Below are 57,671 nucleotides of genomic sequence, written 5' to 3' on the forward strand. Positions count from 1 at the left end.
CTGATGTGATCGATGCCGGCGTCTTTCATAATGATGTCATTTCAGTGGCAAACGAAAACGTCCTCGTGTGTCACGCCAAGGCATTTGTAAGTCAGCCTGCGGTCTTGAATACGCTCAAAACGCAACAGCCATCAGTAGAAGTCTTTCAAGTTTCGTCCGACGAACTCTCGGTTGCAGATGCCGTTTCGTCATATATTTTTAACAGCCAATTGGTCACCTTGCCGAATGGGACGATGCTATTTCTCGCACCGGAAGAGTGCCGCACGAATCCGTCTGCTCGATCAGTTCTTGATCGGCTGAAGGATGAGGTCGACGTGGTCAGCGAAGTCGAATTTGTCGACGTTCGCCAAAGTATGCAAAACGGCGGTGGCCCGGCCTGTTTACGCTTGCGAGTCGTACTGACTGAAGATGAAGTTGCTGCCATTCATCAACCGATCTTGCTGACTGATGCGACCTATCAAAAGCTCACATTCTGGGTGCAGCAGCACTACCGTGAAGAACTCACGCTTGAAGATCTTGCAGACCCTGAACTATACAGGGAGGGCTGCGCAGCACTCGATGAACTCACGCAGATTCTGGAACTTGGGGCAATTTATCCATTCCAGAAGTAAGTCGAAATCGAAAGCCGGTTACGCCACCGCGAGCCGCTGGGGAGCAGTTTATGAAGCTATCAAAGTGAGCTTCCTGTGCTCGCCAAGCATTGAAACCGGTCTACTCTCGGCGATCTGTGCTTTGGAAAATCTTATCTGCACTTTTCGCGATAAAACCGGTGAAGAGTTTTCCGTCAGGCTGTTGATATCGACGGGCGAATTCGTAGTAGCAGCTCGGGATCGTAAACGTACCGTCGGAAAAGGAAACTTTCATCTGAGCTGCCAATGTGGATGATTGCTCAAGAAGTTCTTCCGGTGAACCTTTGATCTCTCCCCCCGCCGTGTTTAACGGAAACCCGTTTGACTTAACGAATTCGTTGAGTTCTTGAAGAGACACAAACGACTTCAGCGCGTTGACCGAAACCGTAAAATGGTTTGCACAAAATCCAAATGCAGCCAACCAGCCAGCGTACTCACTTTCTTCAACCAGACTTGAATAAGTGGAATGGTCGATGTCCCACAGACGACCTTGGGCACAAAGCTGACCACTCGAAAGTTCAAGCGATGAAATTTGGTCAACGAGAGTTTTAGCAGTGGCTTGTAACTCCTCGGACATTTCACTGAGTTTCAGTTCGCTAATAAAGATTTTTGGAAGCTGCTCATCAGGATGTTCATAATGTTTTGCAAAAAGATGCTTGCCGGGAAACTCATAGCTCCCGCACTCTTTGTATCCTGCACCTAAGAATGGCTTTGCCAGAATTTCAATCCCAACACGTGGATCGTCAAAGGTTCTGAACGCAATGTGATCATTGATGACGGTCTCGCCACGCTCAGAGAGGAGTTGATGAATCGCTTCGGCCTGCGGATTCATTTCCTGAAACGTATCCCAGAGAGTTTGAAAAAGCGAATTGAGTTGAGACATTTGACACCTGCTGTGAGTTAAAATCAGTTCTGATTCTTCTTGAGGCTCTTCGCAACCTCCTCTGCCTCTTTCAACGCTCGAAAAATATTTTCTCCCAGTATTTTATGGATTTCATCCGCTGAATAACCTCGTTTAAGAAGTTCTTCTGTGATCGCCGGATAGGTCGAGACATCTTCAAGGCCCACGGGTAATTTTGAAACACCATCGAAGTCCGACCCAATGCCGACATGATCGATTCCGGCGACTTTAATCACATGCTCGATATGGTCGACGACGATCCCAATATCGCCGAGAGCGTTTTTGTCTTTCTTGAGAACTTCAGTCGGGACAATAAATGTTGGGAAAAAGTTGATCATCACTACTCCACCATTTTCAGGAAGGAGTTTCAAAATTTCATCGGGAACGTTTCGTGGATGATCACAAATTGCACGTGCAGATGAATGTGAAAAGATCACCGGGGCTTTCGTCACTTGTAACGCGTCGCGCATCGTCTGGATAGAAACATGCGACAGATCGACCAGCATGCCCAGCCGGTTCATCTCCCGTACGACTTCCTCACCGAATGGAGACAACCCCTGGTCTGGATCGCCGTTGCACGATCCGGCCCACTCCAGGCTGCGGTTGTGCGTCAGGGTCATGTAACGGACCCCGTCATTATAAAATTTATTGAGCATCTGGAGCGACCCCTCAATCGAGTGTCCCCCTTCGACGCCCATCATCGACGCAATTTTCCCCGACTTGATAATCCGCTGAATGTCATCGGTCGTTGAAGCCGCTTCGAAATGATCCGGGTATTTTTTGTACATATTGTGGACGACGTCGATCTGCTCGAGAGTTCGTAACAGCGAGTCGTTGCTGTCGATCGTATCTCCGGAAACATAGACGGACCAGAATTGAGCTTTCAATCCGGACTTGGCAAGTCGCGGGATATCCGTGTGGAGTTCCGGCTGTGGTTTTGCAATGTCGAGTTTCTCAAACGAACCGCTTGCCAATTTTCGAATTTGCCATGGGAGGTCATTGTGCCCATCAATCAACATCCCTTCATTATGAATTTTGAGGGCTTCAGGGCTTAAGGTAGCTGGCTCGGCAGCGACTCCTGCTGAGTCATGAAGCATCAGGCCACTCCCGAACATTATCAGTGCGAGAATGGAGAAGCGGCGGGATGTCGCAAAGTTGGGGCGGAAGAATGGCACGGTGGCTCCTGAATTGATCAATGAGTGTTGATAGAATTGTACGAGGCGCTCTGCAGGAAAGAAAGTTCCCCCAAGTACGCTGGAGAAAATCTGATATTGGTTATTTCTCTCTCTCGGCAAGCTGCCTATGTAATCATGGGATTGACCGTCCCAGACGGGATCGTCTCCCTCAGCCAATGCCGTACTGTCTCCCCAGCAAGAACAAAACGAATGCCTTGGCTGCCTCTCATTCGCAAATCATCCCGAGGTGACTAAACTACAAATTGAAGACGATCGATTTTGAAGTTTGTCCGGTCTTCTGAGTTAGGTATTCAGAGAAAATTCGGTCAAGCTGATTCACTTCAAAAAAGTCCTGAAGCGATTTCCGCTTCGGTTCTCATCGAATTCCCGACCAGCTAGAGTTTTGCAGATCCGCAGAGGAGAGCACTTTTCGTGGATCCCGGGGATTCGAAATGAAGGTCGAACTTCAGCATGTCCCCTTCACTTTCAATCACTGGCCTCTTAACCGGCGGCCAGATTGAGCCTTTTCATCTTTATCGCGGTTGCACAAGCCGCGTCAGGTATTGAGCAAGAATGTCCGAAGCGACGATGACTGTCGACAAATCTGGTGAACGTGTCCAACGAATGTTCGGGCAGATCGCTGACCGCTATGACCTGATGAATCATCTCCTCTCCGGTGGAGTCGATATCTACTGGCGATCATTCACGGTAAAGCAGGTTGCTCCCCAAAACGATTCGCCGATCCTGGATGTTTGCACAGGCACGGGTGACCTCGCGCTGACGTATTGGAAAGCGGGGAAGAAACAAATTCCGGTCTTCGGAACCGATTTCACCCCTGAGATGCTCGAACGCGCACGGGCCAAATTCGACAAGTTGAGTTCTGCGGAAAAACAAACAACGGCAGAAGTTCAATTTCAGGAAGCCGATACGCAACAACTTCCGTTTGACGACAACATGTTTCAGATTGTTTCAGTCGCATTCGGACTTCGGAACGTTGCAGACACACGGGCTGGTTTGAAGGAAATGTTACGAGTTTGCGAACCGGGCGGTCGTGTGGCTGTTCTTGAATTCTCAAATCCGACGATGCCCGGTCTGGCCGGCGGATATCGATGGTACTTCAAAAATGTCCTACCGAGACTCGGTCAACTCTTTGCGAAAAACTCGGAACAGGCATACAACTATCTTCCACAATCGGTCACAGAATTCCCGTGCGGTCAGGAACTCGTTGACATCATGACAGAATGCGGAATGATCAATGCTTCGTTTATTCCGTTGACATTTGGGATTGCGACTCTTTATGTCGGAGAAAAACCTTCCTCTTGATTTACAACCAATAAATCGAACGGAACGTTCTCGTCATCACTTGAGTTTCCCCCGAGCTGCAATCGGCCAGATGCACTCGACACGATCGTCTCGCAGGCCGACAAACTCATTGTGCAGTACACTTGTATGGTCGCTGTACCCCGGTGAAACGATGACTTTGTCACCGACAATCAGGTTTTGGGACTCTGGACCCAGCTTGAGTGTCATGTGCTCTGCACTGAGTTGAGTCACTTCGGCATCGCTGAGCGCTTTGCCGTTGACCATTGATGGGACAGTCGGCGGATGAATATCCGGATGAACGGACTTTCTTCCAACATCGAGTACTGCACGTTCTAAACTCGGACGACTGACCACGCTCGCCACCAAAGTCAGGGATGGTGTCAATCCTTTCACGCCGCAACGTTCGAGGTAAAAGCGGTCGGCGAAAATCCCGCCACCAGCTTGAAGTTCTGTCACAGCGGGATGTTTGGCAGTGATCTGATACGAACCGGTTCCGCCAGCACTGACGATGTCGCAACAGATTCCTTCTGCGAGCATCACATCTCGGAGCTCTTCGAGAAATGAGAGAACCGTAAAAATTTGCTTCTGTTTTTTCTCTTCGTCTGTCTCAGTAAGCAGGTGACCTTCGTATCCCATGATCCCCACAAGTTCGACTCCGGGAAGCTTGTCGACTCCGCGGGCGAGTTGCTGTGCGTCCGGGCCGGGACGGATTCCGACTCGCTGCATCCCGAGATCGACTTCGAGAAGCACCCGGCACTTCACACCGTTCTGACGGCAAACATCAGACAACGCCTCCGCTTGAACAAAGTGGTCGCACGCGACAACAGGATCACCGATTGAACAAAGCTTGGCGATTCGCTGAAGTTTTTGTTCTCCGATTATCATGTTGGCAATCAGCACGTCCGGGATGCCATTTTCTATGAAGACTTCTGCCTCTGAACTCTTTGCAGATGTGACACCGATTGCTCCGGCATCAAGCTGCATTTGAGCGATCACCGGAAGCTTGTGGCACTTCACATGAGGTCGCCAGTTCTTCCCGTGTTCCTTGAGGTAGCTCATCATGCTGTTCAAATTCGCTTCCATGATCGCAAGATCGATGCAAAGCGATGGCGTGTCCAACTCAGTAATATGTTGCCCGATCATCTTAAGATTCCTTCCCGTCAGTTTGTCCGAAAAATGTGTAGTAAGGTTCGCCGTTTGCAATTCGTTGTACGAGTAAAGCCGCTTCGCGAAGATGGTAATCCCCCCACATGCAAGCTTCTCCAGAAGGGATGTTTTTTCCTTCGGGAATGTGGTCCCAACCTCTTGGACGATGGTAAACCGAGTGAAGCAGCAAGCCTTGATGTGAACTGTCGAAGCTTAAATATGGATCTTGCAGCAACGTCGAGAGAATCGTCAGTCCGATTTGGAAGTAATGTTCTCCCTGGGAATTTCCTCGCGATTTCAAAATGTTTCCTAAACGAATAAATCCTTGAGCAGCGATCGCTGCCGCTGAACTGTCTACCGGCTCGAAATCGTTGAACGGGTCGGCAGGACGGTTTTTGTAATCGCCTAGTTGAGCCAAGCCCGGCGCACCGGTGTCCCAATAAGGGACGCCGTCGGTCGGAGTTTCGGAATAGTAATAATCACAGGCCGCCATTGCAGCTTCGAGCATGAATGATTCGATTTGCTCTCGACCTCCAAAGAGTTCCAGCTCTTCGTCGGAGATCGTTTCGAGGAATTCGATTTGTTCCGGATAGCCAGAGATGATCCAGGCTGCACCGCGAGTCCAAGTCGTAAATGGGCTGTAACCTTGTTGAGTACTCGGACAGCGATAGCGGCCGTCGTTCAGGTTGAACAGACTTTCATGAGCGACCCGCCCGCGGACATCGTACGCGTCGCGGTCTTCTCCATAGAAAATGTTGGAAACGGCAGTGCAATGAGCATGCATCAACAGTCGTTCGAGAAGTGAAATCGCTTCGTCGTTTTCCCCCATCAGGCAATGCTTCAATTGATGTGCCATTGCCAGTGAACGGAGGGAGCGAATAGTGTCACAAAAGAGTGATTGCGGGCCATTGAATGAATAGATGTAACCGTCGCCGTCGAAGGTTTCACTCCAGCGAGATGCTTGAACTGCCCCGCTCACTTTAAGCGCTAACTCATAAACGTCGAGTTCTCGTTGATTGAACGGGATACGTCCTTCCAGCATCAAACGGCGTAATGCCCCATAAGTGCTGATGTTGTTAAATCCATGGTCATGGACTCCGATGTGGCTGACGTGTGAGGCCATCAACTGGATTGTTTTCTCTCGACCAAGTTCCAGAAATCGCTCGTCGTTTGTGGCGTCAAACTGGAGTATGGCAGAACCGATCTGAAATCCCTGAGTCCACTCCGTCCAGCCCTGCGCAGTATATGTTCCGTCGATTGTGAACACCGGAGTGCCTTGATTCGATGACCATGAACTTTCGATGTTGTTGATGCAGTCAGCAGAGGCTTCCCACATCTTTTGGATGCCGGGCAAAAGATCTTGTGGCGTGAGTAACGGGTTGATTGTAATCATGTTTAAAATCTCATCGAGCAACAAAGTGACAGCAGGTCTATAGTGAAAGGATTACAACAGGCTTTCCATCATCACGTGCAGACTGCAAGATTGTTTGTCATTGATCGTTTTGTGGATGTTGCGCAAGTTAGGTAGTGGGACAGACAGTGAGGCACAGAGGGTAGCACAGATTGGGACACGGGATCACAGTAGAGATAAGCAGCGGCGGGAACTACGGAGCGTCTGGCTGTCTCGTCGCTGTTTGACCGATCTCTGTAATCCATTCGCTATAAGCTTCCATCATTTTTTGCACACGCTTCGGAAACTTCTTTGCGAGGTTGATCTCTTCACCTGGATCATCTTGCAGATTAAAGAGTTGAAAGTATGCCGTCTGTCGCTTCCCTTTCTTTTCTACAAAGAGTTTCCACTCTCCTTCCCGAACAACCCAATTGTTTCGATAGCTCCAATAGAGTGTTCGCGGTGAGAGTGTTTTTTCCTCATACAACTCGGGAACCAGACTGACGCCGTCTAATGGTCTCTCTGTTGATGCTGAAATTTTTGCCAAATCGAGAAGAGTAGGCATGATGTCAATGGTCATGGAAGGAGTCTCGGAGACGGTTCCAGCGGGAATGTGATCGGGATGCCAGGCAATCATTGGAACTCGATGCCCACCTTCCCAGAGACTTCCCTTGAATCCTTTCCAGGGGGCATTTGATCCTAATTTCATGGCTCCATTATCTGAGAAAAATAGCACGAGCGTATTTTTGTCGATCCCGAGTTCGCGTAGCGTTGAGACGATTTCTCCGACGCCGTTGTCCATTTCAATCATCATCTCTTTGTAGGCCTGCGCGACGTCTTTGACTTTCGCAGACTGGATGTCCCCCACTTTTCCAGCTTCTCGGACAGGCGGATCGTTTGGTCCCTGGAATGGGGAATGAACACATTCATGAGCAACGTAAACGCAGAACGGCCTGTCCTTATTCTGTTTGATGAATTCGACAGTATTCTTAGTGATGAGGTGTGTGCAGTAGCCCTCTTCGGGGGTCAGTTTATCGTTGTGCCACCAGTCTTCGATTCCCATTCTGTCCAGGTGTGACTGATAACAGATATTGCCACTCACATACCCCCGGAACTCGTCGAACCCGGACTTCGTCGGGTTGTACTGAACTTCGTAGCCGAGATGCCATTTGCCGAACATCGCTGTGATGTAGCCAGCCTGGCCTAACTCCTCCGCAAAGGTGATTTCCGACATCTGCAAGCCGTGATGCCGATTCTCCTTTGGATCTGCATTGACAACACCATCAATTCCGGCCCGCTGCTGGTATCGTCCAGTCAGCAAGGCTGCTCGCGTCGGACTGCATACCGAGCCATTGGAATGAAAATCGGTGAACTTCATTCCCTCTGCAGCCAATTTATCTAAATGCGGCGTTTTGTATGGCGGACTGCCGAAACAGGAGATATCCCCGTACCCCATATCATCTGCCATAATCACCATAATATTGGGGCGATCTGGAGAGCCAGCTGAAGCGTTGTTCAGGGGGATGAATTGAGCCATGACAGCAGTCATCAGAACTGCCATGACCGCCCGCTTGTGAGGTGTCTTTTTGATAGTCATGTTGAGTATCATAGCAAGTCGGTCTGTTGGACAAAGCCTTCACCGAGAGCACTTGTTCAGACGTCGCTTTCGCTCGAAAAATGCCTGTGGCTAAAAAAACAAAAAAATCGAACGGCCCACTCCAGCTGACTGCCAGTGATATCCAGAACACTTTCGTGTTTCTTGAGTCCGCGAATTGAGCGTCTTGTCAGGTGTTGGCTGAGTGCAACGAGACAGGACTTCTACAACTTTATCAAAACCGCTCTAGAGAGATATCCTTAGAAAGAAACCTCGCAATGAAGCGTCTTCAAACGCAAGTTCTCGCACTCTCTCTGCTCATACTTCTGGGACTCTCAGCGAACAGTTTTTCGCAAGAAGGGTATTCGTCGGCCCGAGATGAATGGGAAGTTTTCAATGAAGTAGCGCAGCTCGAAATGCAAGGCGATCTGGAAGCTGCGATTGAGATGCTCAAGGCCGACATCGCCAACAAACAGAGATCACCATCTCTGGTCCTCGAAGAACGTCGGTATCTGGCGCAAATCTATCTCGACAATGATCGTCCGAGAGATGCGATCGAAGTTTTCACGGACCTACTGAGTCAGCCATTGCATCCACTCGACGAGTACGACTTTCTTAATGATCGAGCCGATTCATACGACCAGATTGGAAAGCATGAACTTGCCAAGGCGGATCGTCTCACAGCGAAGAAGCTGATCGAGTCTAATGCGGATCTGGACTATGAATATGCTCCCAGCTCACCTTCTCAGCCACTTCGCGAGACAATTGAGAACCGACTCCGTCAACACTTCCCAGAACTCTCATCAACAAGTTCTGGGGAAACAGTGATTCTGATTTTCTGGGGCGCGTTAGTCTGGTTGCTAATTGTGATCTGGGACATTTGGAAAGGGAATCGCCAACGGATTGAAGGTGAGGGAACCTGGAGACGACTCATTGGTGTCTCTGCAGTGATGGCGCTGTTCCAGTCTCTCCCATTTCAGATTTTTCTACTGTATTTCATGCTGCTTCCCGAGGAGACCGAACTCGACACACCTTTCCATGTCGCAGTCGTCACAACGATTCTGTCCACCTTTTGGGTTAGCTTATATTTTGTCCCAGCGATTCGTTGGATTGGCTCAAAGGAACCTCTTACAAAGGTTGATGACGAACAGTTTCTGCTCCGGCTCAACCGGATGTCCACTGAATTGGGAATTCGACCACCTGTGGCTCGGCTGCTTCCCAGCTCCGGAGGGCCAATGATGATACAAGCCTTCGCGGGTGGACTGCCACAACCTTCATTAACACTCAGTGACGGAGTCTTAATGAGGCTCGAAGAGCATGAAGTCGATGCCATCGTTGGACATGAACTGGGGCACATTGCAAACAAATCTTTGTGGTGCTTTCCTATCTCTGCCGCGCTTGCGTGGGCTTGCCCCATCCTGGTCTCAGCTCAATTTGGATTCTGGACATCTTTGATGTTCGGAATGGCAGTGTTTGCTGGGTTGAGCAGGATCGTCAGCCGATATTTCGAATACGATAGCGACCGAAAAGCAGCGCAAGTTGCGGGCGTTTCCGCGACGATCACAGCGCTCGACAAAACGCACATCGCTTCCGCCGTCAACAATCAGGGTTGGGCTTCGTTCCTGGCTTACTCAATGGCGACTCACCCCTCGCAGGAGGAGCGTCTTTCGGCACTGGCAATGAATGCTCCTGCAGATGACCAACCAAAGATCACCTGGTCTCCGAGGACGGCAATTAAACGGAGATGGGGAGCCAGAATTGCCTTTCTCTGCTGGGTCGGAATTTTAATTACCTGCTTCTTCGTTCCCGAAACGGACAATTGGCAGATGGTGCGCGGACTCGTTCTTGCGACGATCTTCTTTCTCCCCCAATTGATGATTCAGAAAGCGATACGAAAAGAAGTCCGCTCAGAAATGAAGCGCCGACAGGTACGACAGAAATCGATCCTGAGCCTAATTGCTGTGATCGCGGCGGTTCTTTTATTCATCTTGATAAGTTGGTCTCTCTCGCAAGACGTTGAGAATATCGTTCAGGATGATACGGGCTTCAGTTCGTACATGTTCTGGATTTCCGTCGTCGTGCTGACAGTCCTGTTTATCATCTGGAATCAGCGAAAAGCGGCACGTTCTCCCGTGGCACAAATTCGCTTGGCGTTTCACCAAAAGCGATGGGCAGATGCCGTTGAATTGGGCCGAGTGAATTGGGAAAACTTAAAGCCGAACGCTGCGGTTCGAAACGATTTGATACTCGCACTCTGGATGACCGGAGAAGAAGAGCGAGCAATTCAGGCGATGCGGCAACTTCAAAAAGATTTTCCGAAATTCAAACATCCATGGGTGATGGAAGCGCTGATGCATCTGGATCGTGGAGAATTTCAAACAGCTCTGGATGTTCTCGATGAGGTCAAACGCGACCTGAAAGATGACCTCGGTCGACTCGGGATTGTTGCTCGAGCATCTCGATTCTTAGGAAAAATCGACGATGTTCGGGAAACTGCAGACCAGATGGAATCCATCTCCCCCAACCTGGCAGCGATTCATTCGTTTCGGTCCCTTGTCGCCATGGATACCGGGGATTCTGAAACGGCACTTGAACAGATTCAAAAAGCGGAGTATCTCGCTCCTGGGGATGCCTACATTAACCTGCTGAAGGCAGAATATGAGTTTCGGTTTGGAGACCGAAACGCGGGACTGAAAACATTGGCAGCAGCGAAAGTCCTCGTCAATGCAACGCCGTTTGCTTTTCTGAGAGCAGAGTTAAAGCACGTTGAGAAACTGGCTCAACCAGAAATCGACTCGAAAGAACCGAATTCTGGGGCCGAAGTGGAGGCCGAAACGGTTAATGAAACCGATTCTGAAGCTGAAAAGAACGACGCTTAAAATCTTTTCAATGCTTGCCGTGCCTGCGAAGCTCACTTTCATGACTTGGTAGAGTTCACGAATTGATAGACAGTTCGCCACAATGCAGAATGCATAAGCTGTTCTGAAAAACCGTTCAGCTGCACACTTGAAGCGTGCAGCTGAACGGTCGAAAAACGAAAGCGACTCGACTTAAGCACCGAGTGTAGCAACCACTTTTTGGGCTGCGTCGGTGAGGTCGTTCGCGGTTGTGATTTGCTTGCCGGAGTTGGCGAGCATCTCGCGAGCCTTCTCGACGTTCGTTCCTTCGAGACGGACGACGAGCGGAACTGTAATGCCGATTTTGTCGTATGCTGTCAGCAACGCTTCGACGATGGTGTCACACTTCATGATCCCACCAAAGATGTTCACGAGGACCGCTTTGACGTTGTCATCAGCGAGGATGATGCGAAACGCCTCGGTGACCTGATCAACATTTGCTCCGCCGCCGACATCGAGGAAGTTGGCCGGTTCTCCGCCATGCAGCTTGATCAAGTCCATTGTGCTCATGGCCAGTCCGGCCCCATTCACAAGGCAACCGATGTTTCCATCGAGCTTCACGTAGCTGAGCCCTGCCTCTTGAGCCTGGACTTCGTTGGGTTCTTCTTCGCTCAAATCACGCAACTCGTCGAAATTCTTGTGACGGAACATCGCGTTTTCGTCGAATGCAACTTTGGCATCGAGTGCCAGCAGTTCACCATCGCCGGTAACGACGAGTGGATTGATTTCGAGCAAGCTGCAATCGTTGACTGCGAAAAACTTACAGATGCGTGGGAAGAATTTCCCTGCCGCTTTCATCGCAGCCCCTTCAAGGCCGAGTGCGTAAGCAATTTTACGAACCTGGAACGGTTGTAAACCTTCTGCAGGATCGTAATGGACGCGGATGATTTTCTCTGGGGTTTCTTCAGCGATCTCTTCAATCGCCATGCCCCCTTCCTGTGATGCAATCACACAGGGAAGCCCAACTTCACGATCAACGACGACTCCGAAATACAATTCGCGGGCAATGTCGAGACCTTGTTCAACGTAAAGCGTGTTGACCTGTTTGCCTTCTTCGCCAGTTTGAATTGTGACGAGTGTCGACCCGAGCATTCTTTCGGCGTTAGCGATGGCATCTTCGCGAGATTTCACAAGAACGACGCCACCTTGTTCCGGGTGTTCGATAAAGCGTCCTTTCCCACGTCCTCCAGCATGAATCTGGGATTTCACAACACAAACAGCTGTGCCCAGTTCATCATAGGCCTTCCCTGCTTCTTCTGCCGTTTTGACGACGATCCCACGCGGAACTGGAACATCCATTTCCGCAAACAATTTTTTCGCCTGATATTCGTGAATCTTCATGACAGGGCCGTCGATCCTTTATGATTTCTACTAGCAATTCAATTGAGTCCGAATGGTCTTGCACGAATCACGCAACCTGAACCGGGTAACGAGTTCTCGCTCAAGAACCAGCATCGAGAAGATGATAGTGTCTCAATCCCTGGCTCGCTAGAATACATTCGTGTTTCTTGTGCTCGTGAAGAACGGCTTTCATCAGGAAAGTACTGTCCACCACAAGCCGGAGCGTGTGCAGCATTCAAGAAAATGCTTGAGCAGACTTAAAAACCTGCCCGAATCGTATGAATTCGGGGGCACGAACATGCTGAAAGGCTTAGTGATAGCCAAGTTTTGCTCGCAGCGGACCGAGTTGTTCGTTGGCGATTTTCAGGACTTCAGAAGTGAAATTTTCAGATTCTTTCCAGACTCCAGAGCGTCCTTTCCGGCGAAATTCCAGAGTCCCGGTTTTCTGATGCTTCTTGAAATGGTGTTTCTCCGCAATACTGGCAGCCAGTTCCGGATCAACTTCCGCCGAGATTAAATTTCCACAAGAGATGAGATGCGGCGCCGGATCGCGGAGGAGGTCCTCATAAGAGAGTTGCAGCTTTTGCTCGACAGGAAAGGCCTCATAGGCTTGTAATGCGAGTTCCATCGTACTGCGAATATGTTTTGCGGTGCGGCGAACGTTGAGTTCCTTTAGAGGATCAGTCTGATCGCCGAAGCGATCATTCCAACTTCCAGGCTTTTGTAAATCGAGATAAGAATCGAGCGTATCGTAAGGATCTCGAACGAGATGAATCATTCTGCCTTGCGGGAACAGAATCGCCAACCAGTTGTAGAGCTCGGGTGTGTTCACCTCTTTCACTGCGAGGCTATGTTCACCAAACTTCGGATATCGATCTTCGATCATTTCGAAAAACATTCTACGAATGCCATCGAGCCAGACTTTCTGATGCTTCTTCGAAAAGAATGAGGCTGGCCGCTGATAGTCATCGGGACGATCCTGAAGATGCTTGAACAGTCGACCGAAATATGGTTCGTGCCACTTACGAATTTTTGGGAAATCACCCAACATCTCAGCCAGCCATGTTGAGCCGGTTCGCCCGCATCCGATGATCCACCCAATCTGGTGCTCCGCAACCTGGATTCCTGAAGATCTCCGCTCAGCTGTACGAAGATGCGAAATCAACCGCTGCGCGCGATGCTCATACAGATGAGAATTGAGTGTAATTTGTCGGGCCTGCTCGCTTTTCTTGATTCGAGTCTCCTCGTCCGACCAGACTTCTTCGAGAGCTGTAATGACCGATTCGGCATCTTCGAAATAGACAACGTTCTCTCCATAGAGTTCACTTACTTCCTTTCGCGGCGGCCCCGTGACAAGCGACGCATGGCCAAAAGCAGTCACTTCATAAACTCGCGGGCTTGCGGACTCAGCGACCTCGGATTCTCGAAAGATGTTGAGGGTCGCGATGGAGTTCGAGTAGATCTCCCATTTTTCCGGTCCGTCGATCGTCTTCTCGCGGAGGTCCGTCATTCTAAATTTTCCAAGCTCCTTCCTCCCATCAAGAATTTTGCCCGCAATGAGAAACCGCTTTTGCTCTTGCTCACAATGCTGTGCGACTTTCAGAAGCAGAGGAAGTCGATCTTCAAAAACGGTCCCTAGAAAGGAGACGGCGTAACGTGGTTGCGCGTGTCGCTGAATCGATGGGAACTCAAGAGAGGCTGTCGGGAGGTAGATGGTCTCTTCATTCGCGCAACTTAACTCATTGGTAAACCGGTGAGTGTATAGGGACTCAACGTTGGGCATTTCTTCATAAGGGTCATCGGTCGCGATTAAGACAGTCGGAATCCCTGCTCGACGAATTGAAAGAGGAATCCGAGAGCGTTTCCCACGAAAATAGAGACCGTCGACAAAGATCACGCAGTCAATACGGTTATCAACGTCCAGAGCCGTTCCAAGAATATCTGAGCAAACCGATTCTGGGCTGAGCACCTTCAGCATTGAGAAAGTCGGATAAGGAACAACATCAAGGCCGATCAGACTCAGGCCAATTCGATAGCCCTCCCACACATCACGCGTTGAGAAGTTCGCTGCTCCAGAGACAAGCAGAATTCTTGAAATGCCCACTTCGATGATCCCGCTGAAACACGCTCAGCGAGAAATTTCACCAAGCAGAAGAAAATTGATCGTCACAGGAAAATCAGATTTCGCATTCCCCGTCGAACAGGGGAAAATGCAGAAATCAGACAATTCCAAGACATTTTCTACAATACCGCTCTCTTTCCAGCGAACTCAAGGCGTTGTCAACAATTCTGAGAGACAGAGAAATTCCATCGTTCAATCATTCCGAAGATTCGGGCTTTGCGACATCGGTGTGTAGATGAAACCCAGGTATGGGGAGCAGGATCCGGACTTCAGAGTAAGGATCGAAGTAAGAATCGACGAACTGCCAAGCCCGCCAGGAGAGAAACTGCCAGTTCAGGCAACTGATCGATATGGCCGGAATTTGGGGATTCTTCTGGTAGTTTTTGACGGATCAATGTATATTTCCACATTGTGAATCGATCTGCAGCGACTGTCTTCAAACCGAGGATTGAGTAAGTCGAACAGCCATGCCGATCAGCGATGTGAATCTTGGTTGTTGTCAGTAATTTTCACAAAACAATCCGCAGAGACTCATTTTCACACGTATAGACTTCCGGCATCTTCGGGAACTTCAAGAACAGTTCTTTTTCGGTGATTTAGCAAACTGTTCAGTCAACGAAGACAAGACAGCGAAGGTGTGTTTCAAGAGCAAATCAATAATTTGTCTTTACGTTCTCCTTCGTGGCGAGCAGTCTGTGGAGTCATGAAAATGATTTTCACGGGCATGACAAGCATTGAAAATGCTCTAATCTCTCAATTTCTCTTGGAACAATGGAGATTCGGCAGATGGACGATCGACAAGTCGAATTACCCCAGTCGTCTGGACAACGTGGGCAATTGCCAGAAGGAACACGGCGGAGACTGGAAGAGTTCCAAAAGCGTGTCCGATTCATCAAGATCGCAGAAGGACTACTCGCTGGACTATTTGGTTTAGCAGTTTCTTACCTGCTGGTCTTCGCCTTGGACCGGTTCTTTGACACCCCCGCTCTTCTTCGTGCTGCAATCCTGATTGTTGGTGCACTGGGAATGGGCCTTTTCCTTCCGTTGAAACTCCATCGGTGGATTTGGGGCACACGAACAATGGAACAGGTCGCCGGTTTAGTGCGAATCAAGTTTCCCCGCCTGGGTGACCAACTCCTTGGGGTTGTTGAACTGGCGATGAGCGAACGGAACACCACTGACAGTTCGACTCTGACACAAGCTGCAATCAATCAGGTCGATTCAATTGTCAAAGACAAAGACCTTCTCGATGCCGTCCCGGATCCACAACATGGGTTCTGGTTGAAAGTCGCTGCCGTTCCGCTCGCACTGATGTTGGCCTGCCTCATCATTGTGCCCGCCGCCGGAACAAACGCATTGACCCGCTGGCTCACTCCCTGGAGGAACGTTGACCGATACACCTTCGCGCAAATCGATCAACTTCCTGCAGAAATCGTCGTTCCACATGGCGAAGAATTTTCCCTGAAAGCAAAGCTGGGCCAAGCCACACGATGGTCTCCGAAAACAGGGACCGCGAAATCGAGTGCGACTCGCGCTGCCATTACCACTGACCTCAAAGATGGCGAGTATGAATTCTTAATTCCTGCTCAAACGCGTGAATCTCAAGTCAACGTCCGGATTGGTGACGTTCGTGAATCTGTCCGGGTTCAAACAGCCACTCGCCCAGAACTCAAAGAGATGCAGGCATCGATTCAACTGCCGAAGTATCTCCAGTATTCACGCAACTTGAAGACGGACGTTCGAGGAGGAGTCATCTCTGTCGTCAAAGGAGCTGAGGTCGACTTTGCTGCCACAATCAATCGAAAGCTCAAAGAGGGAGACGCTCTCGGCGAAAGTTCGAAAATCGACGGTGACCGGCTCTTCATTTCCGAAGTCAGTGTTGCTGACTCTGGTTACTTGACTCTGCGCTGGAAAGACGAATTGGGGCTGACGCCGAAAGACGATTTCAAACTGAAAATCAACGCCGTCGAAGACGCAGAACCAAGTGTCTACTGTCAACAGGTTGATCCTCGGCAAGTCGTTCTTTCGACCGAAACGATCTCGTTTGAGCTTTCGGCAAGCGATGACTTCGGGTTGAAGAATGTAGGACTGCGCTGGGAAGGGATTCAAGACGCCCTTCACAATCCGGAGCCAGACAACGGTGAAAAAGTGGTCAGTGTCGGCCAACCGGAAGCGATGACACTCTCCGCAACAGCCTCTTTCTCTGCCGAAGCAGATCAGGTTCGCCCGCAAGCATTGAAGATACAGGCGTTCGCAGAAGATTATCATCCCGAAAGAGGCCGAGCCTTCTCGCCGACTTATGTCCTCTATGTCATGTCTCCACAAGACCACGCAATCTGGCTCTCAAATCAACTTAGAAGGTGGGCCAGCTTAGCGGACGATGTTTACGAGGAAGAAGTTCGCCTGCATGATGCGAATCGACAAATCCGCCGTATGTCCAGTGACGAAATTCAATCAAAACAGGTTCAGCAACAACTCAAAAGCCAGGCAACCGCAGAGAAGTCCAACGCCATGCGACTCGATGCCGTCACAACTCAGGGAGAAGTGCTGATTCAACAAGCTGTTCGCAACCCCGAAATGTTGGTGGGCCATTTAGAAACATGGGCTGAAGCACTTAAACAGCTTCGTGATATTTCAGAGAATCGCATGCCCTCTGTCGCCGACCTACTCAACGATGCTGCTCAAGCAAAATCGACAGCCAAACCCAAACCGGGAGCAGGTAAACCGAGCAAAACCGACTCCGCTCCTAAAGCTGGAAACAATCGAAACCAAGCGAGTGGGAAGCCTGGTGCCAAAGATGAAGAAGAAGGTCCGGCAGTCCCCAAAGCCCCCAGCATCACCGATGTCGAATCTGGATTTAATAAGCCGAATGAAGCAGAGGCTGGCAAACCGAAAAAGAAAAAACCAAGCACCGGAAAACTGGGATTGCCATCGACCGTGCTCAATGGCGGACCAAAGCCTGAGCCCAAAGAAGACGAGGAAGAGGAAGGTGCCGACGAACAAGTCGATGAAGCAGTCGAACTTCAAGCCAGCCTGATTGATGACTTCAACAAGATCCGAGAAGACTTGCAAGCCATCCTGGATGACCTGGAAAACAGCACGTTTGTCAAACGCTTCAAAGCTGCCTCTCGGCGACAAATGGAAATTGCCAAAAGCTTGAACCGCACAGTCTTTAAAGGCTTTGGTGTCACGTCGGATGACCTCGACCAACGTCAAATCGATCAGTTGGCCAACATTGCAGAATCCGAAGTTGCCCAAAGTCGAAATGTCTGGGAAATCCAATCCGATCTCCAAGCTTATTTCGGTCGGAAAAAAGAGGAGAAATTCAAACGCATCCTGGATGAAATGAAAGAACTCGAACCTGTCGCTCAACTCAATGAGCTAAGTGAACGAGTCCAGGAAAATCTTTCAGGCGAAGCGATCGTCCGTGCGGAATTCTGGGCAGACACATTCGACCGCTGGGGCGAAGAACTGGTCTCCCCATCGAAGTGCGGAGCATGTAAAGGTGGAAATTCCGTCAGTCTGCCACCTTCAATTGTCCTCGAAGTGATGCGAATTATCGAAGCCGAAACGGATCTGCGGGAAGAGACCCGCTCACTAGAACAGTCTCGGGCAGCGATGGAAGTCGACCAATATGATACCCGAGCAAAAATGCAGGCTACGACCCAGTCTGTGCTTCTAAAGCGAACGGAAGATGTCGTCAAAGATATACGTGCACTCCCAGATGGTGAGAAGAACTTCTCGAAGGAAATTCAAATCGTCACAGGAGCCGCACTCGCAATGAACGACGCAACTCAAATCCTGAAACGTCCAGACACCGGTCCTGAAGCAATCGCTGCGGAAACCGAAGCGATTGAACTTCTGCTCCAATCCAAGCGAGCCAACCCAAACGGTGGCGGTGGTGGCGGCGGATCCACTCCCGGCGGCGGTGGTGACGGAGACACACAACGTGTCGCGCTGGCAACAATCGGAGCCACTTCCGATCCAAATGCCAAAGTCAAGGATCGCACCGTTGACCAATCGAGCGGAACTGCCTCTGAGAAGCTTCCTGAAGAGTTCCGCAACGGACTTGATGCGTTCTTCAACGCTTTGGAGAATCAAAATTAATGACTGATGTATCCATCAACGACACTCAGACCAAACACCTCACGAGCAAGCTTTGCCTTGTCTGCCTGGTTTTGTTTGCTGGATTCCTGCTGCCAACATTCGCAGCTGCTCAAGACTCAGAGCTTCGCTACGGAGACGAAGTTCCAGCGGAAGTTGAAGAAGTTTATCAGCGGGGCTTGAATTGGCTTGTTGAAAATCAATCCGAAAATGGATCTTGGGGCGGATCTCAGATCGGTCATGGTGGCTCTGGAAATTCCGGGATCACGGGCATGTGTGTGATGGCGTTTCTCGCCAGCGGAGAAGACCCGAACTTCGGGAAGTATCAGAAAAATATCTGTGCAGCTGTTCGAAATCTCATTCGTAGCCAGGATGCGAAAACAGGATACCTTCCGGGAAGCATGTACCACCACGGGTTCGCAATGTTGGGGCTTTCGGAAGTGTATGGCGTGCTTGATGACGATCTCGTCTGGCAGGGAGAAACCGATCTCACCAACAAACGCACAATCGGAGAAGCACTCGAACTGGCAGTTCGCTGTGCTGTCACTTCGCAGAAAAACAATCAATGGGGTGCATGGAGATATTCTCCAGAATCGAACGATGCGGACACTTCCGTTTCTGGAGCAGTCCTCATGGGATTGCTGGCAGCGAGAAATGCCGGGATCAAAGTTCCCGACGAATCGATCGACAAAGCACTGGAATACTTTGCAAAAATGACGACGAAACAAGGGAGTGTGGGCTACTCCGGCATTGGTGGCGGCGGGTCGAGAAATTTGCAAGCGATTTCAACATTGGTCCTTTCGATCGGACATCGCAAAGAGATCGACCAGTTCGCCGGACTGACAAGACAAATCACGAATAATCTTGAATACCCCGGGAACAGCTACCCCTTTTACTTCCGCTACTATATGGCTCAAGCACTGTTTCAAGCCGACTTCGAGTCCTGGAAAAAGTGGAACCAGCTCAACATTCGTCAGATTCAAGACATGCAAAGTGATTCCGGGAGTTTCCGTAGCCAACATGGCGAGGCATACGGAACAGCAATGTCGATGCTTGCACTCGCCTTGAATTACCGATTTCTACCGATCTACGAACGGTAGTCCTCACTTTGCTGAGAAATAGATGAGGCCCCATCCAATGATGAATGCTTCTTTACAGAAGCTTACTCTGCCGTGTGCCAGTGCAGATCAAGCTTCGCTGTTGTTCTCGACTCAACAACAGCTCAGGCCCAGTCGCCTCCTTGCACTTCTCCGATCGCTGTGCGCAATTGGACTCGTCTTGGCCTTTCCCGCCTTTGGACTGGGGCAAGCTGAAGAGAAACCAGCCGCAGAGAAACCTCCTACGGCTGCCAAAGCTGAGGCTGCCCCTGAAGCCGCTGCGGAGGCTGCCAAGGTCGAGGCTGCTGCGGCTGAAGCGGCTGAGGCCGTCGCAAATCAGGTGGAAGCACTCCTGAAAAAGCCTGATAAGATAACTGACGGAATACCTTTTCCCGTCCCGGAAGCGCTGGGGACGCCCGTCATTCAGAAGACAACGCTCTTCTGGGGAAGTGGCGATTCTCTCACCGGAAAAATTCTCGCTGCCGATCCGGAAGCCATCACGTGGGATTCCGAGCTTTTTGTGGATCCATTGAAGATCGAAATCTCCGCACTCTCTGCAGTCCGCTTTCCAGATCGTCAAGAGGCCTCTCCACTGAAGGAGCCATTTCGAATCTCGATGTCGAATGGCGACGTCCTCTTTGGAAAGATGATTTCTGCGACAGAAGAATCGATTCAGTTCCATAGCAACCGGCACGGTGAATTCAGTTTGCAAAGAAACAAAATCGAAAGCATCAAACGAGTCGACACCCCCGACTTAATTTACCTGGGTCCGCGTGGTCTGGAAGGTTGGGAAAAGCCACAAAATTCCGATGAGCAAAATGCGTGGCGTGCACTCAGTAATGGCCACCTGACAACAAGCTCACCAGATCGTGGAATCTATCATCAGATTGACTTCCCGGAGAAGGCAGAGATCGAACTCATCATCGAATCGTCAAAATTGCCACACTTCATTTTTGCACTCGGCCAAAACCGGACATCGTGTGTTCGTGTTGAAAGCTGGGCGGAAGTCCTGGTCGTCCTGTCGCGATTTCAGTTTCAGGAAGTCGACACGCTCGAATCGAAAACAACACGAGTTCACTTAAATCTCTTTTTAGACCAGGCAAACAACCGGCTTTCGATCTACTCCAATTCCGGTGAGAAGCTCACAGAAATCGTAGACAAACTAGGATTCTTCCAACCGACCGGCATTCAGCTTTGGAATCGAGAGGGAGACTTAACGCTTAATTATTTGAGAGTCGATCGCTGGAATGGTGAACTCCCCAAACCGTTAAAAGTTGGTCAATCTCGTGTCCAAACGACAGACGGAAAAGTGATCTACGGAACACTTCCCAACTTCGCGACCGGGACAGATGTCATCACGATCCAAAGCGAGAGCGAAAAACGTGAAATCAAAATTTCTAACCTCTCGAACATCATTGTCAATGACGGATCACCTGCGGAACTCAAGCTGAGCCCGACGAACGTTGCCTGGAAAGAAGGAGGGTTTCTTTCTGGGGAAATTAAGTCGATTCATGAGGATCGAATCGAAATTCAAACTCCGTATGCCGACGGAACAATTGCTTCAACGTTGTCGGGAATTCAGCGGATCTCCTTCCCAAACAATGCCGAACCTCCTCAAAACTCCGACCAGCTCTTCTTTGAGGGAGGGTCGCTGCACGGGGAACTTGTTGTTGATGGAAAAACAAAAGATCCAATCCGCTGGACTCCAGTCGGTGGTTTAAACGCAAGTGCGCTCTCCGCAAAAGGAGAAGCTCGATTTGTGCGTTCGAAAAAGGGGCAGGAACTCAGCATCAATACGGATCAATTTCCTGATGTCCTCTATCTGCTCAACGGAGATGTGATTCCTTGCTCACTCAAAAGTGTAATGGAAGAGAAGATATTACTTTCGGTTCCGTTCTCCGAGGTCAAAGAAATTCCAACCAGCCGTGTTAAAGCCGTGGAACTCACATCAGCTGGAAGTGTGAAACATGCAAACTTCACAAATCAAGGCTGGAAACGTGTCACGGGTCGTCCCAACCTGAGTGACTCTTCCATAACGTTCCGCACGTCGGGAGCCTTTGGAAACCCCTCGATTATGACCGGCGACCTGGTGAAGTTTAAGGTCAACTGGGGGTCACAGCAGTATTCACAGTTGATAGTTCAGCTCTTTGGAAAAAAACTCGAAATTGATCCAGAGGCGACCAGTGTTGCGATTCACGTAAACGGAGACAAAATCTGGGTCGAAGAACATGAAGCGAACGCCCAAAATGCTCGTATGTTAGGCAGAGGGTTCAATCCGGGAGATTCCCAAAAATCTGAAACGGTCACTTCTCCAGAAGGAACAGCCGAAGTGACACTGGCTGTTCGGGATGGTCAAATCCACGTAGTGATTAATGGAACGCAACTGAAATCGATCGAGTTGAAAAATCGCCGATTGAAAAGCCGCAGTCTGGTTTTCCAAGCCAACATTACCTCCGTCACTCGGAACCTGTCTTACGGAAAAAACCCACTCACACGCGGAATCGTTGTCGAAAACTTTGAAGTCCGTAACCATGATGGCGCCTCAGCCAAGCAGTTCATCCTTGAAGAGACCCGAGACCGAACGTTACTCATTCCAAGATTCCGCAGAGACAATCCTTCGACTCATGTGCTATTGGCTCCCAATGGAGACGTGCTGCGTGGGAAACTTCTGAACATCACCGATCAGCAGGTTCGGTTTGAGTCTCAACTCGAGGATTTCGGTTTCGAACGCGAGCGAGTGGCTGCTGTCATTTGGCTTCATCCTCCAAAGCAGGGCGAAGAAGAAAAACCTGACACCCAGGTCGCAGAAGCTCATCCCGAAATTCAACTCCGTTTCGGTCGAGGATATTCGCTCAGTATGGACCCACAGAAAGTGGTCGACGATCAACTCATAGGCACCGCTCAAAGCCTGGGGGAATGCTCGATTCCGGCAGCTTCGATTCAGGAAGTCACTCTCGGCGATGCGGCTTCAGTTTCTGAAATTGTTTCTTATTCACGATGGATTCCAAAGTTCGCTGCCGAACCAGATTGGGAGATTCCAGAGAGTGATGGATCGGGACCAGCCCATCAGCTTGTTGGCACGACTGCGGAGGATTTTGAACTCGCCGGTCTGGATGGCACAACATTCAAGCTCAGCGATCACGATGGAAAGGTGATTGTCCTGGACTTTTGGGCTTCCTGGTGCGGCCCCTGCGTTGCAGCCTTGCCCGATTACATCGAGTCGACATCGGGATTTGATCCCGAAAAAGTCATTTTTGTGGCTGTCAATCTGCAAGAATCTCCGCAGGTTGTCCGAAAATTCCTGGATGAAAAAGGACTTTCACCGCAAGTGGCGATGGACGAATCAGGTGCCATCGGGAGCCGGTTCCGTGTCTCCGGAATTCCGCACACCGTTGTAATCAGTCCGGGAAAGACGATCGAACAAGTCCACATCGGCTACCGCCAAAATGCCGGGCAGAATCTTCGCCAAACGATCGAAAAAATTCTCGACGGAACATGGGAACGTGAGGCCCCGAAGAGCGAGAAAAATGACGACAAGAAAGCTGAAGAGACCACGGACGAAACATAGTCCTAACTGAGGTTCAAAACCTTCGTTCGACTCAGAGCAGTTTGCTCTCCCTTGTGCCCGTGTAGAACGTCTAGAGCATCTTTCGAATTGGTTTGCAGGTTCTGCCTCGTGGCGAACAGCATTTTTACTGGAGAAATGCGTTCTTCACGGGCACACGGTAGAGCAAACTGCTCTAACGCGTAGAATCACCATGCGTTATGAAGCAAAACGCGATTACAACTTCGAGAGACGTTCTTGCAGAATCAATTCGCCAACTCTTCACAAGACTGCAAAGACTACTTGGTCGATTGATTCGGCAAACGTAATTTCATGATCACCCAACCTGCTGAGACAGCTTCTTTCCAGTTGATTTTGGTGACCCCAAATCGTCGTTCCTCGAATTTAATCGGAACTTCGGTAAAGGTCGCATTCACTTTGCGGAGCCGGTACAAGATTTCTTCCTGAAACGCATACCCCTTGGCTTGAGACTTCGACCAGTCAAACTCTGCCAGTTTGCTCACTCTGTAACAACGAAAGCTGCCGCTATTGTCTTTCGTTTTTAACCCCAAAAGAGTCCGGGCATAAAAGTTGATCCCTCGGCTCATAAAGTGCCGCTTCGGTCCCCAGCCAACAATTTCTCCGCCAGCAACATACCTGGACCCAATCACACAATCAAAATTCGCTGCCTGCTCAACCATTGCAGGAATAAACCGGGGAGGATGTGAGAAATCCGCATCAAGATTGAGAAGCAAGTCGTAATTGCTTTCAATTCCGAACTGAAAAGCGCGAACAGTCGCGGTCCCTAAACCGAGTTTCCCTTCTCGATGGATCACATGAATTTTCGGATTCTGAGCCGCGAGTGAGTCAACATATTCGCCGGTCCCATCCGGGGAATTATCATCGACAACCAGGATCGATGCTTCGGGAGCATACTTGAAAATTTCAGGAATGAGTTCTTCAAGGTTCTCACGCTCGTTATATGTACAAAGCGTGATCAGCAATGACTGAGACATTTTCAAGCAAGCCGTTTCGTTCTAAAGCAAATCCAGGGCTGGTTTTTATGTTCTGCCGCGTGGCAAGCAATCTATAAAGTCGTAAAAGTGATCTTCACGTGCATGACAAACATTAAAATGCTCCATGAAGTTGTGATCTCTATTCGCGTCCCGGAGTTGCGAACCGATGCGTCGGAACTGGTCGCCCTGGGCGGAAACGTTGTGTTTGACGGAACTCCGCAGTGAGATTGAATTCTTTTGCGACCGCGCTCACGGCCTCGTTCACGAAGTCTTCTAGCAATTCAGGATCGCAGGCAACTCGTGCATTGACGATCACTTCCGCTTGCTTAACGTTGCATTTGGACGGGAGAGAAAGTTCGGCTTGTGTCTGGCTGCTGATCAGGTTGGCGACTCCGAAGAATCCTTCCCAAAGACCAATCACTTTGAGATGAGCCGGTTCGAGTTCGGCGCTCAAAAGATGTGACTGCAAGTGTTGAACAACTCCTAGAAGTGCTTGATCCAGATCAAAAGATTCGTCGGACCGGAGCGTCAGACTGCTGTTAAGCCAGCCGAGTTCGGCCTCCCCGTCGGCGTAAATATCGTAATCGATATCTAAAATCTTATGGCCGAATTCACCTTGTTGCGTCAGGAATTCCACCAGCTCATCGAATCCTTCCCCCGTTTTTGCGGACATGCGAATCAACGGAGTCTCTTCGAATTGCTCTTTGCAAAGTGATGTGATTTCGTCGACTTCTTCCGGGGTGAGTTCATCAATCCGATTGATCAGAATGACATCGGCTTCTTCGAGCTGTTTTTTGAGAATGTACTCTGCCTTGGGGGAGAACCCACGCCCTTGTTCATTCTTCAGAATACGAACTCCGTGGCTGGGCTTGAGGATCACAGGATACGGAGCGATTTCGAATTCGGCATCAAAGAGCTGTTTGATCGGTTGAATGACTGTTGCGACCAAATCGGTGCAAGAACCGACCGGTTCTGCAAGGATGATGTCGGGACGCTCCTCCGCGGAGAGGTTGCCCATCGTGTCGATCAATTCATTGAAGTTACAACAGAAGCAGGCCCCTGCAACCTCACCCACTTCGAACCCCTGGCTGCGAAGCGTGTTCGTGTCGACCAGATCAGTTGCCTGATCATTCGTCACGATGCCGACATTCAATCCTTCTTCACGGTAATGAGCAGCCAACCGACCGAGAGTGGTTGTCTTCCCAGCACCTAAAAAACCGCCGACCATAATGTAGCGAATTCGATGAGTCATGTTTGCTCGTAGTCTATGGCTAAGAGGGAGAATCGATGATGGGGCTGATTATAGCACGCATCTGACCAGCTTTCATTTCCGGTCACTTCACGCGATGAGGTCGTGTGCAACGTGTCCTTCGACATCCGTCAGGCGGAAATCTCGACCGGCGTGCCGATAAGTCAGCCGTTCGTGGTCGAGCCCCAGCAGATGCAGGATTGTGGCGTGAAGGTCGTGCATGTGGATTTTGTTTTCGACGGCTTCATGCCCGAACTCATCGGTCGCTCCGTACTTGAATGCCTGTTTGACTCCACCACCAGCCAGGAAGTGCGTAAACCCTTTCGGATTGTGATCGCGGCCATCGGCCCCTTGCGAGAATGGATTTCGTCCGAATTCTCCGCCCCACCAAACGAGCGTATCTTCGAGAAGGCCACGTTTTTTCAAGTCGATCAATAATCCTGCAACGGGTTGATCGGTTGCTTTCGCATGGATTGCGTGACGTTCAATTTTGCTGTGCTGATCCCAACGTGGATTCGATCCATTGTCGCTGTAATTCACCTGAACGAAACGGACCCCCTTCTCTGCCATGCGTCGCGCCATTAAACATTGCCGCCCGAAGTCTTCTGTCTCTTTTTGGTCGATCCCATACAGCTTCATCGTTGACTCGGACTCTTCCGATAAATCGAGAAGTTGCGGAGCGTGCATCTGCATTCTCCAAGCGAGTTCATAAGAAGAGATGACTGCTTCAAGCTCGGAATCTTGCCGCCCCCCCAGTTGCGATGCATTCAATTCTCGCAAAAGTTGAAACTGCTTCTCCTGGACTGGCTGCTCAAAATATGGGTTTTGAATGTGTCGGAACTTCACCTGGTGGCTTGGCTGTTCCGCTCGTCCAATGGCAGTTCCTTGATAGCAGGCTGGCAAAAAGGAATTCGCGTAATTTCTTGGTCCTCCATTGGCTGCCGATGGTGATATCGTCACAAACCCAGGAAGGTTGTTGTTCTCGGTGCCGAGGCCATAGTTGATCCACGCCCCCATTGAAGGACGGATCAGATTGAGTGCTCCTGTGTGCAGAAACAGCGTACTCGGTCCGTGTGCGACTCCATTGGTATGCATGCTATGCACAAAACAGAGATCATCAACGCGCTGTCCAATGTGTGGAAACAGGTCTGAAACCGCGTGTCCCGTCTCGCCGTATCGACGAAATTTCCACTGCGACTTCATCAAGGTTTCTTGAGCGCCCGAATTCCCTCGCGCCATTTTTCTGGCATCCCGAAATTCAAACTTCTCTCCGTGATGCTTTTCCAGAATCGGCTTATAATCAAAGCTGTCGACCTGACTGGGGCCACCTTGCATGAAGATAAAGATGACCCGCTTCGCCTTCGCAGGAAACATCGGTTGCCTGGCCGCCAGCGGGTTCTCACTAGCAACAGCTTGAGAATCAGACTCTGCGGAAGCAAGCCCGTGAAATGCGAGCGAACCAAACCCACATGCTGTGGATGCAAGCCAGTTTCTTCGGTTCAGCAAATTCATCATGTGTTCAGACCGCTGCTTGACAAAGTTGAGACACATTCAAGTTAGCACATATATCCTCGTCTTGCGAGATGCTTTGCTTTCTCCACTCGAACCTTCAAGTTAGTCAGAGAGATTCGTCTCAGCCAATAATCCGGCGAGCCCGATTTCGACGACATTCTTTTGATCGACTCCGCCCGGAACTCCGGCATCTTCAGGACTCAGGTGAGCAAAGACGATTTCGGCCTCTGCCACGAGTTCTTCCTGGCAATGTGCCGTCACCGAAGTCATGCCCCCTTCGTCGCGGGCATCAGTGAGGGTGGCGGTATAAATTAATTGGTCCCCCGGACGTACTGGCCGATGTGATTTGAACTTTGGAACTTTGGCAAGAAAGACGAGGTATTTGAACTTGTGGCTTTCACCTAACAAAATTCCTCCGGTCTGGGCCATTCCTTCAATAATGAGCGAACAAGGCATGACCGGGAACCCGGGGAAATGGTCGTGCAAGTGCTCTTCAGCAAGTGAAACATTTTTCACCGACTTCGCCTGTTTTCCACTTTCGAATTCGATGAATTTGTCGATCCAGAACCAGCGCATTAAATTTTCCTTCAGCGATTGAAGCCAACTTTCACAGGCCCCGAATATACGAAAATCCGACTGCACAAAACATCGTGCAACCGGATTCGATTGTCAATTTGCAACCAACAAGCTTAACCGTCGAGTTTGCTGCCGATGAACTTGCAAAGCATGTCAACGGTATACAGGTTTTGAACGTTTTCGACTTTTGGATCTTTCGCGAATTTGTCGATGTCTGCGTGAGGAAGTTTTGTTCGCATCGCGGCGATTCCCTCAGCGTTGATCTTGCCGTCTTCGACATATCCGGCATCTGCGGACATCAGATCTTCTGGGAAAAGTTCCGCACGAGGGATCTTGAGTTCGAATGCTTTTTCCAAACGGAAAACAATGTCCAGAAAGTCGATGGACTCTGCTCCAAGGTCACCGACGAGAGTTGCCTCTGGAGTCACTTCGTCGTCATCGACGCCAAGTGCGTCTTCCAGAACCTCTTGAATTTTTTCGAAGATTTCTTCTTGATCAGCCATTTCCACGAGCTCCGATAGTAAGTTGTTGAGAGACAGTCATGACGTGATGACCGATGTTACCCACAAGGTGATCGACGTCGATGTTCTCTCGTAAATCAAGTCTGTTGATTCGAAACAATTCCGAATCTCTCCTCACCGACAAATCCAACCATGTCTATTCGATGACGACGGCGAGGAACGTCACGAACTTCATCACTGTATGAAGAATGAAAACTGTATGAAAACTGAAAGGATTCTGACACTTGTATCGACTACGCAACTGTCGAGTCCAAGAGAGAGAACTCAACCGAAAGCGGAATTTCTTCCCAATCGGCTATTTTACCGGTTCCTCTCAACACAACTTTTGAGAGCGACGCATTTGATTGGGTCAATTTTCGCCAAGTCCGGTATTGCTTGCAACATCAGTCTTAATGAAGCATTTTTCTGACTAATTCTAGAAACCACCTAAAGTCAGGCCACCATCGACAGTTAAGACGTGCCCGGTAATGTAACTGGCTTCTTCGCTGGCCAGGAAGAGGACTGCATTGGCAATATCTTCCGGCAAACCAAGACGGCGAACCGAGATTCGCTTCTTAATTTCACCTTCAGCGGCATTTCTGACCGCTTCTGTCATGTCAGTCTCGATAAATCCGGGAGCAACTGCGTTCACGGTCACGTTTCGACGTCCGACTTCTGTTGCGAGGCAGCGAGTCAGTCCCTGAATTCCGCCTTTACTGGCTGCATAGTTGACTTGTCCCTGATTTCCAAACTCGGCAGCTACGCTCGAAATACTGACGATTCGACCGTATCGCTGGGACATCATTTGTCGCATGACTGATTGTGCGAAGTTGTAAACCCCGGTCAGGTTTGTGTCGATCACGCTTTGCCAGGCATCTTTTTCCATGATGGCGAGCAGACCATCCTTGATGATTCCGGCGTTGTTCACGAGGATGTCGAGCCGTTCCCACTTATTGACGACCTCTTCGACGATGCGTTCTGCATCTTCTTTACTCGCGACATCACCTTGAATTGCGAACACTTCCAGACCAGCGTCTGAGAGTTCGGAGACCATCGCGTCTGCTGATTCTTTACTGGAACGATAGACAAAGGCAACTTTAGCGCCCGCTTTAGCGAGTGTTTCGACGATGCTTTTGCCAATTCCTCGGCTTCCACCTGTGACCAGAGCAACGCGCCCCTCTAAATTTAACATATCAGTCTTTCAAATATTTTGAGGTTCTGCGATGGCTCCCATCGCCGTAAGTTATCTTCCCAATTCCACAAACATCGAATGATAATTCGAGTCTCGTGCCATCTTAACTGAAATTAAAAACTAAGATTTCACAGATTCAGCTTGTGGATAAAGCACGTTGAAGAGAGTTTTCATAGATTCCGTTTGCACTGCATCACCCGAGGCAATACTCGGATATTCGTCGGCTAAATTGAACTGCTTCAGAATCAACTTCGCTGTGATAACGTTCGTTTCACCAACATTTCCGCTCGCTTTGAACGTCCACGTCGAATCGTCGTTTTTCTTTTGCAGCTTGCTATGAATAGTGATCGTATCACCCGGCTTTACGAAGCTGTTGAATTTCACAGCTTTTGCCTCGTCCAACAAAACCGTACTGTAGCGAAAGTCTTCGGAATACCGCATCAACCAAGCACTGGTTTGCACAAGAGCTTCCACCATAAGAACCCCTGGCATCACAGGAAATCCGGGAAAGTGATCCTGCAGGTATTCCTCAGCCAGAGTCAGGTTTTTGGCAGCTGTGATCGACTCACCTGCCTTGAGTTCAGTAATTTGGTCAATCAGTGAAAACCGCATTTGCTGCTTTACAATTATGGGAATCCAGAAGAACAATACATCCTGACCAAGAGGTGGAAAGACTTCCATTCATTAAGAAATTCCTCCATGCTTGATGTGTCGAGTCTGCGCGCAACTACACCGAACACGTCTCCCAGCGATTGCGTCACTATAGAAAACCGGTTCAACAGTGACAACCACTTTCAAGTGTTCAAATGACTCTCATTGACAATTTCCCGCGGGTGAGACAGCAAGATTTGACAATTCGTTAGTAAATGCTCATTGTAAAGAGCTCGCCCACATTCACAAACTCTTTTGCACCTCTCCGAAGTGGAATCATCTCTACGTTTGAGAGCTCAAATCATTGAGAGGTTCAACGTTTGCGAAACCAGTTTCAGGTTTTTGGATCAGTTCAATTCGTTTGGGATTCTCATGACTTCAACGACACTCCATCGACGTCAGTTCTTACAAACAACCGCCGCCATCGGGGCATCAGCATTGTTGCCAACTCTCGGGTTGGCAGCTGAAAAAAGCCCACTTTTCAAGATCTCCGTCGCGCAGTGGTCACTTCATAAGGCGCTCTTTGCCAAGAAGATTGACAACCTCGACTTTGCCCAGATTGCCAAAGACGAATTTGGCATCGATGCAATCGAATACGTTAATCAGTTCTTCAAGGACAAAGCCAAAGACACGAAGTATCTCGCTGAAATGAACAAGCGAGCTGCTGACCATGGGGTGAAAAACCTGTTAATCATGGTTGATGGAGAAGGCCAACTGGGAGCCCGAGAGAAAGAGAAACGTGCTCAAACAGTTGAAAACCACAAGAAGTGGGTCGAAGCAGCAGCGAAACTGGGATGTCATGCAATTCGAGTGAACGCAGCCAGTAGTGGAACTTACGAAGAACAAATTGAATTGGCTGCCGACGGTCTCAATCAATTGACTCAATACGCAGAGACGCATGAGTTAAGAGTGATCGTTGAAAACCATGGCGGATACTCCTCGGACGGAGCATGGCTTGCCGAAGTGATGAGGCGAGTCGATCATCCACACTGCGGAACTCTCCCAGACTTCGGTAACTTCAGAGTTAAAGGGAATTCATGGTATGACCGTTACGAAGGGGTCAAAGAGTTGATGCCGTACGCCTTTGCGGTGAGTGCCAAGTCCCATGATTTCGATGAGAATGGAAACGAAACTCGAACCGACTACAACCGCATGATGGACATTGTTCTCGATGCGGGATACCGCGGTTATGTTGGAATCGAGTACGAAGGTTCTGCCCTGGATGAGTATGCAGGAATCAAAGCAACCAAAAAACTTCTTGAACGGACACGCAACGAACTGACACAAGTCTATGGTTAAGCTCTACGCAGGAGTCGATGTTGGCGGCACATCGATCAAGTGCGCGCTGGGAACAAGTGACGGGACGCTCCTCAAAGAAGGAGCGATTCCTACAGACTCGCATGAAGGTCCGGATGATGTTCTACGCCGCATCGGAGAACACATTAACGCCCTGGTGAGCGAAGTGGGTGGAGATTCCGTAACAGCGCTCGGGATGGGATTGCCCGGTCTGGTGGATGTCCATCAAGGCATTACGCGATACCTGCCGAACATGACGACGCATTGGCGAGATGTTCCCGCTGCTGCGAAACTGTCAGCGATTGTCGATTGTCCCGTTCGTCTGCTAAACGATGTGCGAACTGCTACTCTCGGCGAGCTCACATTCGGGCGAGGAAAGTCCGTGGACACGATGGCGTTCATCGCAATCGGAACCGGCATCGGCGGTGGAATTGTGATTGACGGGAAGCTGCGACTGGGACCTATGGGAGCAGCAGGAGAAATCGGACACCAAACAATTGACCGGACCGGTCCGTTGTGTGGATGTGGAAACCATGGGTGCCTCGAAACACTGGCGAGTGGAACTGCTTTGACCGCTGAAGGTGTCCGCTTAATGTTGATGGGTCTCGCTCCCAATTTGCATGAGCTCGTCAATGGCGATCCTGGTGAAATTTCTGTAGAGCTCATGGGACAGGTTGCAAGTCAAGATGATCCCGTACGCGATGCAATCCTCAACGCCGCAGCCGACATTGCCATCGGTGTCGCCAACATCATCACGACAATTCACCCGGAACTGATCGTCATAGGTGGAGGTGTCGCGAATCTGGGGGCACTCCTTCTTGATCGGATTCGTCAAGATGTTGAAGACCGAGTGGGACGCCTGTTCCCCGTTGATGACATCCGCATCGAGCGTTCACTACTGAAAGAAAAAGCTGGCGTGCTTGGTGCTGTTGCCTTGGGAATTCATGGGCTTCCAGCTTGATCCCCGGGAAATATTCGTCGAACTTTAGAGACGTCTGACAATTCGGACTGTCGAGTAGGCGCAGAGCGAGTGGGTCTCCTAGAATGCCCACCTGAAATCAACACTTGAACATATTTCCTCGGCAATCAATTTTCTTAGGTTGCTGAGACGCAACTTGAAATGAAGAGGTTGTCGATGATTCGGACACTTTTTTTGTCGCTGGTGATGACCGGTCTCCTATGGGGGACCACTCATGCTCAGGAAGAGGGATTCCGTCCAATCTTTGATGGAGAATCTCTCGCTGGCTGGAAAGGTGAAGAAGGTCGATGGGTCGTCAAGGATGGAGCGATCGTCGGTGAAACGACACCAGAAACCCCGCTAGCCCACAACACATTTCTTGTTTGGGATCAGGGCGAAGTCGATGACTTCGAACTCCGGTTGCAGTTTCGAATTTCCGGGTCAGACAAAGCCAACAGTGGCATTCAGTTCCGTGGATCTCAACGTGAAGATGGTCACGTCATCGGCTATCAGGCCGACATCGACATCGCTGGAGCCTGGATCGGCTCACTGTACGATGAAGCAACAGGCCGAGGACCTCTCGCAAAACGAGGGAACAAATCGGTCATTGGCGAGGATGGAAAACCGCAACCAGAGCAAGTTGCGGATCCGGCTGAACTCTTCAAAAAAATTGACCTCGATGGCTGGAACGAATACTCGATCACCGCACGTGGCAATCACATCACATTGAAAATCAATGGCGATGTCACAGCTGAAGTTCTTGACAATGATCCAAATGGACTGGATCGCTCCGGGATTCTGGCATTGCAACTGCATACCGGCCCGCCGATGAAAATCGAATTCAAGAACATACGCTTAAAGCGATTCCCCTTGAAAGATGGTTGGAAGAAAGTTGTCTTCGTCGCGGGAACTCCCAGCCACGGATACTTCTCACACGAACACAACGCCGGTTGTAAATTACTCGCGAAAAAGCTGACTGAATCTGGTCAAAAAATCATTTCAGCAGTTTACACCAATGGCTGGCCGAAAGATCCGACAGCCTTCGATAACGCCGATACTGTTGTCTCGTACTGTGATGGCGGCGGGCGGCATTATCTCAACAACAACCTGGAGCAGTTTCAACGCCTGGTTGATGATCGCGGTGTTGGACTGGTTTGCCTTCACTATGCAGTCGAGACCGTCACTGGCGATCCCGGAAACAGTTTCCTGAAATGGATCGGTGGGTTCTTCGAAGTCGACTGGTCTGTCAATCCACACTGGGATGCGAAGTTTGACAATCTTCCGGACCACCCGATCACCAATGGTGTCGAACCATTTGAAATCAGAGATGAGTGGTATTACCACATGCGGTTCGTTCCGGAGATGAAAGGGGTCACTCCCATCCTCAGCGACTTACCACCGCGTGAAAGTTTGAATCGCCCAGATGGACATCACTCCGGAAATCCACATGTCCGGGCAGCTGTGATGGAACGTAAAGAGCCTCAACATGTTGCCTGGGCGTATGACCGCCCTGATGGGAAAGGGCGCGGCTTCGGCTTTACTGGAGGGCACTTCCATAAAAACTGGGCGAACGACAGCTTCCGAAAGGTTGTCTTAAACGCCATCCTCTGGACGGCCAATGCAGACGTTCCAAAAGAGGGAGTCAACTCGCCAACACCAACACAAGAAGAACTGGAAGCCAACCAGGATTTTCCGCAACCCGGAGCAAAAAAAAAGTCCGCAAACAGCAATAATGCCAAACCGGCTCCCGCAGAAAAATTGAAAGGCACAGGGACCAAGCCTGTCGCCTCTTCGAAGATTGTGACTTCGAAAACTCCGGGGCATGCTGAGTCAATCGAAGCGGACATCACCGGAGCCAAAAAACTTTTCCTGGTCGTCACTGATGGCGGTAACGGCTTCAGCTGCGACTGGGCGGACTGGGCTGAACCTCGGTTGACTCATCCGAACAAGTCCAAACAGGCTCGTGCTGAGAGCGACAAAAACGTTGAAGTTGCTATCGATGATGAAGTTGTGATGGACCTCACAACACTCAAATGGGAGTCAGCAGTCAGCGATTGGGGAAAGGTCCAAGTTGGCAAAAATGCCGAGGGTGGCGCTCTCAAGATCAACGGAAAAGCGGTCTCAACCGGCATCGGTGTCCATGCGAATTCGATTATCGAATACAACCTGCCTGAAGGCCATCAGTTCACAAAATTCAAATCTCGCGTCGGTCTTGATAACGGCGGAACTGACCAGGCAGGCGGAGCAAGTTCGAGCGTCCAGTTCCACGTCTTCACCGAACGACCGAGCAAGAGTTTTCTGGCACAGGCCTCCGGGGGCGAAAGTTCTCTCGCTACCGCAAATCACGAATCTGGCGATGCTGTCGAACAATTAAAAGTTCACGATCAGCTGGAAGCAACCCTCTTTGCCTCAGAGCCAATGATGTCGAACCCGGCATCGATCGACATCGATCACCTCGGACGCGTCTGGGTTTGCGAGGCGATTAACTATCGTGCTTTTCGCAATAAAGACATCATTGGAGATCGCCCTGAAGGGGACCGTATCCTGGTTCTCGAAGATACAAACGGCGACGCGAAAGCAGATAAATCGACAGTCTTCTATCAAGGCCACGATGTCGACTCTGCTCACGGAATTCTGATCCTCCCAACGCCCAACGGAAAAGGACTGCGTGCACTTGTCTCTGCGCTGGACTCCGTCTTCTTCCTGATTGATGACGATGGAGATTTAAAATCGGACCGCAAGGAAATTCTCTTTACTGGAATTTCAGGCGCGCAACATGACCACGGAATCCATGCATTTCATTTCGGCCCGGACGGAAAGCTCTATTTCAACTTCGGAAACGCTGGAAAGCAGATCAAAGACAAAGATGGCAAACCAATCATCGACCTGGCTGGGAATGAAGTCAACGACACTCGCAAACCATATCAAGAAGGTATGGTCTTCCGCTGTAATCTTGATGGCAGCGAGTTCGAAACGCTCGGTTGGAACTTCCGAAACAACTGGGAAGTTTGTGTCGATTCATTCGGAACAATGTGGCAATCTGATAACGACGACGACGGCAACCGTGGAGTCCGCATCAACTATGTCATGGAATATGGCAATTACGGATACAAAGACGAATTTACCGGAGCGGGCTGGAAGGAACCACGTACTGGCTGGGAAGAGGAAATTCCTCTTCGCCACTGGCACTTGAACGACCCGGGTGTTGTGCCGAATCTGCTGCAAACCGGACAAGGTGCACCGACAGGAATCTGTCTGTACGAAGGAGAATTGCTGCCGGAAATTTTCCACGGTCAACCGATTCACTGTGACGCTGGACCAAACATTTGCCGAGCATACATCACCAAGCGAGATGGAGCCGGATACACTGCAGAAGCAGTCGACATCCTCGATGGAGCTTCCAATAAATGGTTCCGACCTTCGGATGTCTGTGTCGCTCCGGATGGTTCCATTCTCGTCGCAGACTGGTACGACCCCGGAGTTGGTGGACACCGGATGCAGGATGCAAAACGTGGCCGAATTTTCCGGGTGGTCCCCAAAGGAAAAGGGCTCGCGAACAAATATTCCTCTTCGAAGCTCGACCTTTCAACCCCTGAAGGTGCCGTAGAAGCACTCAGTTCCCCCAACATGTCTCGACGTTACCTCGGCTGGACTGCACTGATGGGAATGGGACAAGAGGCCATTCCAGCATTGAAGGTGATGCTGGAGTCAGACAAACCCTATCTGAGAGCGCGTGCTTTATGGGCAATCGGAAAGCTGAACATCAACGCTGATGAGCGTTTAGCTTTCATTCTGGCTGCGATGAATGACAATGAAAATCTGGATCAACAAATCACAGCGGCCCGGTTGGCACGTCAACTTCTGAACGAAATTCCGGTCGATCGATATACCGGGAAAGTCACTATTGATGATCTAAATCCTGCCTTGGCTCGTGAAGTCTTGATTTCAATGCGGGCCACTGAGTTGCCTGACGAAGCGGAACTGTGGGCAAAACTCGCGTTGAAATATGACGGCAAGGACCGATGGTATCTTGAAGCCTTGGGTATTGCAGCAAATGGACAATGGGACGAATGTCTTTCCAAGTGGCTCGACAAGGGAGGCGATCCGACCTCGCCAGCGGGCCGCGAGATTGTCTGGAGATCCCGTGCAAGCCGGACCCCTGAACTTCTTGCTGATCTTATTACCAATCCCAACACACCAACTGGCGATTTGCCACGGCTCTTCAGATCACTCGACTTCCAAAACAGTGATGCGAAACAAGATGTCGTTTTAGACCTTGCATTCAAAGAAATTTCCGGAGTCGACGCGAAAGATGTTGCTTTCATCCATGCTGAAGCACTCAACCGCCTGAAAGGATTTGATCTGGCATCAAAACCAAAATACATGGCAGCCTTGAAGACTACGCTGGACGCCAACGAAGGAACGACGCAATTCATTCAACTCGTCGATAAATTCAACGTTGCAGACCGTTACCCGGCTCTGCTGAAAATGGCACTGGCGAATCCGAATTCGCAAATCGCCGTCGAAGCAGTCACAACGCTGTACAACAAGAAACAGCACAAACTGGTCAGAGAATCTCTCGCGAGCGATAATCGTGAAGTGGTCGAGAACACACTTGCAGCTCTTTCGACAGCTGCCAGTGGACACAGCAATGGCCCATTGTTAGAAGTTGTCAAAGATGGCTCACGACCGATTTGGGCACGCCGCGGAGCGGTGAAAGCACTCGGAGCTTCACTCCCAGGAGCCAAGGCTCTTCTGGAAATGGCTCAGAAAAATGAGTACTCACCTCAAATCAAGGATGCCATCGCCGTCACTCTCAATGGTGCACAGTGGAAAATCATTAACGAGCCTGCCTCGAAACTCTTCCCCCCTCCTCCAGGGAAAGAAAACAAACCGATTCCTGCAATTTCGCAGCTCATTGAAATGAAGGGAAACTTGCCAAACGGACGAGTGATTTTCAACACCACCGGAACATGTAACAAGTGTCACAAGGTGAATGGAATCGGTCAGGAAGTTGGCCCGGACCTTTCAGAGATCGGAAAGAAGCTGAGCCGGCCAGCCATGTTTGAATCGATCCTGTACCCCTCAGCCGGGATCAGCCACAACTACGAAAACTGGTTAGTCATCACCGACGATGGACTGAGCTTCAGTGGACTGCTGTTGAGTGAGACTGACGAGGAAATCAAAATCAAAGATGAAAAAGGAATCGTCCGGACAATCAAGGCATCAGCAGTAGAAGCGAAGAAGAAGCAAGACATCTCGCTCATGCCCGCCGACCTTCAAAAACTGCTCACAGTTCAGGAACTCGTCGATACCGTTGAATACCTGCAGTCATTGAAGCAGAAACAGTAGAGCTTCAATTTCCTCGGTCGTTCTTGACGTTTCAAAAATCTCTTTCACCTCGTACTTACTGTGCGGGGTGAATCGCTTTTCTATTTATTCAAGGAAGATAACGCCTCCATGATTCGGAAAATCTCAGGGAAATTATGTGACCTACGCGATCAGGGAGCCACGATCGAAGTCGGAGCTTTCGAATACGAAGTTCTGATACCAGAATTTGTCCGCAGACAATTACAAAGCAAGATGGATGAAGTTGTCTCGCTGATGACAATTCATTACATCGACGGCAACCCGCAAAAAGGTCGACTCACTCCCAGACTGGTCGGTTTTCTCCATCAGGCAGAACGGGAATTCTTCGAACTGATCTGTCAGGTTGATGGCGTCGGTGTAAAGAAGGCACTTCAGGCAATGGTCCGACCGGTTCAGGAAGTCGCCATCGCAATCGAAGAACAGGATTCCAAACAGCTGAGCACACTTCCCGGCATAGGACCTGCAGTCGCTGAGAGAATCATCGCGAAACTGCGCCGCAAGATGGCCAAATTCGCACTCCTTGTCGATCAGGAAGGTCCAGGAGAAACCAGGGGCGACCGAGATTTGCTCAACGAAACTTTCGAAGCTCTTCTGGCACTTGGACATTCACAAAGTGATGCCCGAGAAAAAATCGAAAAGGCTTCATCTTCCAAGAAAAGCAAATTCAAATCAGTCGAAGATGTCCTGCAGTTCATCTACACACAGCAGCGACCTGAAGACGCCTGAGCATGCAACCTGTCGAAGTTCCTCACAAATCGTGGGGAACCTCGACAACTTCAAAATCGCCAGCAGGTTGAATGACATCCCCTCCCATCACAGCGTCTCTCTCTGAAGCAGCTTTGTGTTTCAGGTCCTGATGGAAGCTGCTTTTCATACGGGAAATCGCAAACATCCACGAGACAGCAACGCGCACATTTTTCAAAGAGAGAACTACTCCTGCTCTTTGCAGGTCATCCCGAGCCTTTACTCGCGTTGCTGGATGAACACGAATGTTCCTTTTTTGTTGGAAGTTGCGATGTCGAGCAGGCCATCGCCGTTGATGTCGGCAACGTCGAACTGAGTTCCGATTCCGGAATTATCGTCGATCTGGTGTCTCGTCCAAACCGGTTTGCCATTCTCTCGCTTGAGTTCATACCAGAAGACAACAGCGGGTTCGTTTCCGCCCGGGTCTTTCCCACCATGAGTCCAGTGCCGTTTCCCCGTCACGAAATCAGGCAAACCATCCCCATTGATATCCGCCAGCATCAATGCATGTGTCTGCGAAAAATCTTTCGAGATGAGATGAGTTTCCCACTCAACACCTTTCTGCTGCCCCTCATTCGTACTCCCTTGTCCCTTTTGCTCATGCCACCAAATTCCGTAACGGTGAGCGGACGAAGTCAAAACATCATTGTCTCCGTCCCCATCGAAGTCGTAGACATACATTTGAGCACACGCTTCCCCGAATGGAGCGGGATGCCATTCCCAAGGCTGATCCTCTGAGTCATCTTCAGGAGCTTCCCACCAGCCGGTCGTGGTTAAGATGTCATTGAGTCCGTCACCGTTGATATCACCAGCTCCGACTCCGTGTGAGAAGCGATCGGTTCCGGGAGCACCGGGACCAGAGATGGCGTTGATCTTCCACTCGGCTGTCGGCAAGTCCTTCGGAGTCGCAAAGCCCATAATCTTTTGATCGAAACCACACAGCAACTCACGCACTCCGTCTCCATTGATATCTAAGAGCTGCGGACTCTCATTGTTGGTCACTGGCGTCAACTGATGTCGCTTCCAGGCTGTCTCCTCTTTGGTTTGCCCCGGATTTTCAAACCACCACGTCGGCTTTCCCGGAAAATCGACAACAACAAGGTCCAGCCAGCCGTCGCCGTTCACATCCATCGCAAAGTTGCAGAACGTGTTACTGTAGCCCTTGGGGTCAAATTCCTGCTTAGGGACAGTAATCGAATACGGTTGCGGATGCACAAACTGGCCACTTCCAGTTTTCAAAGAGAGTTTTTGCTCTTCAGAATCGGCGCTGCCACCGACTTGGCTGCTACGATTTTTGAATGGAGATTGTAGCGGGAACCAAACCGACCCGGCTGCGACATCCATGTGTCCATCTTTATTGAAATCTGCAATCGCGCAGCCTTCGCTGCGGAAAACGTCATCGAGTTGAATTTTCTTCCAACTGATTTTTTGACCTTCCTCCACTGGTACCGAACTCGGCCAACCACTCGCAGGTGAACCAGCGGCGGGAAATGGTGGGAGTGGATCAAGGAGTTTGATCTCTAAATTACGGAAGCGAACTTCCATCGGGTCGCCGGAATGCAGTTGGACCGCAATTTGTCCGGAGAGTTGCCCCGCATCGTCAACAAGGTCCACAACCTGTTTGCCGTTGAAGAAAATTTGCACTCGGTGTCCAACCGCCCGAATCCGGTAGGAGTTCCAGTCACCTTCCTTCACGAGCTTCGAGTTGTCGTTCTTAACAAGTAACCCTCTGGCAGATTCTTCGTAGAGCTTGCCCCACCAACCCTGACCGATATCTGCCTGGTACCCGCGCATCTCTCCATCGGGAAGCGGGACAGAGCGGAATTGAATCCCACTGTTTCCGTTGTTGGGTTCAAGTTTCACTTCGCAGGAAAACTCAAAGTTCTCCAGGAGCATTTCGCTGACGAGAAAGGCGTTGTGCTTGAGTCCTTTGGAGCGACCAACGATCTCGCCGTTCTCGACAGTCCAAAGTTTTTGGTCTTCTTCCCGAGTTGCTCGCCAGCCATCCAGATTTTTGGCATTGTAAAATCGATTCAAATTTTCATCGCGAGCTGCCATCGGCACCTGGCGTGTCCCGGAGAGATAGGCGATCAGCGACCGAGCCTCATGATCGCTGAACGGTTTCAGCAGGTCGTCCGGCATCATTGATTGCTCACTCTGTTTGCGAGCTTCAATTTCGTTGACCGGAACCTGCACGAGTTCGTTGGTCGTTTGAATGGTGACCAGCGAACTGGTTTCTTCCTTGATGATCCCTGTGATGACGCGGCCCGAGTCCGTAACGATGACCGCAGGCTGATACTCTTTTGCCATGACTGCAGATGGATCGAGAATGTTCGTCAGCAGATAGTTGTGATCCTTGCGGTTCGCTCCGGTGATATCCGGCCCCACTTTGCTGCCGACTCCGTAGAGAGTGTGGCACTGCTGACAGGTCTTCGCAAAGATGGCCCGCCCCAAGTGAATATCGGGTTTGGCGTGTGAGTCAGAATTGATCAAGCCAAGATATTTCTCAATCAGCTTCTTGCGGTCGACATCGCTCTCACGGACAACTCCCCAAACTTTGTTGAGCAACTCAGTAACTTTAGGGTCATCGAGATTTCTAAGTTGGCGGATCAAATCGGCTGAAAGGTCTTTCCGAGGGACCGCTCCCGATTCGGCTGCGGTGAGCAGCTCGATTGCATAGTTCGCCCGGCTGGCGAGCGCGTTGCGGGCATCGGTCTGTTCGCCTGCGTTAAGTGTCTTGTAATTCGCAACGATTGATTTTGCGATGGCAGAATCGTTGATCGTAGCTGCGGCGCGGAGTGCCTCGGCTCTCAGAGTTGTTCCGGTGAGAAGCTGAGAAATAATTTCTGCCAGATTTTCAGACTCGTTCTCAACGAGGAAACTAAAGATGACTTTGCGTTCTTCATACGCTCCCGCTTCATCAACGACGATCTCTTCCAGCTTTTGCTGAGCCTCTTGATTCCCGAATTTCGCACCGAGTCCGAGCGTGTAAAGATAGACATCAAAATTCGCAGCTGTCGTCTTCGGTTCCGAAAGTTTCTCGAAGATTTCCGCCCACTTCGCGGGAGCTTTGACCGTCTTTTGCCCTGCGAGGGAGCTGCGAATCCCTTTCAGGAACGTCAGGCGAACGTCGTCGGTTTTGGCTTCTGCAAGTCCATCTACAAGCAGTTTGATCGCCTCTTCCGGTTTCCCGCTGCCGAGTCGACGGACCATGTACTCACGCAGAATCGGAATATTTTCGCCGGCAGTCATCGCAAGTGCCAATGCTCGCTGTGGGTCGACATCTGCCAACGGCTCCATCGCGTACCAGTACATGAGCGGCAGGTTGTGGTCGGTTGCGTCTTGGGGGTATGACGTCAAAGCCTCGAGAATTTGCCATCGACGATCGACATCGGTTCTCTGCAACAAAGACGCAATTTGCAATCGAATCGGTTGTGATGACTGCTGATCAACAGCCAATGCATAGAGCGACTGGATTCCGCGCGGACTCGTGAAGTGTTCAGAGAAGAGCAGTCGCAGTATCGAGCCAACTCCTTTTTCGCCTATCGACTCGTAGGTTTGGCGAGCCTCAGACCGAGGGTTTTCAGAGAAATCCTCATCGAATTCATCTCCAAGAAGTGAATTTGAAATCCGGAAGGTACGAAACGCGCTCTCGGAATCGGGGACCAAGCTGTCTATTGAGATGTTCTTAAAGTCCAGAGTCTCATTCGATGCACGTTCCTGGAGAATTCGATTTGCATGTCGAACGTACCATTCGTTTTCGCTGTCGAGTGCCAGACTGACAAGATCTTCTGTACTCACCTCTTGCAAATTCACCTTCACCGGTTGCGAGTTCCCATAGCTCACGCGGAAGACTCTGCCGTTGCTGCGGTCGTGGGCTCCTTCTTCGCGGCGGTGGCACTGGTTCTGGTCGTACCAGTCGATGCAGTACATTTGCCCATCGGGTCCGTAGGTCATGTAGATCATTTGCGACCATTTGTCGCGGGTCAGCAGGAAGTCGGGATTGCGAACGCCCACGTATCCAGAGCCTTCAGGAATCAGCTCATCGACGTTGATCCGGTTGCCGTGGATGTTGTTCATGAAGAGTTTGCCGTGGTACTCCTCCGGCCACCCCTGCTGCTTTGTATTTTTCGGAATGCTCCAGCCCGGTTTGTCGGCGTACTTCCGCAAGATTTCCCATTCAGGAGCTTCTTTGCCTTCGCGACCACCGAGGTAAATCATCGCCCCAGCGTGAGCATGTCCGCCGCCGAGGTCATCGGATCGGGCGCGATCGTTGTTGTTCCATTGGTTGCCAACAAAGTGCCGATGCTTAGCGATGGTTTTGATATCGTCATAGGTATGAGGGTTGAAATGTTGTCCCCCTTGCCGCTGATATCTTGCACCGGGGATAATGTGAAACAGGTGCGGAATCACACAGGCCGTGATAAATGCGTCTCCAGACTCATTGAAGTCGAGCCCCCAGGGATTACTGGTTCCTTCAGCGTAAACTTCGAAGATGTGCCTCGTCGGGTGATATCGCCAGACACCGGCATTGAGACCGATTCGCTGGTCGTCCGGTGTCCCCGGTTTGCCGACTTTGGAATGTGTAAAGACCCCATGACACCCATACAACCACCCATCCGGCCCCCAAATGAAAGCGTTGAGCGTTTCGTGAGTATCTTGATAACCGAATCCGTCAAGAAGTACTGTTGCACCCGGTGGAATATCGCCGGGGAAGTCGATTCCTAAAGTTCGCTTAAGAGACTTTTGAGATTCTCCAATGGTCACATCAATTTGCAATTGATGAACATTTGGCACTGAAAACAGTTCTGGAATCAACTCTAAAATGACATCCCGTTTATAGAACTCACCTGTGATCTTGATGACACCGTTTTCTACATGAATAATCACATCCTTGGTCTTGAGTTTATACTGTGAAATTCGCTTTGCGATGGCATCTGCTGTCTTTTGGTTGTCTGCGCGATATTGTTCCCGTTCATTTCCATCGGGAACATCATCCCCATCACGATCCGGGATGAACATCAAATACGGTGCGGCCCCCACAAAAACACCGCCGAAGCCGAGTTCGATCCCGCTGACGAGGTTCAAGCCTTCGATGAAGACTTTTCGCGAATCGAAGACTCCGTCGAGCGTTGTGTCTTCAAGAATGATGATCCGGTCGCGACCTTTGCCTTCTTTAGCCCGGATCGGATATTCATACGCTTCCGCAACCCAGAGTCGTCCGCGATCATCAATCGCCATTGCAATGGGCTGCATGACGTCCGGCTCCTCCGCAGCAAGTTGGACCTTGAAGCCATCGGGAACAATCATCTTCTCAGCGGCTTCTTGCCCGGAAAGATTTTCAAATGGGTAGAGTTCTCCCAGCTGAATTTGTGGAACCGGCGTGATGACCGGCAGTTTGAAGCGGGGTCGCTTCTCGTGCAGCCTGAAGTCATCAAAGTTGACGTGCCCCCAGCCACCGGAGTGCTGATCGACGATGCGGATGAAAATTTCCTTGCCAGCATAAGCAGCCAGATTCACCACAACTGGCGACATTTCTTCTGCATTTTTCCCGGAGACCTTAAAGAAGACCTGTTTGTTGTCGTTGAGAACAAGTTCAACACGTGTTGATTCGTGGTTCCCACCGCCGAGTAGAAAGCTGCACCAGTTTGCAGTCACTTTGAAGGGAGAAGATGTGAGAACACCTTTGGGCGTGTCGCGATGGAACTCGTAGCCGCCGAGCCAATACTCACCAGTGTGTTGGCTTTTTCGATTGGCACCATAGGGGCGTTTGGGATCGATGTTCCCTTTGTGCGGCTGATCTTTCCAGGCATCGCCGGTCGCGGTCCAATCTGTCAGGTCACCAGTTTCAAAGTTCAGATTCAGCTCGCGACCGTCAGCTGATTTTGGAAGCATACCCACTGAGTTGATCGGTTCGTTGATCGATTGGGCGAAGAGAGCTGAATTGTTGGCAAGGTATGCCAGCAGGCAAAACATCAGACCAGAGCGAAACATCAACATTTTCCCGATACAGGATATGAATTAACCACGGTTGATATTGAATCATGGAATGTCTGTATGGAATCATCAAGCCTCTCAGCCCATTAGCGGATCGAGCGCGGCAACAGATTAAGCGACGATGATGCGTTCAGCCTCCCAGGCATTCCGAAATCTGGGAATGCTCTGAAAGAAGAGATGTTTTTCGTAATAGCTGAGAGAATCGCTGGATTTACTCAGAGTTGCGAACGAAGTAATAAGCTCACTGATCGCCATAATTGTGTTGTAAGTGTTTTCGAAAGAGAGCTCTTACAAAGCGAAAAAACGATCACCCAATTGGACTCGTTGTTCATCGAAGAAGACTCACTTCGTTGTTAGAGATCGAGATTTTGAAGAAATCATAAAATCTGTCTGCAAACAAAAAAAAATTGTTGACATTCCGACCTAATACGAGAGAATCGATCTCGATGTACAAGTTCACTTTGATCCCCCTGCTAAGTTCCGACGCCGTCAATTTGCTAATCGAATGATTCGAAGTTCCAGACGTGCATCCCGCTCAAGAGTGGGTCGCTGAAGGTCGGGGCAGTTCAGACGCGGTAGTGTCAAACATGGGTAGTGGTTTATGGATATTGGGTAAAAGGTGTGCTTAAAGCGTGGTGTCTGTTTGTAATGTCATGAAAACAGACTAACTGTATAGAAATTCTGCGGAAAAGTTGCGGACTGAGACGCTGGCGTTCTCTCCCAACTTAGGCAGGCTCAAAATTCAGAAAAGAGAGGGGAGAACAGTATATGGAGTTTTCCTTTGAAGTGGATCCGGATAGCGATATTGCCATCGGAACAGAACTGGTCGCGGAAGAAGTATTAACCTTTGAAGATGGTGTCGAATTCGACCTCACAGGCTACGACCCACTGACACCAACCGGAGCCAAACCTGGCTCAGATGATAAAGTCAAAATGCTGGCAGCTCGATACTCAGCTGGCGTTCCACTCTGGCACGATAGTGATTGCTACGATCACGGTCCTGTGAACACCGGAATTCTTGGTCTCGGTGAGAGTGACGATATTGATGATCTAGACGAACTGGAAATCGAAGTAGAGTAATTTCCTCTCGGAATAATTTTTCCAGAAAAGCCGGTCCCCCTCTATCTTTTGGGTGTCCGGCTTTTATCTATTTAACCTGATTGCATTACTGACACGGAATTATTGAAGGCGCAACAGAATCACGACTCGCAACGTCTTTAACATCAACGCCCGCTGTTGCATCAGGCTGCTCTTCAACTTTGGTTTGGGAATCACATGATCGGCATCATTGACTACGGAATGGGAAATCTTCGAAGTGTTCAAAAAGCTCTCGAGCGGCTGGATGTACAATCCGAAATTCTCAGTTCTCCAAACGAACTCAAAGATGTTGATGGTGTCATCCTTCCAGGTGTCGGTGCGTTTCGCGATGCCATTGGAGAACTTCAGCGACACGACTTCGTCAAAGCGATCCGAGAAACAGTTGCATCTGAAAAACCTTTATTAGGGATCTGCCTCGGACAGCAACTTCTCTTCGAAACCAGCTACGAAGATGGGACCTACGAGGGCCTGGGGATTCTTGAGGGAGACGTGGTCCGATTTCAGCCCGAACCAACAATTAAAATTCCACACATGGGTTGGAACTCGCTCGAAATCCAGCAGCAAACGCCACTCTTTTCGGGGCTTGCCAGCGGAGACTACGTTTATTTCGTGCATGGATATTTCGTTCAACCGAAAGACTCAAGCGTGATTGCCGCAACGACAACGCATGGAAGCCAAGAGTTCGTCTCTGCAATTGCTTCCGGCAATGTGTATGCAACTCAGTTTCATCCTGAGAAAAGTCAGCGAATCGGATTGCAACTCTTAAAAAACTTTGCCAACCTTGTCGCCAGTCGTAATTTTGCAGGGACTACAGAATCGTAAAATTCGATTCGTTACGGAGCACCACGATGTTTTTTCAGCGAGTCATGATCGCAATTTCAGCGGTCGCATTCTTTTTTGAATCCTCAGCGTTTGCACATCCTGGACATGGAGCAGATGAAAGTGGTGAATCATTGACTCACTACCTCGTCGAACCTTTCCACAACTGGGCAATCATTCTCATGATCGCTTTGATTGCCGGGACTGCGATTTCGTTGCGTCTGCGAAATTCGAAGAGCCAAAGAGCTTCGGTACTGCGAACAAAAAAAGATTCTAACCGAACTTAAAACACATTCGCGATCTTATTGAATTTTTCGAACGAGTGCTCGCAGCCTGCCTCGTGACGAACAGTAATTTCGCTGGTGAAGCGAGTTCTTCACCAGCACAGACGAGAGCGAACAGCAGCGGCGTTTGCCCTGATGGAGCGAGCTTCAATGACCGACTCGCTTCAAGATCACTGATTTGAGCTCGATGCCCGCTGTTCCAGTGAGTGACTTCAGACGGACCACAAGGTCTGCCTCTCCTTTCTGTAGCTTGAACACTCCGACATTGAGGTTCGCCCAGCTCTCTTTATCCTGATAGTTATTCGAATAAAGATAGTCCGGCTTCGAGCGCAACGGTGGGTCGTGAGCGACCGGAACATTGACAAGCTGACTCGCCTTGCCAATCGAGACTTCGAGCTGACACCCAACGTTTTCCCGGGCACAGGCATAGCGAATCGAAACCTGGTAGTCTCCCGCCTCGAGAACATCGACAGGCCATGTTGGGTAGGCCTCTTCGCTCGACCACTCCGTGATCCAGGAATTGGCGAAGCCACTGGCAGTGTCTCCGGTGTACTTAATGAGATCGCCGTATCCAGGAATCAAATCTGCTTCGTTGGCTGGGATTTCAAATAACTCTCGTGACATGTGACCGATTGGAATTTGACGCTCCTTCAGAGATTCCGTATCCATCGATGCGAACCAGTCTTCGAATGCCTGAGACATTTCCTGCAATCGATCTGGAAACTTTGCAGCGACGTTCTTTGTCTGTCCCGAATCTGTCTGCATCTCGTACAAACTCCACTTTCCATTCATCAGCACAGCACGCCATTGATCATTTCGGACCGCACCGCGCAGATGTTTCACGTCGCGATCAGCGCGATAGCCATCGGTAAAGAGAGTTCGCTGTGGCCAGGTTTCTGCTTCAGGGAGTTTTTTCAGAAGCGGGACTAGAGAGACCCCATCAAGTTTGCTTTTGTGATCCGGTTTCAGTTTAACGTGACACAACTCCGCGAGAGTTGGCAGGACATCAAGGTGAAACGCAATTGGCTTGACCACTGTTCCCGGCTCGATGACTCCGGGATAACGAATGAAAAACGGAACCCGCGTTCCACCTTCATCGACCGACCCTTTGTACCCTTTCATCCCGGCATTGAATCGTGGAGAGTTGGCACCGTTGTCGGTCAGAAAGATGACGATGGTTTTGTTTTCAGCTCCACTTTGCTTGAGGTGTTTAAGAATTCTCCCCAGATTGTCATCGAAGTTTTCCACCATCGCATAAGCACATTGTGCTTTAGTATCGAGCCCCATTCCGTTGTACTTTTCCCAATACTTTTGCGGAACGCGCCAAGGTGAATGGGGAGTATTGTAGGCGACATAGCAAAACCACGGCTGGTCTTTTCTGGTCTGCATGAACTCGATGGCTTTGTCAGTAAAGATGTCCGCGATGTAACCATCCTCATGGATTGGCAGCCCGTTCTCTTCAAGTGGAGGATTGAAGTACGTATTCCAGTGCCCACCACAAAAGCCCAAGAATGTTTCAAACCCTTGACCATTGGGGTGCATCGGCATGTGTCGTCCGTTGTGCCATTTTCCAAAACACGCTGTCGCATACCCCGCTTCTTTCAGCACCTCAGCGATTGTGATTTCTTCACTACGAATGTTTTCGTATCCACGAGTCACTCCACTGACACCGGTTCGCAAGTGGTATCTTCCCGTCAGAAGGCTTGCTCGCGTCGGAGCGCAAACGGGGCTCACGAAGAATCGATCGAACCTGGCCCCGGAATCCGCCAGCGCATCTTGAACAGGTGTGTTGATGAACGGGTTCCCATGCGAGCTGAGATCACCAAACCCCTGGTCATCGGTCATTATCAACAGAACGTTCGGTCGCTGAATTTCTTCTGCTGCTGCAAAAACGGCTAAGCAAATCAGTTGTGGAATTGTTGCAACGATGCAAGCGAGCGCGGTGCTGTGAAAAGATGAAATCACGTTGACTCTTTCAAGTTGTGAAATGATATGGAGTCCCTTGATCACGGAAACGAGACCGATTCCATTCACCAGCCGCGAGCGGGGGGCCTGTTCGGAGACCTGTTCAAGGGAAGTCTCATTCTGCTCGTAAAGCTTACTTCAGTCAATTCATGGGCCAGTTTAGGTGCTGCGAGAAATCACCCCTCAGATTACGTGAGATATCCCAGGAATTCGCCAGCGCCAATGAAGAAAACGTTTCACCCCAAAAAGCTAGACCATTTCCAATGTCGGCCGTGCCCGTGAAGATCACTTTCATAATTTCATAGGCTGCTTGCCACGAGGCAGAACGTAAGAACCAATATCGAGTTTGCTCTTGTAAACTCTGACGCCCCTTGGGGCTAACGCATGAAGAGGATTCCGGTAGAAAGATAGAGTCGGTGTCATCGCAGCCAGCGGTCGTTATCCAGCCATCATGAGCGGCGGCGAACCAGGACAGACACTGTTTCTCGTACTCAATGATTCTTCAGAAGAAATAATTCCAACACTCTACCCTGCCTGCCTGGCCCACATCCGCGTCGCCGTTGTTGTACTTTCTGAATGTTTCAGGTGTGGTCATTTTCTGACTTATTGAGGATCGGTTCAGCAACCATTGTTTGGAATTCTCCATCGATCTGCACACTCAGAAGGTAGATCAGAGACTCAATTCAAGCTGTACGGGATCGCCCTGAAAGTAGAGTAGAAGCAGGTGATTCATAGAGTCGTTGCTGAGTTTTCTATAGTCATCGAGAGAGAGAAATCTTCGATTCGGCACATCATCTGCTTTGTCTTTTGGAACGTCGAGCAAATCCTGGATTTGCCTCCACTTTCTAGAGCAGTTTGCTCTACCGTTTGCCCGTGAAGAACGCATTTCTCCAGTAAAAATGCTGTTTGCCACGAGGCAGAACCTGCAAACCATTTCGAAAGATGCTCTAGTTCACGGGGAGCAGTTTAAGAAATCAGAAAAGTGATCATCACAGAAATTTGACACTTTGAAGATGAACTCAAAATTCACTGCTCCTGGTGGAAACGTTGAAATCTCTTCCTTTAATTGGATCGATGCAATGACAAGTAAAACAGAATATTACACCGACGAAGACCTCAGCACTTGGGAACGTGTGAAGAAAGCGTTCGCAAACGATTGGGAGCAAACAAAAGCAGATTTCGGCTCGGACACTGCTCGCGATATGGATCAGGATGTCGACGACACTCTGAAACAAGCTGCTGGTTCGGATGATGCATTTGAAAACCGTGAGCAAGCTTTCAGGTTTGGTTACGCTGCCCAACGACGTTATCACTCGAAATATGCAACCTGGAACGATGACCTGGATGCACAATTGCGAGCTGACTACGACGGGAATTACGACGATGACCGTCCATATATTCGCCATGCATATCAGTACAAGTACAGCAAATAATCACCTTCTGAGTCTGCCGGACCAGTTCGTAAGCCTCAAATTTCATACAGCGTAAACTCCTTGAGATGCTTATGAAATTTGGGGCTTCACGAGTTCACTCGACTCCCTGAAATTTGAATCGAAGAAAGATCATGACAGAAACCATCGCTGCGAAATCGGTCCACGGACTTGGCGCGATCGCGACCGATCACGGTGTCGCATTTCGCGTCTGGGCACCCAATGCTGATCAAGTCTCTGTCATCGGCGGATTCAACGACTGGAGAGTGGGCGCGAACGCGTTGCACCCTGAAGAAAACGGTTATTGGTTTTGTGAAGTTGAAGCAGCCAAGACCGGCGACGAATATAAATTTCATATCAAAAATGGTGAGCAAGAATTTTCCCGCATTGATCCTTATGCTCGTGAAGTGACAACCTCGGTCGGAAATGCGATCGTCCATGATCCCCAATTCGATTGGGGAGATGATGATTTTGAAATGCCTACCTTCAATGAAATCGTCATCTACGAGATGCACATCGGAACATTCAATCGTAAAGACGAATCACAGCCAGGAAACTTCCAACAAGCGACTGAACGCTTACAGCACCTGAAACACCTCGGCGTGAATGTCATTGAAGTCATGCCCATTGCGGAATTCGCAGGAGACTGGTCCTGGGGATACAACCCTGCGCATATCTTCGCAATCGAACAGGCATATGGTGGCCCGCGAGCGTTCAAGGAATTTGTTAAAGCTGCCCATGCGACCGGCTTGGCAGTCGTGATGGATGTCGTCTACAACCATCTTGGGCCGAGTGATCTCGATCTCTGGCAATTTGATGGCTGGAACGAGAATGGTGGCGGTGGAATCTATTTTTACAACGACTGGAGAGCGAAAACTCCATGGGGTGATACGCGGCCCGACTATGGTCGCGGAGAGGTTCGGCAGTATCTCTACGACAATGCAATGATGTGGCTCGATGAATATCGTGTCGATGGCTTGCGATACGATATGACTGCCTACATTCGAAAAGTCGATGTGATGGGCGACGCCGATCTCGCGGAAGGTTGGGGACTTATGCAGTGGATCAATAGAGATGTCGCAGAAAAATTTCCCCGCAAGCTACTCATCGCAGAGGACCTGCAAGGAAACGAATACCTGACGCGCGACGCAAACGACAGCGGCGCGGGCTTCTCTTCACAATGGGATCGCCATTTCGTACATCCGGTGCGAAACGTTGTCCAACAAGTTGAAGATGCTGACCGGAATCTCTGGGAAATCAGCAATGCTTTGACACATCGTTACAACCAGGATGCCTTTCAACGTGTCGTCTACAGCGAATCACATGATGAGGTTGCCAACGGGAAAGCACGAACTCCTGAGGAGATCTCTCCCGAAGATCCCGAAAGTCTTTTTGCACAAAAACGCTCGATCATCGCAGCTGCACTTACATTGACAGCCCCCGGGATTCCCATGCTCATGCAGGGTCAGGAATTTCTCACCGGCGGATGGTTCGACGACGGCGACCCACTCGACTGGGAAGACGCAGAGACATTCAGTGGTATCACTCGACTCTATCACGACCTGATTTCACTACGACTCAATCGCGATGGAATCTCTCGGGGACTCATTGGTCAACATATCAATGTTCATCATGTGAACGATGGTGACAAAGTCCTCGCGTTTCATCGCTGGGAAGAACAAGATCCTCCAAGTGATGTCGTCATTCTGGTGAATTTTTCTAATCGGACGTGGGAAGATTATCAGATCGGATTTCCTCGACCTGGGACATGGAGACTCAGATTGAACTCTGACTGGAGCGGGTACAGCGAAGACTTTTCCGATCATCCTGTTCAAGATATCACTGCGGCACCAAACGAACGCGACGGTTACCCAGCCTCTGCGACCTTGTCATTCGGTGCTTACGCAGTATTGATTTTCTCACAGAATCCAAAGTGAAAGGATCGTCCATCTGTCGGTAAAGACAACTCTGCTCAAAAGACAACTCTGCTCGAGTGGGACGAATTACCAAATGATGGAGGTCGCTTCTCCCAAGAGCGATTTGCATCAGGTGTTCGAGTTCAAGAATCGTCTGGCTCGGTGGAGATACGATTTTCGGTATTGGTCAATACCCAGAATATTGCCCCGATAAAATAGATGGCTGCGAAGAGCAGGAGGATCAGATTCCAGTTCTCGGTTCGCTGAAAGAGAATTCCAACCAGAACCGGGCATGCCGCTGCGGCAAGATTCCCGGTCATGTTCATCATTCCGAAGACCTGAGGGACACGAGGGCCTCCAATATCGATTGTCGCTGCCAATGCACATGGCCCTGCAATCGCTGCTGAGAGTGAACCCAATGTGAGTAAAATGACGGCGAGTGAGACACTCTGGACAAACCAGGCAGCCAGAATGAGAAGTGAACAAGACCCCAAAGCGACTGCACCGACTCCGCTGCGACTGAGTCGCAAGCTTCCTGTCCGTTTCCAAATCCAGTCAGTGACCATGCCTCCGAAGATGCTTCCGACCAAAGTTCCCGCTAACACCAGACCTTGTAAGTAGCCCGACTCTGAAACGGAAACACCGCGTGTCTCCTGAAGAAATGTGGGAAACCAGCTGGCAAAAAACATGTATCCAGATGCTCGGCAAATCTGTTGTCCACACAGCAACCACAAGACTGGGTTCGCTGCAATGTTGTACAGCTCGGTCAGTTCGCTCGTACTCTGCTCTTCGTTCGAAACTTGTTCGACACGGCCTGCTTGAATCAAGGCGAGTTCGCTGGCGTTGACAGTGCTCAGCTGACTGGGGCGATCACGGAACCACCAGTAGAAGCCGAGCGTCCAGAGGATTCCCGGAAATGCAAAACCGACAAACACCCATCGCCAGCCAGACCCTTCAGTCAGCTCGCCTGCGAATCCGCTAGCTGCGATCGCACCAACCTGCATCCCCGCTGCCAATATCCCACATGCGAGTGAACGTTCTGAGAGCGGCATCCAGTAGCCGACTGAATTGCACGATGCCGGAAAAATGCCTGCCTGGGCTATTCCCATCAATAACTGAGCGACGATAAGCAACCAGAATCCAGACGCGATCCCGACTCCGAACGTTGCGAACGACCAGCACAAAGCGAAAATGCTCAGGGCCAATCGAGTTCCTACTCTTTCTGAAAACCAGCCGGTGGGAACCTGAAAGAGAGCGTAAGTCCAGAAGAATGCGCCCATGAACCATCCGGACTGTTCGTGCGTGAGACCAAGCTCAGTACGTATCGTACTCTCAGTGACGCCCACCGCGTTTCGACAGAGGTACGCTAACGCGGCGGCCACTGTCAGCCAGGCAAGCGTACGATAGCGAATTGCGGTTGGACGATCTGTCATACGAATTCTCTGACTGCTTTGATGAGTGACGCGGTCTTAAACTGTTCGCTGCCCGGAAGCCCGAAACTCAGAAGCTCGCGGTTGCTCGATACGCATTACTTACAAGCACCGCTGTTACCGAGCAAATTCTGTAACCGAGCAAATAAACGATCGACTTCCTCAACGGTTTCTGGGTCGATTTCCCAGCTGACAGGTTGACGCTGAAGCGTGTTCAGAAAAATCCCACGCTTCTTCAACAGATGTTTTTCAATCTCGAGGAAACCATCCAGACCAGCCTGAAGTTGCAAGACAACAATCCCACAAATTGAAAACGAGAGTTCATAAATTCTGTCATCGTCGCCCGTTTTCAAAGCACTCCAAAGTGCAACGATGGCATCAAGCAAGTCCGTCCCCGGCATCGTTCCTACGATTCCACGACGATAACAGTCGACCAGATTGAGACCGCCGGAACCTTCGAAAACACGGATGGGCTCCGTGATTGAATCTCGCAGCAGAGACAAGTTCGGTCCGAGCGGACTCGCCTCGGGTTTGAAGAAAATTCGCTCCGCCCCGAACTCCTCCAACAGTTTTCGATAAACACCAAGGTCGATCGCGCTGCCGACATACCCTGACGCATCCTGAACAACTAAGGGGATGGAAACATTTTTGGCAATGGCCGCAAAATATTCATATGTCGCATTGCTTCCCAGCGAGGTAGCGACGGGTGGGATCGCCATCAAAGCACTCGCCCCGGCTTGCTCTGCATGGCGTGCATATTGAATTGCTTCGAGTGTTGTTTCAGCTCCAACGCTGATGACGGAGTAGCCGCGACCTTTTGCCGACTGGCAGACGAATGTTGCCAGCTCCTTTCGTTCCTCTGAAGTTAAGCGAAGAATTTCACTCACCATCGCGACGACAAGACCATCTGCACCGGTCTCGAAAGCCCAGTCAATTTCTCGCTGTAACGTTTCGAAATCAATCGTGTGGTCTTCGTGAAAAGGAGTGTGCAAAACAGGCAGCACACCGTGAAGTGGTTCGTCAATCATTGAGGGCATCGCGAATCGCCTGTGTCATCATCTCTAAGGTGAGTTCGAGGCTTCCCCGGTCAAAAGGGGTTTGCCAGACGGGATAAACATCGGTGTCATACAACTCTGCGGGAGGAAGGTAACCCACCGATCCATTGATCAAGTTCATACATAGAATTGTTACATCGGGAAATCGTTGACGAAGCTCCTGCTGGAGCACCGAATACGGCTCACAGCAGCAACCGACGAGAACAGCGTCACCGATTCGCCATGTCGAAATCGGAAGCTGAAAAGTTGAGCCGTCGCCGATACCGCGTCGGATGTCTCGCTTCCGTCGCAACCGTTCTTCAAGTGCCCGGTCAGGACAGGCCAGCCGCTCCTTTTCAAGTTCCTCAGCGGTCGGCCAATCTTTGATCGGTAACTCGACCGTCAATTGATCTGTAAACAGGATGCTTGAAATTTCGACCGGTTGATTCTTCCAGACGGCAAGTGGGGCTCCCGATTCGACTGCCCCCGTATAAGCGAGTTGCTGCCCAGTTGGTTCCATATCTTCAAGGACAGCCAACGAAGCGTAAGCCAGCTGGCGTCCATGGTGATCAGCAACTTCGACATCACCCACGTATTGATTTCGAGGTGCCAAATCTCCACAGGCTCCCAGCATAAACAAGGCTGGCGCACCGGTCACTTGCTGCATGGTTTCCCGCATCGCTCCCAGATAGTCGGGGGAAATGGCTTCGTTCTCCCAGGCCAGTGTGGTTGGGTGACAGGCATAATTCGTGATAGTGCCTCTCAGCTGACCGGACTGATCGGTGATGCGTCCAACGATGAGCGTCTCGTCCGGAGTTCCACTTGGATTAAATCCGCACAAGACACGATCATTCTCAACATTCGGATCTGGCAGGTCTCGATAAGTCGCCAGATTACATCTACCGGAATGCCAGTCAAGAGTTGATTCAACTTGCGAACTCAAAGAGTCCTGAACGGTCTTCACTGTCTTTTCGAACAGGTCTTCCATCCACGAATTCAGCAAGTCGCTGCCGGGGAGTGACTCGTCCGCATCCATGAGCGGTGGGCCAGCATGGGTATGGCTTAACGCGAAGATCAGCTGAGAGCTTTTCAACGACAACGCATCAAGGAGACGCGACGAAAAACTCTCATACGTCTGCGGAGTTTTCCACCAGCCAAGATCGGCATCAATGAAAACCAGCGGTGCTTCGCTGGTTGACGCCTTGATCGTCATCACCGTCAACGTGAGTGGTCGATGAATTGAAGTGGCGACATCATGTTTTGCAGCCCCCCAGTTTCGTGAATAAATTCCTACTGGCGGAGTAATATCCTCCCGAGCAATCCCGATCAGTCCTTGAAAAGAAGGATGTGAAAATGGGGCTGGCGCGGGAGTTGATGCAGTTGTTCGCTGCGATGACTGTGCTGGATTCACGAATGGACCTTTCTACAGCATTTTCGAATGTGTGTTCGCGTTCTGCCTCATGGCGAACGGTATTTCGCTGGTGAAAATCGTTCTTCATGGTCAAAGAGCAATGCAGCAGCATCCGAACTGCGTTTACCAATCGCCCACTGAGCCATCTTGATAGAAGACACGCTGAGGGATTTCCTGCTCGAACGGATGCTTGCGAACTTCATCCTCATTGATCGTGATCCCGAGCCCCGGTTGCGTGTTTCGAGTGACCGTTCGGGTTGATTTGTCGATCGTATACCCTTCCTCAACGATATCATCTCGCCACGGCACATCGTTATGAACCGATTCGCAAATAATATAGTTTGGCTGAGAGAACCCGAATTCCAATGAGGCGGCTGTGCTGACCGGTCCTTGTGGATTGTGAGGAGCAAGTGCAATTCGATGTGCATCAGCCAGAGCCGCAATCCGCCGAGCCTCTGTGAATCCGCCACAATGTGTAAGATCAAGCTGACAGATTTCACATCCGCGAGCTGCGAAGAGATCTCGGAAGGCGGCCAGATGCGTAAGACGTTCGCCGGTTGCGATGGGCGTTGTGACCGCAGCGTTAATGGCAGCGAGTGATTCGATATTCTCTGGCCAGCAAGGTTCTTCAAAAAAGTAGAGACCGTATTGATCGAGAGCTTTCGCAAATTGCATCCCCATTGCTGGGGATGGTCTCGCGTGGCAGTCGACCATAATATCAACCTCTTCACCGACGGCCTCACGCATTGCAGCAACGCACGCATCCGCAGCTTTAACCGGCTTTAAACCTTCCACAGCCATGGTCGGTGGGACCGCCATCGACTTAAATGCGGAAAATCCTTCTCCCACTGCCTGTTGAGCGAGTTCCGCGAACTGCTTCGCATTGTCGACAGGTGTTTCGTAAAAGTTTTCGAGATTCCCGCCACCAAGATGGCAGTACAAACGAATCGTATCTCGCACCGGTCCGCCCCAAAGCTTATGGCACGGAACTCCATGAATTTTTCCGACAATATCCCACAAAGCGAGATCGATCCCTGCAATCGCAGTTGATCGCGTCACTCCACTGCCGTGCCAGAAATGCTGCCGCCACATCATTTGCCAAAGATGCTCGACACACGTTGGGTCCTCTCCGATTAAGAGCGAAGAGAGATCTTCAATCGTTCCAACAACTCCGCGAGTGTGCCATTCGAGCGTCGCTTCTCCCCAACCGAACAGACCCGGCTGGTCAGTCACAACTTTGACGAAGACCCAATTCCTCATCCTGGCGTGACAGACCAAAGTTTCGATTGCGGTAATTTTCATCTGCGATTCCGTTAGCGTTCTTTGAAGTCGGTGCGTGATTTCCGTTGTCATTCCCTACGAATATTGTGCGGGAATGCTCTACCTCGTGTTGAGAACCTGCCGGAAATCCTACGGAAAAAAGATCCCATGAGATCCCGAGAGGCGGCATTCAGGTATTCGAATCAGTTCTTAAAACTTGATTTTGGCGACAATGTACTTGATATTGTCGCCGATGACAACTACGATCAAAACATGTCTATGGCAATGTACATCAAAGATGATCTCGCAGCCCATCTCCAATCTGGCTGTCAGCTTCCCGTCCAATTGACTCTGGGTTCACTGGCCGAGCATTATCAAGTCAGCTTTACCCCGGTCCGAGCGGCAGTGGCAGAACTGATCGACGAAGGTCTACTGGAGAAGGGGCCCAATAAGCGATTAGTGGCAACGCCTCAGCAATCTTCTGGAGACTCCGGAGATTCAGAGCCACTCTTGCCCGAACCGCCAAGTGATCCGTATCAGAAAATTGCGAGCGATCTCGTGCGGCTCAGCCTTCGAGGTCAACCAATTTATTTACGTGAAGAGGCGACCGCTGAGAAGTACGACATCAGTCGTTCAGCGATTCGCAACATCCTGCATCGACTCGCTGGAGAAGGAATTCTCAACCACATTCCACGACGCG

Annotated in this window: 37 protein-coding genes (1 of these 37 cut by a window edge); 16 read left to right on the forward strand and 21 right to left on the reverse strand. The window is 50.2% G+C overall.

Annotation, left to right across the window (positions count from 1 at the left end; genetic code table 11):
* On the forward strand, positions 1-611 hold a 611-nt coding region (locus tag ACN0YR_RS09380; RefSeq protein ID WP_417848949.1), incomplete at its 5' end, for an N-succinylarginine dihydrolase.
* A gap of 100 nt (positions 612-711) precedes the next feature.
* On the opposite strand, the gene ACN0YR_RS09385 is transcribed toward ACN0YR_RS09380, so the two are convergent.
* On the reverse strand, positions 712-1,512 hold the full coding sequence (locus ACN0YR_RS09385) for a DUF1338 domain-containing protein (protein WP_417848950.1): 801 nt from the start codon (positions 1,510-1,512) through the stop codon (positions 712-714).
* 23 nt (positions 1,513-1,535) lie between these two features.
* On the reverse strand, positions 1,536-2,627 hold the full coding sequence (locus tag ACN0YR_RS09390) for a dipeptidase (protein WP_417848951.1): 1,092 nt from the start codon (positions 2,625-2,627) through the stop codon (positions 1,536-1,538).
* A gap of 651 nt (positions 2,628-3,278) precedes the next feature.
* Here ACN0YR_RS09390 and ubiE point away from each other — a divergent pair.
* Positions 3,279-4,028, forward strand: coding sequence for a bifunctional demethylmenaquinone methyltransferase/2-methoxy-6-polyprenyl-1,4-benzoquinol methylase UbiE (ubiE, locus tag ACN0YR_RS09395; protein WP_417848952.1), 750 nt, complete (start codon positions 3,279-3,281; stop codon positions 4,026-4,028).
* A 36-nt stretch (positions 4,029-4,064) separates the two neighbouring features.
* Here ubiE and ACN0YR_RS09400 read toward each other — a convergent pair whose 3' ends face one another.
* The 3 genes from ACN0YR_RS09400 to ACN0YR_RS09410 form a co-directional block, all read right to left on the reverse strand.
* On the reverse strand, positions 4,065-5,171 hold the full coding sequence (locus tag ACN0YR_RS09400) for a DSD1 family PLP-dependent enzyme (protein ID WP_417848953.1): 1,107 nt from the start codon (positions 5,169-5,171) through the stop codon (positions 4,065-4,067).
* A 1-nt stretch (position 5,172) separates the two neighbouring features.
* Positions 5,173-6,567, reverse strand: coding sequence for a glycosyl hydrolase (locus ACN0YR_RS09405; RefSeq protein WP_417848954.1), 1,395 nt, complete (start codon positions 6,565-6,567; stop codon positions 5,173-5,175).
* Positions 6,568-6,778: 211 nt separating this feature from the next.
* Positions 6,779-8,161 carry a sulfatase-like hydrolase/transferase gene (locus ACN0YR_RS09410; RefSeq protein ID WP_417848955.1) on the reverse strand — a complete coding sequence of 461 codons (1,383 nt, stop codon included), beginning with the start codon at positions 8,159-8,161 and terminating at the stop codon, positions 6,779-6,781.
* A 275-nt stretch (positions 8,162-8,436) separates the two neighbouring features.
* On the opposite strand from ACN0YR_RS09410, the gene ACN0YR_RS09415 reads away from it, so the two are divergent.
* A complete protein-coding gene (locus ACN0YR_RS09415; protein WP_417848956.1) occupies positions 8,437-11,037 on the forward strand; it encodes a M48 family metalloprotease in 2,601 nt (866 codons plus the stop codon).
* A 171-nt stretch (positions 11,038-11,208) separates the two neighbouring features.
* Here the strand turns inward: ACN0YR_RS09415 and sucC are convergent, their stop codons facing one another.
* Both sucC and ACN0YR_RS09425 read right to left on the reverse strand, forming a co-directional pair.
* Positions 11,209-12,396, reverse strand: a complete 1,188-nt coding sequence (gene sucC / locus ACN0YR_RS09420; RefSeq protein ID WP_417848957.1) for an ADP-forming succinate--CoA ligase subunit beta — start codon at positions 12,394-12,396, stop codon at positions 11,209-11,211.
* A gap of 310 nt (positions 12,397-12,706) precedes the next feature.
* On the reverse strand, positions 12,707-14,500 hold the full coding sequence (locus ACN0YR_RS09425; protein ID WP_417848958.1) for a sulfotransferase: 1,794 nt from the start codon (positions 14,498-14,500) through the stop codon (positions 12,707-12,709).
* An 804-nt stretch (positions 14,501-15,304) separates the two neighbouring features.
* Between ACN0YR_RS09425 and ACN0YR_RS09430 the strand changes: the two genes are divergently transcribed.
* Genes ACN0YR_RS09430 through ACN0YR_RS09440 form a run of 3 tightly spaced genes read left to right on the forward strand, consistent with a single transcriptional unit; the run spans position 15,305 to position 23,287 of the window.
* Positions 15,305-18,625: a hypothetical protein gene (locus ACN0YR_RS09430; protein ID WP_417848959.1), complete on the forward strand. Its 3,321-nt coding sequence runs from the start codon at positions 15,305-15,307 to the stop codon at positions 18,623-18,625.
* The gene (locus tag ACN0YR_RS09435; RefSeq protein ID WP_417848960.1) at positions 18,625-19,722 is read left to right on the forward strand and encodes a squalene--hopene cyclase; all 1,098 of its coding nucleotides are present in this window, start codon (positions 18,625-18,627) and stop codon (positions 19,720-19,722) included. The genes ACN0YR_RS09430 and ACN0YR_RS09435 overlap by 1 nt, the downstream gene beginning before the upstream one ends.
* Before the next feature lie 37 nt (positions 19,723-19,759).
* Positions 19,760-23,287, forward strand: coding sequence for a TlpA family protein disulfide reductase (locus ACN0YR_RS09440; RefSeq protein WP_417848961.1), 3,528 nt, complete (start codon positions 19,760-19,762; stop codon positions 23,285-23,287).
* A 275-nt stretch (positions 23,288-23,562) separates the two neighbouring features.
* Here the strand turns inward: ACN0YR_RS09440 and ACN0YR_RS09445 are convergent, their stop codons facing one another.
* The 7 genes from ACN0YR_RS09445 to ACN0YR_RS09475 all read right to left on the reverse strand — a co-directional run bounded on the left by ACN0YR_RS09445 (position 23,563) and on the right by ACN0YR_RS09475 (position 29,920).
* Positions 23,563-24,279 (reverse strand): polyprenol monophosphomannose synthase, encoded by a 717-nt coding sequence (locus tag ACN0YR_RS09445; RefSeq protein ID WP_417848962.1) that lies wholly within the window; start codon positions 24,277-24,279, stop codon positions 23,563-23,565.
* A gap of 139 nt (positions 24,280-24,418) precedes the next feature.
* Positions 24,419-25,531, reverse strand: a complete 1,113-nt coding sequence (locus ACN0YR_RS09450) for a GTP-binding protein (RefSeq protein WP_417848963.1) — start codon at positions 25,529-25,531, stop codon at positions 24,419-24,421.
* Between the two features lie 87 nt (positions 25,532-25,618).
* Positions 25,619-27,043 carry a DUF1501 domain-containing protein gene (locus ACN0YR_RS09455; protein ID WP_417848964.1) on the reverse strand — a complete coding sequence of 475 codons (1,425 nt, stop codon included), beginning with the start codon at positions 27,041-27,043 and terminating at the stop codon, positions 25,619-25,621.
* 99 nt (positions 27,044-27,142) lie between these two features.
* Positions 27,143-27,616, reverse strand: coding sequence for a 3-hydroxyacyl-ACP dehydratase FabZ family protein (locus ACN0YR_RS09460; RefSeq protein ID WP_417848965.1), 474 nt, complete (start codon positions 27,614-27,616; stop codon positions 27,143-27,145).
* Between the two features lie 113 nt (positions 27,617-27,729).
* Positions 27,730-28,119 carry an acyl carrier protein gene (locus ACN0YR_RS09465; protein WP_417848966.1) on the reverse strand — a complete coding sequence of 130 codons (390 nt, stop codon included), beginning with the start codon at positions 28,117-28,119 and terminating at the stop codon, positions 27,730-27,732.
* Positions 28,120-28,552: 433 nt separating this feature from the next.
* Positions 28,553-29,308, reverse strand: coding sequence for a 3-oxoacyl-[acyl-carrier-protein] reductase (fabG, locus tag ACN0YR_RS09470; RefSeq protein ID WP_417848967.1), 756 nt, complete (start codon positions 29,306-29,308; stop codon positions 28,553-28,555).
* A gap of 120 nt (positions 29,309-29,428) precedes the next feature.
* Entirely contained in the window at positions 29,429-29,920 is a 492-nt protein-coding gene (locus ACN0YR_RS09475; RefSeq protein ID WP_417848968.1) for a 3-hydroxyacyl-ACP dehydratase FabZ family protein, read from the reverse strand.
* Positions 29,921-30,331: 411 nt separating this feature from the next.
* Here ACN0YR_RS09475 and ACN0YR_RS09480 point away from each other — a divergent pair, with 411 nt between their 5' ends.
* The 4 genes from ACN0YR_RS09480 to ruvA all read left to right on the forward strand — a co-directional run bounded on the left by ACN0YR_RS09480 (position 30,332) and on the right by ruvA (position 38,309).
* Positions 30,332-31,258: a TIM barrel protein gene (locus ACN0YR_RS09480; RefSeq protein WP_417848969.1), complete on the forward strand. Its 927-nt coding sequence runs from the start codon at positions 30,332-30,334 to the stop codon at positions 31,256-31,258.
* On the forward strand, positions 31,251-32,216 hold the full coding sequence (locus ACN0YR_RS09485; protein ID WP_417848970.1) for an ROK family protein: 966 nt from the start codon (positions 31,251-31,253) through the stop codon (positions 32,214-32,216). Before ACN0YR_RS09480 ends, ACN0YR_RS09485 begins: the two co-directional genes overlap by 8 nt.
* Before the next feature lie 174 nt (positions 32,217-32,390).
* On the forward strand, positions 32,391-37,565 hold the full coding sequence (locus ACN0YR_RS09490) for a PVC-type heme-binding CxxCH protein (RefSeq protein ID WP_417848971.1): 5,175 nt from the start codon (positions 32,391-32,393) through the stop codon (positions 37,563-37,565).
* Between the two features lie 108 nt (positions 37,566-37,673).
* Complete coding sequence (gene ruvA / locus ACN0YR_RS09495) at positions 37,674-38,309, forward strand: Holliday junction branch migration protein RuvA (RefSeq protein WP_417848972.1); 636 nt, start codon at positions 37,674-37,676, stop codon at positions 38,307-38,309.
* Positions 38,310-38,331: 22 nt separating this feature from the next.
* Here the strand turns inward: ruvA and ACN0YR_RS09500 are convergent, their stop codons facing one another.
* Complete coding sequence (locus ACN0YR_RS09500; protein ID WP_417848973.1) at positions 38,332-38,457, reverse strand: hypothetical protein; 126 nt, start codon at positions 38,455-38,457, stop codon at positions 38,332-38,334.
* Positions 38,458-38,546: 89 nt separating this feature from the next.
* Entirely contained in the window at positions 38,547-44,321 is a 5,775-nt protein-coding gene (locus ACN0YR_RS09505; RefSeq protein ID WP_417848974.1) for a PVC-type heme-binding CxxCH protein, read from the reverse strand.
* 771 nt (positions 44,322-45,092) lie between these two features.
* Here ACN0YR_RS09505 and ACN0YR_RS09510 point away from each other — a divergent pair.
* The 3 genes from ACN0YR_RS09510 to ACN0YR_RS09520 all read left to right on the forward strand — a co-directional run bounded on the left by ACN0YR_RS09510 (position 45,093) and on the right by ACN0YR_RS09520 (position 46,528).
* On the forward strand, positions 45,093-45,404 hold the full coding sequence (locus ACN0YR_RS09510; protein ID WP_417848975.1) for a hypothetical protein: 312 nt from the start codon (positions 45,093-45,095) through the stop codon (positions 45,402-45,404).
* Positions 45,405-45,599: 195 nt separating this feature from the next.
* A complete protein-coding gene (hisH, locus tag ACN0YR_RS09515; RefSeq protein ID WP_417848976.1) occupies positions 45,600-46,244 on the forward strand; it encodes an imidazole glycerol phosphate synthase subunit HisH in 645 nt (214 codons plus the stop codon).
* A gap of 26 nt (positions 46,245-46,270) precedes the next feature.
* Complete coding sequence (locus tag ACN0YR_RS09520; protein ID WP_417848977.1) at positions 46,271-46,528, forward strand: hypothetical protein; 258 nt, start codon at positions 46,271-46,273, stop codon at positions 46,526-46,528.
* A gap of 144 nt (positions 46,529-46,672) precedes the next feature.
* Here ACN0YR_RS09520 and ACN0YR_RS09525 read toward each other — a convergent pair whose 3' ends face one another.
* Positions 46,673-48,490, reverse strand: a complete 1,818-nt coding sequence (locus tag ACN0YR_RS09525) for a sulfatase-like hydrolase/transferase (protein WP_417848978.1) — start codon at positions 48,488-48,490, stop codon at positions 46,673-46,675.
* A gap of 1,079 nt (positions 48,491-49,569) precedes the next feature.
* Here ACN0YR_RS09525 and ACN0YR_RS09530 point away from each other — a divergent pair.
* Together ACN0YR_RS09530 and ACN0YR_RS09535 are read left to right on the forward strand one after the other, a co-directional pair.
* The gene (locus tag ACN0YR_RS09530; protein ID WP_417848979.1) at positions 49,570-49,923 is read left to right on the forward strand and encodes a hypothetical protein; all 354 of its coding nucleotides are present in this window, start codon (positions 49,570-49,572) and stop codon (positions 49,921-49,923) included.
* Positions 49,924-50,054: 131 nt separating this feature from the next.
* On the forward strand, positions 50,055-51,857 hold the full coding sequence (locus ACN0YR_RS09535) for an alpha-amylase family glycosyl hydrolase (RefSeq protein ID WP_417848980.1): 1,803 nt from the start codon (positions 50,055-50,057) through the stop codon (positions 51,855-51,857).
* Between the two features lie 122 nt (positions 51,858-51,979).
* Here ACN0YR_RS09535 and ACN0YR_RS09540 read toward each other — a convergent pair whose 3' ends face one another.
* From ACN0YR_RS09540 to dgoD, 4 genes are all read right to left on the reverse strand, one after another.
* Positions 51,980-53,269, reverse strand: a complete 1,290-nt coding sequence (locus ACN0YR_RS09540) for an MFS transporter (RefSeq protein WP_417848981.1) — start codon at positions 53,267-53,269, stop codon at positions 51,980-51,982.
* Between the two features lie 95 nt (positions 53,270-53,364).
* Positions 53,365-54,303: a dihydrodipicolinate synthase family protein gene (locus tag ACN0YR_RS09545; protein ID WP_417848982.1), complete on the reverse strand. Its 939-nt coding sequence runs from the start codon at positions 54,301-54,303 to the stop codon at positions 53,365-53,367.
* On the reverse strand, positions 54,287-55,711 hold the full coding sequence (locus ACN0YR_RS09550; protein WP_417848983.1) for an alkaline ceramidase: 1,425 nt from the start codon (positions 55,709-55,711) through the stop codon (positions 54,287-54,289). Before ACN0YR_RS09550 ends, ACN0YR_RS09545 begins: the two co-directional genes overlap by 17 nt.
* 123 nt (positions 55,712-55,834) lie before the next feature.
* Positions 55,835-57,013, reverse strand: coding sequence for a galactonate dehydratase (gene dgoD, locus ACN0YR_RS09555; RefSeq protein WP_417848984.1), 1,179 nt, complete (start codon positions 57,011-57,013; stop codon positions 55,835-55,837).
* 126 nt (positions 57,014-57,139) lie between these two features.
* Here dgoD and ACN0YR_RS09560 point away from each other — a divergent pair, with 126 nt between their 5' ends.
* Positions 57,140-57,671: the 5' portion of an FCD domain-containing protein gene (locus ACN0YR_RS09560; protein ID WP_417848985.1), read on the forward strand. The gene runs 524 nt beyond the window's last position; 532 of the gene's 1,056 nt are visible here — the first part of the coding sequence; its start codon is at positions 57,140-57,142; the stop codon falls past the right edge of the window.

This window comes from Thalassoglobus sp. (assembly GCF_048270125.1).
Taxonomy (GTDB): Bacteria; Planctomycetota; Planctomycetia; order Planctomycetales; family Planctomycetaceae; genus Thalassoglobus.

What these genes read in the sequence shown, in the direction of transcription:
- ACN0YR_RS09460 (WP_417848965.1), bottom strand. Translation starts at nt 27,616, where the DNA reads ATGCGCTGGTTCTGGATCGACAAATTCATCGAATTCGAAAGTGGAAAA.
- ACN0YR_RS09545 (WP_417848982.1), bottom strand. Translation starts at nt 54,303, where the DNA reads ATGCCCTCAATGATTGACGAACCACTTCACGGTGTGCTGCCTGTTTTG.
- ACN0YR_RS09485 (WP_417848970.1), top strand. Translation starts at nt 31,251, where the DNA reads ATGGTTAAGCTCTACGCAGGAGTCGATGTTGGCGGCACATCGATCAAG.
- ACN0YR_RS09480 (WP_417848969.1), top strand. Translation starts at nt 30,332, where the DNA reads ATGACTTCAACGACACTCCATCGACGTCAGTTCTTACAAACAACCGCC.
- ACN0YR_RS09410 (WP_417848955.1), bottom strand. Translation starts at nt 8,161, where the DNA reads ATGACTATCAAAAAGACACCTCACAAGCGGGCGGTCATGGCAGTTCTG.
- ACN0YR_RS09535 (WP_417848980.1), top strand. Translation starts at nt 50,055, where the DNA reads ATGACAGAAACCATCGCTGCGAAATCGGTCCACGGACTTGGCGCGATC.
- ACN0YR_RS09510 (WP_417848975.1), top strand. Translation starts at nt 45,093, where the DNA reads ATGGAGTTTTCCTTTGAAGTGGATCCGGATAGCGATATTGCCATCGGA.
- ACN0YR_RS09505 (WP_417848974.1), bottom strand. Translation starts at nt 44,321, where the DNA reads ATGTTTCGCTCTGGTCTGATGTTTTGCCTGCTGGCATACCTTGCCAAC.
- ACN0YR_RS09400 (WP_417848953.1), bottom strand. Translation starts at nt 5,171, where the DNA reads ATGATCGGGCAACATATTACTGAGTTGGACACGCCATCGCTTTGCATC.
- ACN0YR_RS09430 (WP_417848959.1), top strand. Translation starts at nt 15,305, where the DNA reads ATGGACGATCGACAAGTCGAATTACCCCAGTCGTCTGGACAACGTGGG.
- fabG (WP_417848967.1), bottom strand. Translation starts at nt 29,308, where the DNA reads ATGTTAAATTTAGAGGGGCGCGTTGCTCTGGTCACAGGTGGAAGCCGA.
- ACN0YR_RS09490 (WP_417848971.1), top strand. Translation starts at nt 32,391, where the DNA reads ATGATTCGGACACTTTTTTTGTCGCTGGTGATGACCGGTCTCCTATGG.
- ACN0YR_RS09435 (WP_417848960.1), top strand. Translation starts at nt 18,625, where the DNA reads ATGACTGATGTATCCATCAACGACACTCAGACCAAACACCTCACGAGC.
- ACN0YR_RS09415 (WP_417848956.1), top strand. Translation starts at nt 8,437, where the DNA reads ATGAAGCGTCTTCAAACGCAAGTTCTCGCACTCTCTCTGCTCATACTT.
- ACN0YR_RS09405 (WP_417848954.1), bottom strand. Translation starts at nt 6,567, where the DNA reads ATGATTACAATCAACCCGTTACTCACGCCACAAGATCTTTTGCCCGGC.
- ACN0YR_RS09445 (WP_417848962.1), bottom strand. Translation starts at nt 24,279, where the DNA reads ATGTCTCAGTCATTGCTGATCACGCTTTGTACATATAACGAGCGTGAG.
- ACN0YR_RS09475 (WP_417848968.1), bottom strand. Translation starts at nt 29,920, where the DNA reads ATGCGGTTTTCACTGATTGACCAAATTACTGAACTCAAGGCAGGTGAG.
- sucC (WP_417848957.1), bottom strand. Translation starts at nt 12,396, where the DNA reads ATGAAGATTCACGAATATCAGGCGAAAAAATTGTTTGCGGAAATGGAT.
- ACN0YR_RS09440 (WP_417848961.1), top strand. Translation starts at nt 19,760, where the DNA reads ATGATGAATGCTTCTTTACAGAAGCTTACTCTGCCGTGTGCCAGTGCA.
- ACN0YR_RS09385 (WP_417848950.1), bottom strand. Translation starts at nt 1,512, where the DNA reads ATGTCTCAACTCAATTCGCTTTTTCAAACTCTCTGGGATACGTTTCAG.
- ACN0YR_RS09450 (WP_417848963.1), bottom strand. Translation starts at nt 25,531, where the DNA reads ATGACTCATCGAATTCGCTACATTATGGTCGGCGGTTTTTTAGGTGCT.
- ACN0YR_RS09465 (WP_417848966.1), bottom strand. Translation starts at nt 28,119, where the DNA reads ATGGCTGATCAAGAAGAAATCTTCGAAAAAATTCAAGAGGTTCTGGAA.
- ACN0YR_RS09540 (WP_417848981.1), bottom strand. Translation starts at nt 53,269, where the DNA reads ATGACAGATCGTCCAACCGCAATTCGCTATCGTACGCTTGCCTGGCTG.
- ACN0YR_RS09500 (WP_417848973.1), bottom strand. Translation starts at nt 38,457, where the DNA reads ATGAAAAGCAGCTTCCATCAGGACCTGAAACACAAAGCTGCTTCAGAG.
- dgoD (WP_417848984.1), bottom strand. Translation starts at nt 57,013, where the DNA reads ATGAAAATTACCGCAATCGAAACTTTGGTCTGTCACGCCAGGATGAGG.
- hisH (WP_417848976.1), top strand. Translation starts at nt 45,600, where the DNA reads ATGATCGGCATCATTGACTACGGAATGGGAAATCTTCGAAGTGTTCAA.
- ACN0YR_RS09520 (WP_417848977.1), top strand. Translation starts at nt 46,271, where the DNA reads ATGTTTTTTCAGCGAGTCATGATCGCAATTTCAGCGGTCGCATTCTTT.
- ruvA (WP_417848972.1), top strand. Translation starts at nt 37,674, where the DNA reads ATGATTCGGAAAATCTCAGGGAAATTATGTGACCTACGCGATCAGGGA.
- ubiE (WP_417848952.1), top strand. Translation starts at nt 3,279, where the DNA reads ATGTCCGAAGCGACGATGACTGTCGACAAATCTGGTGAACGTGTCCAA.
- ACN0YR_RS09455 (WP_417848964.1), bottom strand. Translation starts at nt 27,043, where the DNA reads ATGATGAATTTGCTGAACCGAAGAAACTGGCTTGCATCCACAGCATGT.
- ACN0YR_RS09390 (WP_417848951.1), bottom strand. Translation starts at nt 2,627, where the DNA reads ATGCTTCATGACTCAGCAGGAGTCGCTGCCGAGCCAGCTACCTTAAGC.
- ACN0YR_RS09530 (WP_417848979.1), top strand. Translation starts at nt 49,570, where the DNA reads ATGACAAGTAAAACAGAATATTACACCGACGAAGACCTCAGCACTTGG.